General features: G+C 64.5%; 42 protein-coding genes and 2 pseudogenes (1 of these 44 only partly in view). 22 read left to right on the top strand and 22 right to left on the bottom strand.

Annotated features, from left to right (window positions below; all coding sequences use genetic code 11):
• Positions 1-151: pseudogene (locus CH291_RS27130) on the top strand (acyl-ACP desaturase); the annotation flags it as partial.
• 21 nt (positions 152-172) lie between these two features.
• Here the strand turns inward: CH291_RS27130 and CH291_RS08175 are convergent.
• The 4 genes from CH291_RS08175 to CH291_RS08160 form a co-directional block, all read right to left on the bottom strand.
• Complete coding sequence (locus tag CH291_RS08175; protein ID WP_068048841.1) at positions 173-865, bottom strand: response regulator; 693 nt, start codon at positions 863-865, stop codon at positions 173-175.
• A 7-nt stretch (positions 866-872) separates the two neighbouring features.
• Positions 873-2,537, bottom strand: coding sequence for a sensor histidine kinase (locus CH291_RS08170; protein ID WP_373455115.1), 1,665 nt, complete (start codon positions 2,535-2,537; stop codon positions 873-875).
• A gap of 47 nt (positions 2,538-2,584) precedes the next feature.
• Positions 2,585-3,970, bottom strand: coding sequence for a GntP family permease (locus tag CH291_RS08165; protein WP_094640452.1), 1,386 nt, complete (start codon positions 3,968-3,970; stop codon positions 2,585-2,587).
• A 90-nt stretch (positions 3,971-4,060) separates the two neighbouring features.
• Positions 4,061-5,074: a Bug family tripartite tricarboxylate transporter substrate binding protein gene (locus CH291_RS08160; RefSeq protein WP_256980767.1), complete on the bottom strand. Its 1,014-nt coding sequence runs from the start codon at positions 5,072-5,074 to the stop codon at positions 4,061-4,063.
• A 109-nt stretch (positions 5,075-5,183) separates the two neighbouring features.
• Between CH291_RS08160 and CH291_RS08155 the strand changes: the two genes are divergently transcribed.
• Positions 5,184-5,888: a M50 family metallopeptidase gene (locus CH291_RS08155; RefSeq protein WP_094640494.1), complete on the top strand. Its 705-nt coding sequence runs from the start codon at positions 5,184-5,186 to the stop codon at positions 5,886-5,888.
• 25 nt (positions 5,889-5,913) lie between these two features.
• Here CH291_RS08155 and CH291_RS08150 read toward each other — a convergent pair whose 3' ends face one another.
• Positions 5,914-6,384: a YdeI/OmpD-associated family protein gene (locus tag CH291_RS08150; RefSeq protein WP_068048844.1), complete on the bottom strand. Its 471-nt coding sequence runs from the start codon at positions 6,382-6,384 to the stop codon at positions 5,914-5,916.
• A gap of 130 nt (positions 6,385-6,514) precedes the next feature.
• Here CH291_RS08150 and CH291_RS08145 point away from each other — a divergent pair, with 130 nt between their 5' ends.
• Both CH291_RS08145 and CH291_RS08140 read left to right on the top strand, forming a co-directional pair.
• Positions 6,515-7,477 carry an SMI1/KNR4 family protein gene (locus CH291_RS08145; RefSeq protein WP_094687125.1) on the top strand — a complete coding sequence of 321 codons (963 nt, stop codon included), beginning with the start codon at positions 6,515-6,517 and terminating at the stop codon, positions 7,475-7,477.
• 40 nt (positions 7,478-7,517) lie between these two features.
• Positions 7,518-8,126: a YdeI/OmpD-associated family protein gene (locus tag CH291_RS08140; RefSeq protein ID WP_094687124.1), complete on the top strand. Its 609-nt coding sequence runs from the start codon at positions 7,518-7,520 to the stop codon at positions 8,124-8,126.
• A 7-nt stretch (positions 8,127-8,133) separates the two neighbouring features.
• Here the strand turns inward: CH291_RS08140 and CH291_RS08135 are convergent, their stop codons facing one another.
• A complete protein-coding gene (locus tag CH291_RS08135) occupies positions 8,134-8,712 on the bottom strand; it encodes a TetR/AcrR family transcriptional regulator (RefSeq protein WP_094687123.1) in 579 nt (192 codons plus the stop codon).
• A 56-nt stretch (positions 8,713-8,768) separates the two neighbouring features.
• On the opposite strand from CH291_RS08135, the gene heR reads away from it, so the two are divergent.
• A complete protein-coding gene (gene heR, locus CH291_RS08130; protein ID WP_094687122.1) occupies positions 8,769-9,551 on the top strand; it encodes a heliorhodopsin HeR in 783 nt (260 codons plus the stop codon).
• A complete protein-coding gene (locus tag CH291_RS08125; RefSeq protein ID WP_094687121.1) occupies positions 9,548-10,333 on the top strand; it encodes an SDR family oxidoreductase in 786 nt (261 codons plus the stop codon). Before heR ends, CH291_RS08125 begins: the two co-directional genes overlap by 4 nt.
• Here the strand turns inward: CH291_RS08125 and CH291_RS08120 are convergent.
• Positions 10,330-11,733, bottom strand: a complete 1,404-nt coding sequence (locus CH291_RS08120) for a GntP family permease (protein WP_094640457.1) — start codon at positions 11,731-11,733, stop codon at positions 10,330-10,332. The genes CH291_RS08125 and CH291_RS08120 overlap by 4 nt on opposite strands.
• A gap of 116 nt (positions 11,734-11,849) precedes the next feature.
• On the opposite strand from CH291_RS08120, the gene CH291_RS08115 reads away from it, so the two are divergent.
• From CH291_RS08115 to fabG, 5 genes and pseudogenes are all read left to right on the top strand, one after another.
• Positions 11,850-12,815 (top strand): lysophospholipid acyltransferase family protein, encoded by a 966-nt coding sequence (locus CH291_RS08115; RefSeq protein ID WP_094687120.1) that lies wholly within the window; start codon positions 11,850-11,852, stop codon positions 12,813-12,815.
• A gap of 96 nt (positions 12,816-12,911) precedes the next feature.
• Positions 12,912-13,907: pseudogene (locus CH291_RS08110) on the top strand (ATP-binding cassette domain-containing protein).
• Entirely contained in the window at positions 13,904-14,659 is a 756-nt protein-coding gene (locus CH291_RS08105; protein ID WP_094687119.1) for an ABC transporter permease, read from the top strand. Before CH291_RS08110 ends, CH291_RS08105 begins: the two are co-directional and overlap by 4 nt.
• A gap of 15 nt (positions 14,660-14,674) precedes the next feature.
• Positions 14,675-15,412 (top strand): lysophospholipid acyltransferase family protein, encoded by a 738-nt coding sequence (locus CH291_RS08100; protein ID WP_068048876.1) that lies wholly within the window; start codon positions 14,675-14,677, stop codon positions 15,410-15,412.
• 66 nt (positions 15,413-15,478) lie between these two features.
• Positions 15,479-16,237 carry a 3-oxoacyl-ACP reductase FabG gene (gene fabG, locus CH291_RS08095; RefSeq protein ID WP_068048880.1) on the top strand — a complete coding sequence of 253 codons (759 nt, stop codon included), beginning with the start codon at positions 15,479-15,481 and terminating at the stop codon, positions 16,235-16,237.
• A 79-nt stretch (positions 16,238-16,316) separates the two neighbouring features.
• On the opposite strand, the gene CH291_RS08090 is transcribed toward fabG, so the two are convergent.
• The 5 genes from CH291_RS08090 to CH291_RS08070 all read right to left on the bottom strand — a co-directional run bounded on the left by CH291_RS08090 (position 16,317) and on the right by CH291_RS08070 (position 21,052).
• The gene (locus tag CH291_RS08090) at positions 16,317-17,210 is read right to left on the bottom strand and encodes a glucose 1-dehydrogenase (protein ID WP_068048953.1); all 894 of its coding nucleotides are present in this window, start codon (positions 17,208-17,210) and stop codon (positions 16,317-16,319) included.
• 123 nt (positions 17,211-17,333) lie between these two features.
• Entirely contained in the window at positions 17,334-18,128 is a 795-nt protein-coding gene (locus CH291_RS08085; protein ID WP_094687170.1) for an SDR family NAD(P)-dependent oxidoreductase, read from the bottom strand.
• 117 nt (positions 18,129-18,245) lie between these two features.
• Positions 18,246-19,094, bottom strand: a complete 849-nt coding sequence (locus CH291_RS08080) for a 3-hydroxybutyryl-CoA dehydrogenase (protein WP_269454870.1) — start codon at positions 19,092-19,094, stop codon at positions 18,246-18,248.
• A gap of 5 nt (positions 19,095-19,099) precedes the next feature.
• Positions 19,100-20,257 carry an acyl-CoA dehydrogenase gene (locus CH291_RS08075; RefSeq protein ID WP_068048956.1) on the bottom strand — a complete coding sequence of 386 codons (1,158 nt, stop codon included), beginning with the start codon at positions 20,255-20,257 and terminating at the stop codon, positions 19,100-19,102.
• 147 nt (positions 20,258-20,404) lie between these two features.
• A complete protein-coding gene (locus CH291_RS08070) occupies positions 20,405-21,052 on the bottom strand; it encodes a TetR family transcriptional regulator (RefSeq protein WP_068048888.1) in 648 nt (215 codons plus the stop codon).
• 116 nt (positions 21,053-21,168) lie between these two features.
• Between CH291_RS08070 and CH291_RS08065 the strand changes: the two genes are divergently transcribed.
• The 3 genes from CH291_RS08065 to CH291_RS08055 all read left to right on the top strand — a co-directional run bounded on the left by CH291_RS08065 (position 21,169) and on the right by CH291_RS08055 (position 24,761).
• The gene (locus tag CH291_RS08065) at positions 21,169-21,513 is read left to right on the top strand and encodes an ArsR/SmtB family transcription factor (protein ID WP_068048960.1); all 345 of its coding nucleotides are present in this window, start codon (positions 21,169-21,171) and stop codon (positions 21,511-21,513) included.
• Positions 21,514-21,622: 109 nt separating this feature from the next.
• Complete coding sequence (locus tag CH291_RS08060) at positions 21,623-23,320, top strand: SulP family inorganic anion transporter (protein WP_094687118.1); 1,698 nt, start codon at positions 21,623-21,625, stop codon at positions 23,318-23,320.
• Between the two features lie 40 nt (positions 23,321-23,360).
• Positions 23,361-24,761, top strand: coding sequence for a xylulokinase (locus CH291_RS08055; protein WP_094640462.1), 1,401 nt, complete (start codon positions 23,361-23,363; stop codon positions 24,759-24,761).
• A 37-nt stretch (positions 24,762-24,798) separates the two neighbouring features.
• Here CH291_RS08055 and CH291_RS08050 read toward each other — a convergent pair whose 3' ends face one another.
• From CH291_RS08050 to CH291_RS08020, 7 genes are all read right to left on the bottom strand, one after another.
• The gene (locus CH291_RS08050) at positions 24,799-25,872 is read right to left on the bottom strand and encodes an SDR family oxidoreductase (protein WP_068048894.1); all 1,074 of its coding nucleotides are present in this window, start codon (positions 25,870-25,872) and stop codon (positions 24,799-24,801) included.
• Positions 25,873-25,937: 65 nt separating this feature from the next.
• A complete protein-coding gene (locus tag CH291_RS08045) occupies positions 25,938-26,675 on the bottom strand; it encodes a sulfite exporter TauE/SafE family protein (protein ID WP_373455114.1) in 738 nt (245 codons plus the stop codon).
• On the bottom strand, positions 26,675-27,670 hold the full coding sequence (locus CH291_RS08040; protein ID WP_094687117.1) for an ABC transporter ATP-binding protein: 996 nt from the start codon (positions 27,668-27,670) through the stop codon (positions 26,675-26,677). Before CH291_RS08040 ends, CH291_RS08045 begins: the two co-directional genes overlap by 1 nt.
• Positions 27,663-28,682, bottom strand: coding sequence for an ABC transporter ATP-binding protein (locus tag CH291_RS08035; RefSeq protein WP_094687116.1), 1,020 nt, complete (start codon positions 28,680-28,682; stop codon positions 27,663-27,665). Before CH291_RS08035 ends, CH291_RS08040 begins: the two co-directional genes overlap by 8 nt.
• A complete protein-coding gene (locus tag CH291_RS08030) occupies positions 28,679-29,665 on the bottom strand; it encodes an ABC transporter permease (protein WP_094640467.1) in 987 nt (328 codons plus the stop codon). Before CH291_RS08030 ends, CH291_RS08035 begins: the two co-directional genes overlap by 4 nt.
• Positions 29,666-29,673: 8 nt before the next feature.
• Positions 29,674-30,603, bottom strand: a complete 930-nt coding sequence (locus tag CH291_RS08025) for an ABC transporter permease (RefSeq protein ID WP_068048905.1) — start codon at positions 30,601-30,603, stop codon at positions 29,674-29,676.
• 1 nt (position 30,604) lies between these two features.
• Complete coding sequence (locus CH291_RS08020; RefSeq protein ID WP_094640497.1) at positions 30,605-32,182, bottom strand: ABC transporter substrate-binding protein; 1,578 nt, start codon at positions 32,180-32,182, stop codon at positions 30,605-30,607.
• Positions 32,183-32,521: 339 nt separating this feature from the next.
• Between CH291_RS08020 and CH291_RS08015 the strand changes: the two genes are divergently transcribed.
• The 4 genes from CH291_RS08015 to CH291_RS26730 all read left to right on the top strand — a co-directional run bounded on the left by CH291_RS08015 (position 32,522) and on the right by CH291_RS26730 (position 34,608).
• Positions 32,522-33,517 carry a 2-hydroxyacid dehydrogenase gene (locus tag CH291_RS08015; protein WP_094687115.1) on the top strand — a complete coding sequence of 332 codons (996 nt, stop codon included), beginning with the start codon at positions 32,522-32,524 and terminating at the stop codon, positions 33,515-33,517.
• Positions 33,514-33,909, top strand: a complete 396-nt coding sequence (locus tag CH291_RS08010; protein WP_094687114.1) for a universal stress protein — start codon at positions 33,514-33,516, stop codon at positions 33,907-33,909. Before CH291_RS08015 ends, CH291_RS08010 begins: the two co-directional genes overlap by 4 nt.
• 202 nt (positions 33,910-34,111) lie before the next feature.
• Positions 34,112-34,447, top strand: coding sequence for a hypothetical protein (locus CH291_RS08005; protein WP_094687113.1), 336 nt, complete (start codon positions 34,112-34,114; stop codon positions 34,445-34,447).
• Positions 34,444-34,608 carry a hypothetical protein gene (locus CH291_RS26730; protein ID WP_156399697.1) on the top strand — a complete coding sequence of 55 codons (165 nt, stop codon included), beginning with the start codon at positions 34,444-34,446 and terminating at the stop codon, positions 34,606-34,608. Before CH291_RS08005 ends, CH291_RS26730 begins: the two co-directional genes overlap by 4 nt.
• Before the next feature lie 141 nt (positions 34,609-34,749).
• On the opposite strand, the gene CH291_RS08000 is transcribed toward CH291_RS26730, so the two are convergent.
• A complete protein-coding gene (locus CH291_RS08000; protein WP_068048920.1) occupies positions 34,750-35,643 on the bottom strand; it encodes a LysR substrate-binding domain-containing protein in 894 nt (297 codons plus the stop codon).
• A 154-nt stretch (positions 35,644-35,797) separates the two neighbouring features.
• Between CH291_RS08000 and CH291_RS07995 the strand changes: the two genes are divergently transcribed.
• Both CH291_RS07995 and CH291_RS07990 read left to right on the top strand, forming a co-directional pair.
• Entirely contained in the window at positions 35,798-37,306 is a 1,509-nt protein-coding gene (locus CH291_RS07995; RefSeq protein ID WP_256980765.1) for a SulP family inorganic anion transporter, read from the top strand.
• A gap of 30 nt (positions 37,307-37,336) precedes the next feature.
• Entirely contained in the window at positions 37,337-37,744 is a 408-nt protein-coding gene (locus CH291_RS07990) for a MerR family transcriptional regulator (protein ID WP_068048924.1), read from the top strand.
• 8 nt (positions 37,745-37,752) lie between these two features.
• Here the strand turns inward: CH291_RS07990 and CH291_RS07985 are convergent, their stop codons facing one another.
• Together CH291_RS07985 and CH291_RS07980 are read right to left on the bottom strand one after the other, a co-directional pair.
• Positions 37,753-39,009 (bottom strand): lipase family protein, encoded by a 1,257-nt coding sequence (locus tag CH291_RS07985; protein ID WP_094687112.1) that lies wholly within the window; start codon positions 39,007-39,009, stop codon positions 37,753-37,755.
• A 158-nt stretch (positions 39,010-39,167) separates the two neighbouring features.
• On the bottom strand, positions 39,168-40,754 hold the full coding sequence (locus CH291_RS07980) for a ribonuclease J (RefSeq protein ID WP_373454847.1): 1,587 nt from the start codon (positions 40,752-40,754) through the stop codon (positions 39,168-39,170).
• A gap of 378 nt (positions 40,755-41,132) precedes the next feature.
• On the opposite strand from CH291_RS07980, the gene CH291_RS07975 reads away from it, so the two are divergent.
• Positions 41,133-42,623: a SulP family inorganic anion transporter gene (locus tag CH291_RS07975; RefSeq protein WP_068048933.1), complete on the top strand. Its 1,491-nt coding sequence runs from the start codon at positions 41,133-41,135 to the stop codon at positions 42,621-42,623.
• Between the two features lie 56 nt (positions 42,624-42,679).
• A protein-coding gene (locus CH291_RS07970) for a flavin-containing monooxygenase (protein WP_255183305.1) crosses the window boundary here: on the top strand, positions 42,680-42,728 show its 5' portion. Its footprint extends 1,490 nt past the window's final position; only the first 49 of its 1,539 coding nucleotides appear in the window; the start codon lies at positions 42,680-42,682; the stop codon falls past the right edge of the window.

Here is a 42,728-nt window from a genome sequence, read left to right as displayed (position 1 = left end):
GCGCAACGACTTCACCGCACGCGGTGAGAACAAGCGCGAAGAACTCGCCGCATTCCTCGAAGACCTCGAGCGGCAGGCCACCAAGTTCGAGGAGATGCGTGATCGGTCCCTCGCCCGCGAACGCGCGAAGGCCGAAGCACGCGCGTCCTAGTGCCTGCGGCGAAGCCGCTGTTCAGGTCGAGTCGGTTGCTCGGTATCGGTGTACCGGCCTTCCGGCGCGGCCGTATTCGAGTCGGACCGTGAGGACCCCCGTAGAGGCATAGTGCTCCAGGTATCGCCGCGCGCTCACCCGCGAGAGACCGGCGAGGTCTGCGCATTCACTGGCCGATACCTCGCCGCCCTCGCGAACTGTCCGTAGCACGAGCGACCCGGTTTCCTGGCTCAGCCCCTTCGGCAGGCTCGGGCCCGCGGACGGACTCGGTGCCCCGAACAGCGAGTCGATCACCGACTGGTTCATGCCTTTCGAGCTCGACAGCGCACGAGCTCGTCGGCGGAAGTTTCCTAGTTTTTCCAGTAGCTGTGGGTACTCGAACGGCTTCACCAGATAGTCGGCGGCTCCACCGTGCAGCGCACGGCGCACGGTGTCCAGCTCTCGGGCTGCGGTGACGACGACGACTGCCACGCCGTTACCTTCGCTGCGCAGACGTTGCAGCGCGTCGAGTCCCGAGCGGTCCGGGAGGTGGACGTCGAGAAGCACCAGATCGGGTGCAAGCGTGCGGACTGCAGCGACCGCATCTGCCGCGGTGTGAACCACGCCGACGGTGCGAAAACCAGGGGTGGCATCGACGAATCGTCGGTGTATGTCTGCAACCATGAAATCGTCGTCGACGACGAGGACCTCGTAGGTGCGGTCCGATTCACTCATCTGTCCGTCACTTCCGACGCCTGCCACGCGCGTTCCCGTGTCGCGGTGATTCGTGGTCGTACGGAATACGCACGGTGAATCGTGCACCGCCGGTTCCCGGAGCATCGTCGACCTCGGCGGTGCCACCATGCTGGGTGCTGACGATCCGGACGAGCGCGAGTCCGATGCCTCGCCCTCCGGGTGTCTCCGTCTTCGATGTGACGCCGCGCGAGAAGATTTCGGCGCGCATGCTGTCGGGAACACCTGGTCCGGAATCGGCGACCTGCATCTCGATGCCGTCGGAATCATCGATGTCGACCACGACGCGGGCACCCGTGCTTCCGGTCGACGCATCCACGGCGTTGTCGATCAGGTTGCCGAGCACGGTGATGATGTCGGTGGCGAGCATGGGATCCAAGGTCTGCAGCCGAGAGGTCGGATTCAGTTCCAGCGCAACACCGGTCTCGGCAGCCAACGATGTCTTCGCGATCAACAATGCCGCGACGGCCGGGTCGGAGATACTTCGGGTGACGGCGTCACTGATTTCTGCTCGACGGCGTGTCAGTGCACCGACGAAGTCCGTCACTGCGTCGTGGTCGCCGAGTTGAGTCAGACCCGAAATGGTGTGCAACTGGTTGGCGAATTCATGAGTCTGCGCACGCAATGTGTCGGTGACCGACTTGTGGGAGGACAGCTGACTCTGCAGCCGAGCCAGCTCGGTGCTGTCACGCATGGTGGTGACCGTACCGATACGTCGGCCCCTGCTCGAGGCCGACCGCCGACTGAGCACCAGCATTCTCGTCGCCGTCGGGAGCACCACATCGCCGCTGTCCTGAGCGTCGATCAGGTACCGGCGGACAACTGGATCCAAGGGAACCTCGTGAATACTGTGGCCGATCACCGTGGCTGCACCGGACGCATGCTCGGTCAGGCCGAGGAGTTCGGAGGCGCTGTCGTTGAGGACCGTGATCACACCCTCCGTGTTGACTGCAATCACACCCTCACCGATGCTGTGCAGCAACGCTTCTCGATGATCAGCGAGACTGGCGATCTCCTCGACCTCCAGCCCGCGTGTGTGGGTCTTGATACGTCGAGAGAGCAGCAAGGAACCGATGAGCCCGAGGACTGCTCCGAGTCCGAGATACAACAGCAGCGGTGCCCCGGCATCGGCGACGAGGCGCCAGGTGGACGGGTACGTCGAGCTGACGGCAACAACGGCCAGAACCTCGCCTGTCGGCGCGAGAACCGGGACGTGACCCGAGATCGATTCTTGTCCGTCGACCCGGACATCGCCGGTCCAGGCCCGTCCGTCCTCGGCATCACTCGCACCGAGTTCCCCGGCGATCCCGACGCGATCCGGAACGGAGGAAGCGACGATCACGGATCTGCCCACGTCGGTCGCGTCCAACACGACGACGTCGGCGACGGATGCCCCGGACAGGTCGACGGCCCGGTCCACCTCCGGTGCCAAGACCTTGTCTGCTTCGACGGATGCAACCTGTTCGCGGACAACAGGAGTCGAGGCGAGGTTCTCGGCAACGGCGAGGAGGCGTCCGCCCTGGGTGTCGCGGAATTCCACACCGGCCTGGTGCACCGAGACGCCTGCTACCGCGACCAGGACCACGGCGACGACGACCAGCTGCAACAGCAGAACCTGGCCTGCCAGGCTGCGCGGTGCCGGTCGTCGTCGCATGTGCCTCATGATGCCTGCAACCCCCTCCGACCGTGTCGAGTACGGAGTCAGATCGACGCCAGGACGTACACGACCGACGACAAGGCGAACCCGACGAGCGAGATCAGGGTCTTGATGACACTCCACGTCTTGAACGTCGTCGGGACGTCCATACCCAGAAGCTTGCCGATGAGCCAGAAGCTGGCGTCGTTGACGTGGGGGAAGATCGACGACCCTGCAGCGAGGGCGAGGATCATCGCGACCGTCTGCACCGGATTCAGCCCCGCTGCCATGATCGAAGCACCGAGGAGCCCGGCCGACGTGGTGATGGCCACGGTGGCAGTGCCGAGGGCGATGCGCAGGATGGCTGCGACGGCGAAGGTGGAGACGATGAGCGGAAGACCCAGGTCGCGAAGCGTCTCGGCGAGGGCGTCACCGATGCCGCTGGCGAGCAACACCGCGCCGAACATCCCGCCGGCCCCGGTGATGAGTACGACGGGAGCGATCGGCTTGAGCGCGTTGTCGAGCAGATCCTCCACGAATGTGGCCGTGCGGCCGCGACGAAGTGCGAGCACATAGATCGAGACCATGACCGTGATGAGCAGGGCGACGGGAGTGGATCCGATGACCTGCGGGACGGTGACCAGCGGCGAGTTCTCGTCGAGGCTGCCGGTTCTGGCCGCTGTTGTGAGCGCCGTGTTGGCGAAGATGAGCAGCAGCGGGAGCATGAGCAGCGCGATGATCACACCCGGCTTGGGAGGGTTCTCCACCGTCTCCACCTGCGGGCCACCGCTCAGCAGATCCGGCACCGGGAGATAGATCCGCTTGCCGATGAAGGTGCCGTACAGATGCCCGGCGATGAACCAGGTGGGCACTGCCACGAGGATGCCGATCAGGATCGTCAGTCCGACGTCGCCGCCCAACAGGATGGTCGATGCGACGGCACCTGGGTGCGGCGGCAGAAACACGTGCATGGTCGACAGTGCCGCTGCAGCGGGCAGGGCGTACAGCAGGACGCTTCCGCCGAGCCGCCGAGCCACGCCGAAGATGATGGGGAGCATCACCATGAAAGCGGCGTCGAAGAAGATCGGGAACCCGAACAGCAGCGACGCGACTCCCAGCGCGAACGGGGCGCGCTTGTCGCCGAACTTTCGGACGAGCGCACTGGACAGCGCCTGTGCTCCGCCGCTGATCTCGGCGAGCCGGCCGAACATGGCACCCAATCCCACGAGAAGTGCAACTTCACCGAGGGTGGTACCGAATCCGTCGATCAGTACGTCCTGGATCTCCGAGATCGGAATGCGCGCAGCGAAAGCCGTTCCGAGAGAGACGATCACAAGTGCCAGAAGCGGATGTACCTTCAGCTTGATGATCATCAGCAGTAGTACCGCGATGGCGATGCCGGCGATCGACAGCAGCGCCGTTGTGGAAAGGGTTTGGACCCAGTCGTCCACGAGATGTCCTTCCGTGATTCGATCAGCGCACGGCGAAGCCTCGCAGTGCACTGTTGGACGCCGACCTCGATCGGCAGTTCGGGGTGGTTGTTACCGGGTGATGCCGAATTCGGCCAAGGTGGTTCTTACTCGAATATCTTCTGCCGCAATGAATTCCGAGAAATCATCCCCAGTGAGGAACGAGTCGGTCCATCCGCGCAGAGGCATCGCGGCCTGCCATTCGTCCGTGTCGCGCATACGGGTCAGCGCGTCGACCAAGCCGTTCCGGGCCGAGTCCGAAATGCCGGGTGGAGCTACGAATCCGCGCCAATTGGTGAATTCGAGCGGGATACCGGACTCGGTGAGTGTCGGGGCGTCGTACGCGGCGGTGACACCGCGGGACCGTGCGTCCGGTGCCTTCGATACTGCGAGGATGCGAAGCGAACCACTGTCGACTTGATCGATGTACTCACCCGCTCCTGCCACGCCCACGTCCACAGTGCCGTCGAGTACTGCCGCGAGGAGATCGCCGGCACCGTCGAACGTCACCAGGTTCAGGGCCTCGGTGTCGATGTCGGCTGCACGGGCCAACTCCACGGTGAACAGGTGATCGGGCCCGCCCAACGCAGAGCCCACGCCGACGACCACCTGCTGCGGTCCGCGACGCCAGGCGTCGAGGAAGCCATTCAACGACGGCATCGGAGAGCCCGATCGAACGACGAGAGCTTCCGGTTCGTCCACCAGCCGTGCAAGTGCGGTGGCGTCCGACAGTCCCCAAGGTGCCTCGGCCACCTGCGCGACTCCGACAACACCCACCCCGACCATGCCGATCAACGCACTGTTGCCTGCCTCACGAACGAGCCTGGCCAGCGCGACGGAACCGCCACCGCCGATGACGTTGAACTTCTCGATGGGCCCGGTCAGGCCGTGCTTCTCGAGAATGCGCGACGCGGTTCTGGCAGTCACGTCGTAACCGCCGCCCGGAGTGTTGGGGATGAGCATCCGTAGATCCGACGGAGTCGTCGACCGACCGAAACCGGTACAACCGGCCGAGAATGCCATCGGCAACGTCGCCAGACACGCCAGCGCGCGCCGTCGCGTCATCGAGCTCGGTGGATTCGTCATCGTGCGTTCATCTTGACCCACGGCCGTGACCGCCGTCACCCATAGGTAACCAATGATCACAAAGTTCTTTGTGGTCCTGCGGTGCTTCGGCGTTGCCGCATACTGGGGTGTGAACGAATTCTGGGACCGCATTTCCGCGGTGAGTCCTGATCCGCCGGTGTGGATCGTCCAAGTTGCCGCGCTGGCCGCTCTTGTCATCGTGGTACTGCCGCAGACCTGGCGCATCGCCCGCAACGTCGTGACCATCGCGCACGAGGGTGCGCACCTGTTCGTTGCGCTGATCACCGGCCGACAGCTGATGGGCCTGCGACTGCACTCCGACACCTCGGGCGTCGCTATCTCGAAGGGCAAGCCCACCGGCCTCGGCGTCATCGCGATGACCTTCGCCGGCTACGTGGGGCCGTCGCTGCTCGGTCTCGGCGCCGCGTTCGTGCTCGGAACCCAGCATGCAGTCGCGGTGTTGTGGATCGGCGTCGTGTCGATTGCGTTGATGCTGTTGATGATTCGCAACATCTACGGGCTGCTCTCACTCGTCGTCGTCGGCGCTGCCCTGTTCGTCGTGTCCTGGTGGGGCACCGGAGAGCAACAGGTCGCGGCGGCGTACTTCATCACGTTCTTCCTGCTGATCGCCGGTCCGCGTCCCGTTCTCGAACTGCAGAAATCACGCAGCGCAGGACGGGCCAGGGACTCCGACGCCGATCAGCTGGCTCGGTTGACCTTCCTCCCCGGCATCGTCTGGGTCGGCCTGTTCCTGCTCGTCACCGTCGGCTCACTGGCGTTGGGGGCGTGGCGAATTCTGATGCCGGTGCAGTGACGGGAAGCCGGGTGGTCCTACCGGTCTACGAATTGTCGGTCAACATCCTCACCAGTCGGGCCACCCGATCTGCGCGGGTCTGCTCGCGCGCCGCGTTGTCGATCGGCATCAACAATTGGCGCCGTTCGCTCGCGCGCTTGCGCTCCCAGGCCGCTGTGCACTGTGCGTTCTCCATCGCCTCCTCGAGGTCTTTCGGAACCGGCACCAGATCGGGGTCGGCCGGCTCGAACTCGCACGACAACAGATCACCGATGTGGACGCCCAATCGGCGCTGAAGGCCCGCACCGACATAGACGAAGGACCCGGGCATCACATCTGCATCAGCCTTGTTCAGTCCCAAGTTGAGGCTGAGGCCGTCGATCGAACCGTCGATCCGGCGCGTCGGCCATCGCTTCGCAGCCTCGACCAATTCTGCCGGGACTCGGACGATGGCATACGTGTTCTTGCCCCACGTCAACGGTTCGAGCACTCCGTCGAATCGAATGCGATCACTCACGATTACCTCGCATCGTAGACACACCGCTGAGGGAAAATTCGCCCACGATCGCAGCATAAACGAACGATCTTTGCGGAACGGAGACTCGCATCGAACCCCCACGCAGATCGAGACCCGTTAGGTTCGAGTCGTGAACCTCACCGAAGTATGGGCGGCATACTTGGCAACGCTCCGTGACCGTGCGCCCGTCACCGCCGCCTCGATTCGACCCCCACGGACATCGGATGAGCGAGAGTCTGCGGAACGTGCGACGACCCCGTGGACGGACGAGTTGCGCGAGTTCTACGGACTGCACGACGGGCAGCACGAAACCTACGGCGAGGAGTACGTGCCGGTCGGCTCCGTGCTGCCGGACTTCACTCTCTGCTCGCTCGACCGAGCTGTGGATCGGCACCGGTTCAGTCTCGAAAATCTGCATCCGATCGACGATCTGGGTGAGGACTGGCCGGCCGAAGTGCTTGCTCAGGAGGCAGGTGAGACGGCCGAGATGTTCGTCCCGGCATATGTTCCGATCGGCGAAGACGGTTCAGGCAGCACACTTTACGTCGACACGCGCCCGGGTGCTCGGCAAGGCTGTATCCGCAGTTTCTCGTACGATTCCGCAGACCAAGGCGCGCCCTGGTTCGACTCCCTGACCGAGTACATCGCAGCGGTGCACCGCAGCGTCGAGACCGGATCGGCGATCTACGACGACGTGACGCCCACGTTCGTGGAGGGCGTGCTCCATTGGCGTGACCCCGCGCTATCGGAGGGATCGATGGCATACGCGGCTACTCTGCCAGTCGTGCGAGTGCCATTCCCGCTCATCGATTTTCGCCCATCGCAGCTCTCGGCCGACGACGACCTGATCGATCTCGACAATGTCCGCCGCATCGTCATCGAGACTGCTCGGAGGCTGCATCCGTCGGCCGTTGTGGAGGACGCCCGAGCGTTATATCGGCAGGTGCCGCGTGTGCGCGGTGCCAACATGAACTGGTGGGTGTCGATGGATGGATCGGAGGTGGTCTACACCGCGATCGTCACCGGAGAAGATCACGACGTCATCGTCCTGGAGCTTCCATCCGGGGGATGCGTCTTCGAAGTGGACGAGTGAGTCGAGCGTTGGACTGGTCCCGACGAACGAAGGGATACGCATGGCCGTCATGGACGACGCACCGAGAGTGCATGCCCAGACACGTGCGCAGTGGCGGACGTGGCTGTCCGCCCATCACGGAACTGCGGAATCGGCGTGGCTGGTGTCGTGGAAGAAGGCCACTGGAAAACCGGCGATCAGCTACGACGACGCCGTCGCGGAAGCGCTCGCGGTGGGGTGGGTGGACAGTCGACCCCGCAAGCTGGACGACGAGCGAACCATGTTGTATTTCTCGCCCCGCAAACCCACGAGCGCGTGGTCCCGTCCGAACAAGATCCGTATCGAGGCCCTCCGTGAAGCAGGCCTGATGCTTCCCGCAGGGGAGCGGGCCGTCGAGGCTGCCGTGGCCAACGGAGCATGGACCGTTCTCGACGAGGTCGAGGATCTGATCGTTCCCGAGGACCTGGCCGCCGCCTTCGCCGAACACGTTGATGCGGAGAGCAATTGGAGCCAGTTTCCGCCGTCCGCGCGTCGCGGGATTCTGGAGTGGATCGTGACCGCCAAGCGGCCCGAGACCCGAGCCTCTCGAGTGCACGAGACGGCTCGGCTCGCTTCGATCGGCGAGCGCGCAGCTCGATGGCAACCCAGGCGGGACCGACAGCCGGGGTAACCGGCCGTCACGAGCGAAGCGATCCTCGAAAGATGATGTCCAGCAATCGGCGTCGCGCCTCGGTAGGCGATAGCTGTTCCTGCAGCACGTGAGAGGTCATCGAGGTGATCCCCGCGATGACAAGCCCGGCCAGCATCTCGACGTCCACATCGGCCCGAAGACGTCCTTGCCTGCCCAGAACCGACAGCAGCCCGTGTACATCTGCGCGGAACCGTTCGATGTGTCCGGTGACGGCCTGCGGCGGCGATCCCAGTGCGGCCGTCGTGAGCAGGGCCCTCGTCTGAGATTCGACGAAATAGTTCAACTGCAGGTCGATGTAGTCACCCAGCACCGTCATCGGATCCGACCCTGCGCCCCGGTCCAACACGTCCTGAAGCCGCGCCTCGACGCGCACCACTTCCTGCTCGACCCAGGCTTCCAGAATCCGAGGCACGTCCGGAAAGTAGCTGTACAGAGTAGGTCGGGACACCTTCGCACGCGCGGCTACCGCGGACATCGTCATGCGCCCGGTCCCCTGCTGGCCGGCCAATTCGATCGCGGCGAGCATGATCCTTTGGCGAGCGGACAGCTCGTCGTCCGTCTTCACAGCGTTCTCCCCACCACTCCTTGTCAGCAGCCTTACAACCTGTAAGGCTAACGGTCATGGCACGCACTCCGCGCCCGGCCGTCGCGACCGAGCATCCTCTGTCTCCGGACAGGCTGAGGCGACTCCGCATCTGGAACCTCTCGCTGTCCGCGCTGCACGCTGTTCAGGCCATCGCGGTGCTCGTCATCGCATCCGACTTCGCCATCGATGTGACCACCGCCTACCCCGCGGGACCGCCGGGAACGGTGGTCCCGCAAGCGCAGGAAGCGTTCGCGGTTCCCATCGGTATCGCGGTCGCCGTCTTCCTCGCACTGGCGGCGGTGGATCACTTCGTCACCGGGGTTCCACTACGAAAGTCGTACGAACGCAACCTCTCTCGCGGTATCAACCCGTTTCGATGGCTCGAGTACAGCGTCAGCGCCACGATCATGGTGGTCCTCATCGCGCTGTATGCCGGCATCACGCAGATCAGCGCGCTGATCGCGATCGTGGGTGCCAACGTCGCGATGATCCTGTTCGGCTGGCTCCAGGAGCGCTTCAACCAACTTGGACAGCGACCGGACCTCACCGCGTTCTGGTTCGGCTGTGTCGCCGGTGCCGCACCCTGGGTAGCGATCACCGTGAACCTCGTCGGGGCTTCGGAGGTACCCGGGTTCGTCTACGGAATCTTCTTCTCGCTGTTCGTCTTCTTCATGAGCTTCGCGGCCAACCAATGGCTGCAGTACCGAAGGATCGGGCCGTGGAAGGACTACGCATTCGGCGAGTTCGTCTACCTCGTACTCAGCCTCGCCGCGAAATCTGCTCTGGCCTGGCAGATCGTTGCCGGGTCGCTCGCATGATCGGACGCGGAAGGTCACACCCGGGGTCCTTCGACGACGACGTGGTTCTCATCACCGGCGCGACGTCGGGCATCGGTGCCGGACTCGCCACCCGGTTCCACGCTCGTGGGGCCCACGTCGTCGTCACCGGTCGCGACAGCGTGCGCCTGAGTGCGATGGCCGCGGAGCACCCCGGCATGACGCCGATCGTCATGGACGTCTGCGACCCGGAATCCGTGGGCCGCGCGATAGCGGAGATCGCCGCGTCGATTCCGCATCTGACGACCCTGATCAACAATGCCGGAGTCCAACGCCCACTGGACTTCTCGGCGCAGGAGCAGCCGGCGAGTGCCGAGATCGCCGACGAGATCGCCACCAATTTCACCGGCCTCGTCAACGTCACCTCGGCAGCGCTGCCCCTCCTGCGCCGTGCTCCTCGCGCGAGGGTGGTGCACGTGGGCTCCGGCCTCGGCTTCGTTCCGCTGACCGGCGCTCCCGTGTACTCCGCGACCAAGGCAGCCGTGCATTCGTTCACCGTCAGTCTTCGGCATCAACTGCGCCGAACCACCGTTCAGGTCGTCGAACTCGTCCCGCCGGTAGTCGACACACCGTTGCACCGCAGCATGGACAACGCGCCGCCGATGGCGATGCCGTTGGAGAGGTTCCTCGACAAGACGATGGCCGGACTCGACAGTGGCCGCGACGAGATAGCCATCGGACTGGGCCGAGTGTCGATCCTCGGGTCGAGGCTTGCCCCTTCGATCTTGCTCGGACTCGTCAATCGAGGCAGTCCACCCCGCTAGAACACCACCCACAGCAGCGATGCCAGGGCGAAGATCGCCAGTCCCAGTGTCGTTTCCATGACGGTCCAGGTCTTGAGGGTCGTCTTCTCGTCCATGCCGAAGAAGCGGCTGACGAGCCAGAAGCCGGAGTCGTTGACGTGGGAGAGCACGGTGGCTCCGGCGGCCAGGGCGAACACCAACAGCGCGATCTTGAAGTTGCTCAGATCCAATTCGGCCACCTGCACCGAGATCAGTCCGGCGGTCGTGGTGAGAGCGACGGTGGCCGAACCCTGGGCGACGCGTAGCGCGGTGGCGATCAGGAAGGCCTGCAGCAGGATCGGCAGTCCGAGGCCGGACAGCGAGGAGGTGAGCGACTGCCCGATGCCGCTGGCCCGGAGCACGCCACCGAACATGCCGCCGGCACCGGTGATCAGGATGATCGAGCAGATGGGCCCGAGCGCCTGATCCATGTACTTGGCACCGTCGGCCACCGGGAAGCGTCCCGGCGCGAGGATGAACAGAGCCAGCAGCAGCGTGATGAGCAGCGCGATCGGTGTCTGACCGATGAGCGTCAGCGCTGCGGCCCAGGTCTCGTCTCCGGTCAGCACACCCGACGTGGTCAGTGTGTTGACGACGGTGTTGAGAGAGATCAACACCAGAGGCGTCAGCAGAATGAACAGCACCGCACCGAACTTCGGAGCCGGATCGCGCAGCGCGGCCATTTCCTTGTCGTGCTCCTCGGAGTTGGCAGCGCCGTCGGAGAAGAGATCTGCAGGCAAGGTGTGGAACCGCTTACCGAGCTGGGTACCGACGAGGTACGAGCCGACGAACCAGGAGACGACGGCAACGGGAACGCCGACGAGCAGTACCGATCCGATGTCGCCGCCGAGGAGTTCGGTGGCAGCGACCGGACCGGGGTGCGGGGGAACGATGGCGTGCATCGCGGCAAATGCGCCTGCGGTCGGGAGGGCATACAGCAGCACCGATCCGCCGAAACGTTTGGCGACGGTGAAGATGATCGGCAGGAAGACGACGAGGCCCGCGTCGAAGAAGATGGGGAAGCCGAAGATGAGTGCGGCGACACCGAGCGCCAGAGGTGCGCGTTTGGCCCCGAATCGGTTGATCAGGGTATCGGCCAATACCTGTGCACCACCGGTGATTTCGAGCAGTCTGCCGACCATCACGCCGAGGGCGACGAGCAGCGCCACCGAGCCGAGCGTGGAACTGAAGCCCGAGAGCAGGGCCGACGGCACGTCCGCCAGCGGGATTCCGGCCGCGACGGCGGTGACCGCGCTGACCAGGACCAGGGAGACGAAGGCGTGCAGTTTCACCTTCATGATGAGGAAAAGCAGGATTGCAACGGCTGCGGCGGCGATCAGCAGCAGAGCTGTCGTTCCGTATGCCGGTTCGATCGGATCCATCGGTATACCTCGTTCGCTCGGCTCGAATTCTGACCATAACGGACACTCGGGACGTCGCGCGGGGTTACGAGCGCTGGTTGTGAGTCGGCTTCGGACGGGTGGAGTACCGTGCGGGTATGAGTGATGGGGATCACGTACTGGGTGGGGACGGCTCCGAAGAACCGACGAAGGAGCAGCTGCGCGAGCAAGCGCAGCGGTACGCCGCGGCGGCGCGTCTGAAGATGAAAGAGCGTCGGGAGAAGTCGTCCGGGGGCCTCGGAGCGGTGGTTGCCGAACGCGCAGGCGGCTGGGACCTCGACGATCAGAACACCGTGGCGATGGACCGGCAGCAACGACTCTGGAACGGGGTGATGGACCGCTACTTCCGGATGGAGATCGACGGTTGGGAGACCATTCCGGAGTCGCCGGTGCTGGTGGTCGGCGTGCACTCGGGTGCGCCGTTCGTCTGGGACGCGTGGACCGTCGGCGCTCAGTGGTGGCGGCACTTCGGTGAGAGACGCATCCTGCACGGTACCGCGCACGATGCCTTGATGGCGTTCCCCTTGATCGGAAAGGTTTTTCGATCCATGGGGGTGCTTCCCGCGGCACCGGACTCGATGTCGACGGCGCTGGCCGAGGGCCGGGACGTCATCGTGTGGCCGGGCGGCGAGGTCGATTCGTTGCGGCCCTGGAGCAAACGGGACGAGGCGACCCTCGGTGGCCGAACCGGCTTCATCAAGCTCGCCATTCGGATGGGTGTGCCCATCGTGCCGGTGGCGACGGTGGGTGGGGCCGACGCGATGCCGGTGCTCATTCGCGGCGACAAGCTGTCGAAAGCGTTGAAGCTGGACAAGATTGCGCGGTTGAAGGTCTTTCCGATCGCGATCTCGCTGCCGTGGATCATTGCGCCCGCGGCGTTACCGCAGATTCCGTTGCCCGCGAAGATTCGCACTCGATTCATGCCGCCGGTCGAACTGGACCACGACCCGGCGCGGTGCGAGGACGAGGCGTACGTCGACGCCAAGTACAACGAGGTGCGCGCGAGCATTCAGTCCGGGATGGACGCCCTGGCCCGCAAACGGAAGTTCCCCGTCTTCGGTTGATCGACCGCCGCACTGGCATCGCGGACCGAAGCTGACCGCGATCGTTTCTACCGTCTCCGTCGTAGGGATTCACCGCTACGACGAGGGGCGTCACAGATGATCGAAACTTCGGGATTGACCAAGACTTTTCAGCAAGGCAAGAAGACCGTCGAGGCGGTACGCGGCATCGATCTGACGATCGGTGAGGGAGAGCTGGTGGCTCTGCTCGGCCCCAACGGGGCAGGCAAGTCGACCACTCTGCGGATGCTGACCACGTTGCTGGCACCGACGTCGGGATCGGCCCGCATCGCCGGATTCGACGTGGGCAAAGACCGGGATCGAGTCCGCCGCAGCCTGGGCTACGTGGGTCAGGGCAACGGTGCGGGCCACAATCAGCGCGTCCGGGACGAGCTGGTGGTGCAAGGGCAGTGCTACGGCATGACGCGTCGCCGATCAGGCAGTCGCGCAGACGAATTGATCGAGGCACTCGAACTCGGCGAGCTCGCGACTCGTACCGTGTCGACGCTGTCCGGCGGGTAGCGTCGACGACTCGACATCGCACTGGGTCTGGTGCATCGGCCGCCGTTGCTGTTTCTCGACGAACCGACCACCGGCATGGACCCGCAGAGCCGGGCGAACCTGTGGGACCACATTCTGCGGCTGAGGCGAGAGATGGGCACCACCATCGTGCTCACCACGCACTATCTCGACGAGGCCGATTCGATGGCCGAGCGGGTGATCGTCGTCGATCGCGGCACCGTCATCGCCGACGACACCGCCACCGCACTGAAATCGGAACTGGCAGGTGATCTGATCGTCCTCACCGTGTCCGACGCGTCGGCGTTGGTCCCGCTGCTCGACGGTGTGGCCGGTGTCAGGGACGTGACGGTGGCGGGTTCGCGACTGAACATCCGGGTCGAGCGCGCCGAGGTGGTGCTCCCGGATCTGATGCGGCTCAGCGACTCCCACGGCATCAGGGTGCTCACGGCGGATACGACGAGACCGACCCTCGACGATGTGTTCCTCGGCCTCACCGGCCGCAGTCTTCGTGAAACCGCCGCGGCGGGCAACGCATCCCTCGAAACCGCAGGCACGGCAAGGGAACTCCGATGAACGTACTGTCAGGAAGCGCTTTGGTGATGGGCCGTGAGCTGCGGCCGATGGTCCGCGATCCGTTCACCGTCATCTTCAGTCTCATCCAACCGTTGATCCTGCTCGCACTGTTCGGCCCACTGCTCACCGAGGTGCCCGGCCTCGGGGACGGAAGCGTCTGGGACTGGTTCGTTCCGGGGGTCCTCGCGATGATCACCATTTTTGGAACCTCCATGACGGGCTCGAATTTGTTGGCGGAGTTGCAGCAGGGGTCTCACGAACGGATGTCGGTGACCCCGTTGCCGCGATCGGCGCTGCTCGTCGGGCGCGCGTTCAAGGAGATGGTGCCGCTGGCTGCTCAGGCCGTCTTGATCATCCTGGTCGCGTTGCCACTCGGCCTGTCCGTGAATCCGATCGGTGCGGTCGTGGGCATCGTGCTGCTGGGCGTGTTCGGTGTCGGGCTCGGCGCGTTGTCCTACACGCTGGCTTTGGCTGTGCGCGGACAGGATTGGGTGTTCTGGTCGATACAGCAGACTCTGATGTTCCCACTGCTCATCCTGTCGGGCACGATGCTGCCGCTCACCACTGCCCCGGGATGGATGCAGTTCCTGGTGAACATCAACCCGCTCGGGTACCTGGTCGATGCCGAACGTGCACTGTTCGCGGGAGACTTCACGAGTTCGACGGTGACGGCCGGTGTTGTCGCGGCCGTGGCTACCGCTGCGGTCGGACTTACCGTCGGTATCCGGGCTATGGGTTCCTCGCGGGTGTGAGGCTAAGCTCGGCTCATGGATCGGCCTGCGGTAATTCTCGAAAACGATGTGACCGTGTACGACTTCTATCTGCGTCATCAGCAGAATCGTCAGGTCGCGAGGTTGGCTTATGCGACCCTGGCCAGGCGATTCCGCCCGAGGGTGTCGTATCCCGACGGTGCCCGTGAGGAGTTGCGTCGTCTCGTCTACGACAACACGCGTCTGCTCATCGCGGTCAATCATCTGACCGAGAACGATCCGTACACCCTCGCAGCGGCGGCATGGGCGTCGCCGCTGCGTCCGGTCATCGGTCGCACTCGGGTGCTGGCCAAGGACGAGCTGTTCCAGGAACCCAAGCAGCGCAAGCGAATCGACATGATGGGCGGTATCCCCGTCTTCCGCGGCAAGAATCACGGCATGCGGGCCGTCAGCGCCGCGGGCAACCGCATGATGGACGTCAGTGCCGAGCGGATGAAGCGAGGCGACGATCTGGCGGTGTTCCCCGAGGGAACCTGTAATCTCGAGGATCCGACGACGGTGCAGCACGTCGGCAGCGGCATCGGCCACATCGCGATGCGGGCGCGCAAACTCGGGGTCGAGCCGGTGCTGATCTGTATCGGTCTGAGCTACGGTCCCGGTGCGCCGAAGGTGAAGCAGGCCAGCGTCTACATCGACACGCCCATCACCGATTTGCCCGAGAAGCCGATCGACATCACCCGGGTGGTGGCAGAGGGAATGCAGAAGGCACTCGACGGAGCGGTGGCTGCGTACTGATCGCATTGTCGGTGTTGATAGAAACAGAGGACAGTTATCGAGTTCGGCGTCGTAAGGGAGATATTCGTGAGTGATCAGATCAAGACGGCCATTGTCACCGGTAGTGCGCGAGGAATCGGTGCTGCGGTAGCCAAGCGGCTGGCCAAGGACGGTTTCGGAGTTGCCGTGGTCGACCTCGACGAGGCCGCGTGCAGCGACACCGTCGGAGCGATTCAGTCGGCAGGCGGGCAGGCAGTGGCCATCGGTGCCAACGTTGCCGACGAGGAATCGGTGCAGACCGCCGTCGATCGCATTGCAAGCGAATTCGGTGCGCCGACCGTACTGATCAACAACGCGGGCATCACTCGCGACAACCTGCTGTTCAAGATGACGGTGCAGGACTGGGATTCCGTTCTCGGCGTACACCTGCGCGGATCGTTCCTGATGACCCGCGCGGTCCAGAAGCACATGATCGACGCCAAGTGGGGACGCATCGTCAACCTGTCGAGCACGTCTGCCCTCGGCAACCGCGGACAGGCCAACTACTCCGCAGCCAAGGCCGGCATGCAGGGCTTCACCAAGACCCTGGCCATCGAACTCGGCAAGTTCGGCGTCACCGCCAACGCCATCGCCCCGGGATTCATCGAGACGGAGATGACGGCAGCCACCGCAGAACGCGTCGGGATGCCGTTCGAGGACTTCAAAGCCGCTGCTGCGTCGCAGATTCCGGTCAATCGCGTCGGACATCCCGATGACATCGCGCACCTGGCGTCGTTCTTCGTCAGCGAGGGTGCGGGCTTCATCTCGGGTCAGGTCGTCTACGCCGCCGGTGGGCCGAAGGACTGACCTCTCCTGAACGCGTGAATGGACCATTCACCAGCCCAGACGGGTGTGAATGGTCCATTCACTCAATACGGGTGACGATCTACGGCGTCGGCATACCACCGTTGACGTTCAGTGTGTCGCCGGTGACGTAACCCGATTCGGCCGACGACAGGTAGACGTACGCACCGGCGATCTCGGCGGGCTGTCCTGCGCGTCCGAGCGGTGTTTCCTTGCCGAATTCCGGCAGTGCCGAAGTCGGCTGGCCGCCGGCTGCCTGCAGCGGTGTCCAGAACGGTCCCGGCGCAACGACATTGACGCGGATTCCCTTCGGCGCCAACTGCTGTGCGAGGGCCTTGCTGATGGTGTTGATGGCCATCTTCGTTGTCGCGTAGTCCACCAGTCCGGGTGACGGTGTGTATGCCTGGATCGAGCTGGTGTTGACGATGGTCGAGCCGGCGGGCATGTGCGGCACCGCTTCCTGGATGATCCAGAACAGTGCGTAGACGTTGGTTTTGAACGTCTGATCGAATTGCTCGGACGTCAAGTCGGCCAGATCTTCGACGAACTGCTGCTTACCTGCGACGTTGATCAGCAGGTCGAGGCCACCGAGCTCGTCGACGGCAGTGCGCACGATGCCGCGCGCGGCCTGCTCGTCGGTGAGATCTGCCGGTGCCAGGACCGCGGTGCGGCCGGCGTCGCGGATCAACTGCGCAACCTCCTGCGCGTCCTTCTCTTCTGCGGGTAGGTAATTGAGAACCACGTCGGCGCCCTCGCGTGCGATGGCAATGGCTGCTGCTCGTCCGATTCCGGAATCGGCCCCGGTGATCAAGGCCTTGCGGCCGGTGAGGCGTCCGGATCCGCGGTACGTCTGCTCCCCGTGGTCGGCGAGGGGCTGAAGATCTGCGGCCAGGCCGGGCGGATCCTGGTGCTGCTCCGGGAAGCCGTCCTGGCGGTACTGCGTGACGGGGTTGGTGAAGGTGTACTGATCGCTCACTGTGGAATCGTCTCCGAATACGGTCAAATGCGTGAAGAACCTCTGCTTGATTCCGTGTATTTCACGCATGCCCCGAAGCGGTCGGCCACAAACTGTGACCGACCGGACCGCTCTGCGAAAAACTCAGGGCAGAATCGCGTCGACGTAGCCGCCGTCGACTCGTAGAGCGCCACCGGTGGTCGCAGAGGCCTGCTCGGAGCTCAGGTAGACGATCATGTTGCCGATCTCCCTCGGCTCGATCAAACGTCCGATGAGCGATTGTGGCCTGTGCTCCTTCATGAATTGCGCCTGCGCCTCGTCCCAGGGGAGGTCGTCGCCGACGAGTTCGCCGACGAACTTCTCGACGCCCTCGGTGTGGGTGGGACCCACGATCACGGAATTGACCGTAACTCCGCTTCCTGCAGCAGCTTTCGCGAATCCACGGGTCACTGCGAGCAGGGCGGTCTTCGTCATTCCGTAGTGGATCATCTCCTCGGGAATCACGACTGCGGAATCGCTGCAGATATTCTGGATTCGGCCCCAGCCCGCCTCGGTCATCGCCGGCAGATACGTGCGGATCAGCCGGATTGCCGAGAGCACATTCACCTCGAAATAGCGTCGCCATTCGTCGTCGTCGATGTCGAGAGCGGGTTTTGCTCCGAAGATGCCGAGGTTGTTCACCAGAATGTCGACCACCGGCACCTTGGCGAGCAACGTCTCGACCCCGTCGGCCGTCGCGAGATCGGCAGCAACGACGATCACCCGCGCACCCGGCACTGCCGTCAGCAACTGTTCCTCGGCCGAATCCAGCGCCGACTCGCTGCGGCCGTTGAGGACCACGCGCGCACCGGCGCGGGCCAATTCGGTGGCAATCGCGAATCCGATGCCCTGACTGGAGCCGGAAATCAAAGCGGTGCGGCCGTCGAGATCGATGTTCATGGAGCCTCCCAGAGTTGTGGAACGGCTCCAGTGTGCGCCTCCCTGCCGGATGAATGTGGCATTCAGCTTCTCCAAGAAGCTGAATGCCACATTGATCCAGAAGGGGCGAAGGGACTACTACGAATACGAGTAGAAACCCTTACCGGTTTTGCGACCCAGCATCCCGGCGTCCACCATGCGCTGCAGCAGCGGCGGCGGCGCATAGTGCGGTTCGCGGAACTCCGCGTACAGCGACTCGGCGACCGCGAGGGTGACGTCGAGGCCGACGGTGTCGGTCAGACGCAACGGGCCCATGGGGTGTGCGCAACCGTTGACCATGCCCTCGTCGATGTCCTCGGCGCTGGCGAAGCCGGACTCGAGCATGCGGATGGCCGAGACCATGTACGGGATGAGCAGTGCGTTGACGATGAATCCGGCGCGATCCCCGGCGCGAATCGTCTTCTTGCCCAGCGTGTTTCCGGCGTAGTCCGTCACCGCTGCGACGGTCTCCTCGCTGGTGAGCAGGCTGACGACGATCTCCACCAACGGCAGTACCGGCACCGGGTTGAAGAAGTGCACGCCGACGACCTTGTCGGGACGCTTGGTCGCGTTGGCCATCTTGATGACCGGGATCGACGAGGTGTTCGTGGCCAGGATTCCCTCGGGCTTGACGATGGAATCGAGCTTGCCGAACAGGTCCAGCTTGAGCGACTCGATCTCCGGTGCTGCCTCCACCACGAGATCGCGGTCCGCGAAGTCGTTGATATCGAGCGTCAACGCGATTGCAGCACGGGCCTTCTCGGCCGCGTCGGCTTCGATGCGACCGGACTTCACGGCACGAGCGAAGGATTTGTCGAGGCGGGCCTCTGCGGCGTCGGCCGTCGCCTGGCTCGTCTCCAGGATCAGTACGGAACTGCCGGAGCGAGCACACATTTCGGCGATGCCGGCACCCATGGTGCCACCGCCGATGACACCTACCAGGTTGATGTCGCTCATTTGAGCAGCGCCCGCGACATGACGACACGCTGAATCTGGTTGGTGCCCTCGTAGATCTGGGTGATTTTCGCGTCGCGCATCATGCGCTCGACCGGGAAGTCGGTGGTGTAGCCGGCACCGCCGAAGAGCTGCACGGCGTCGGTGGTGACCTCCATGGCCACGTCCGAGGCGAAGCACTTGGCAGCCGCGGAGATGAACCCGAGGTTCTTCTCGCCGCGCTCGGCGCGGGCTGCGGAGCTGTAGACCATCAGGCGGGCGGCTTCGACCTTCATCGCCATGTCGGCGAGCATGAACTGCACTGCCTGGAAGCTCGAGATCGAGGTGCCGAACTGCTTGCGGTCCTTGGTGTATGCGATGGCCGCGTCGAGGGCACCCTGTGCCAGGCCGACGGCCTGTGCGCCGATGGTGGGGCGCGTGTGGTCGAGTGTTTCCAGCGCGGTCTTGAAGCCGGTACCGGGCTCGCCGATGATGCGATCGCCGGGAATCTTGCAGTTCTCGAAGTACAGCTCGGCGGTGGGCGAACCCTTGATGCCGAGCTTCTTCTCCTTGGGGCCGACGACGAATCCCTCGTCGTCCTTGTGCACGATGAACGAGGAAATGCCGTTGGCGCCCTTGTCGGGATCGGTCACGGCCATGACGGTGTACCAATCGGACTTGCCGCCGTTGGTGATCCAACACTTGGAGCCGTTGAGGATCCAGTCGTCACCATCGGCCTTGGCGCGGGTGCGCATGCTCGCCGCGTCGGATCCCGCTTCGCGCTCGGACAAGGCGTACGACGCCATCGCGCCACCGGCGAGGGAAGGCAGGACCTGCTTCTTGAGTTCCTCGGAGCCCTTGAGGATCAGGCCCATCGTGCCGAGCTTGTTGACCGCGGGGATCAGCGAGGACGAGCCGCAGACGCGTGCGACCTCTTCGATGACGATGCAGGCAGCGACGGAATCGGCACCCTGGCCGTCGTATTCCTCGGGAACGTGGATGGCGTTGAAGCCGGAAGCGTTGAGCGCTTTGAGTGCTTCCTCGGGGAAGCGGGAGTCCTCGTCGACCTCTTTGGCGTACGGAGCGATCTCCTTCTCCGAGAGCGCCCGAATGGCTGCGCGCAGTTCGTTGTGCTCGTCGGGCGATTGGTACAGATCGAAGTCGGGATTTCCGGCCATGTCGGCCACGCTCCTCGGTGTGTCGGGGGTGGCACTGCCCACGGAGGGCACTCAGTGCCAAGGATTGCCTCAGTGTACGTCCGAATTGGTACCTGTTCAAGACCGAGTCTCCGGCATCCGGCACTCAGTGCCATCGCGTCGGGTGGCTCAGGTGCTTGTGTGATCGGCCAACGCGTCGACGACTTTGCTGACGGACGTGCCCCGGGGGAACGACGCGACGACGATCTCACCGAGGAACTGCGCGCGGACCTGCGCGAGTGCCGAACGCAGATCCTCCACGGACGTCGGGAGGCCGTCGCGGATCATCCGACGAAGGATGTAGTTGTGCGTCGCGGTCACCGTGGCGGAGAACTGCAGGATCTCGAGGTGCGGGTGATCGGGCAGAACACGCTGCAGATAGTCGACGAAGAGTCTGTCGTAGCGAAACACGGTGACGATTTCTCGATCGCGCAGCGCGGGGATCTTGTGCACCACCTGGTAGCGCAAGCGCGACATGTCCTGCCAGTCGGAAAACCGCTCGTACACCAGCTGCGCGGCATCGCACACGGCCCGCCAGGGATCGCCCTCGTTCGCTTCCAGGAACGCGCCGGCCTGCTCGAGCAGTATTTCGTGATCGGCGAAGACGACGTCTTCCTTGGCGCGGAACTGACGAAAGAATGTCCGACGCGAGATGCCGGCGGCACCGGCGATGTCGTCCACCGTCGTCGACTCGTAGCCCTTGACGGAGAACAGGTCGAGGGCCGCCGTGGCCACGGTGAGCCTGAAGTCGGTGGATTCTTCGGGGTCTCCGCGCATGGGAGTGAAGGTAGCCGAGTTTCGGGACGGGCAGGGAGGTCGTCCACTTCGGTCTGTTGATTGCTAGTGTTCGCAAGTAGCCTGCTGCGCGGTGGCGGGTGCCACGGGAGGACTTCATGGCCACGGATTCGAGCCGGCCGCTCTACAGAATGAAAGCCGATTTCTTCAAGACGTTGGCGCATCCCGCCCGTATTCGCGTGCTGGAGTTGCTGAGCGAGCGCGAGCACGCCGTGTCCGAGATGCTGCCGGAAATCGGCATCGAGCCGGCCAATCTGTCTCAGCAATTGTCCATCCTGCGGCGCGCCGGTCTCATCGAAGGCACTCGGGAAGGCCTGTCGGTGTCCTACACGTTGACGTCGCCGAAGGTGGCCGACCTGTTGGTCGTTGCGCGGGAAATACTCACGGGAGTGGTGGCCAACCAGGCCGAGCTACTGGAAGGCGAGTCCGGAGCGCGCACCTGACTCGACGGCCCGTGATGGTCTGACTCACGTCTTGCGTTCACCTGGTTCATTACTTGCTAAACTTAGCAAGTAGCTAGATCAGGATCGATGAGTTCTCAGAAAGCGTCACATGTCCGAACCGACGAAACCTTCCCGCAGGACCGACGCCCTCAGTGCTCTGACAGCGCTGCTGCCCAGGTGGAGCGAGTGGAAACCGGCCTTCCGCGCACCCGGCGCGGATCTGCTGGCCGGGCTGATCGTGGCACTGGTCGCGTTGCCTCTGGCGCTCGGCTTCGGCGTCAGCACCGGGCTGGGTGCAGCGGCGGGCCTGACCACGGCGATCATCGCGGGAGTCGTCGCCGCGGTATTCGGCGGATCGAGATTTCAGGTGTCCGGGCCGACCGGTGCCATGACGGTGGTGCTCGTGCCGATCGTCGCCGAGTACGGGCCGACCGGAGTGCTCGCCGTCGGGCTGATGGCCGGAATCATTCTGCTGGCGCTCGCCGGTGCAGGCGTCGGTCGAGCCGTCCGGTACATGCCGGCACCCGTCATCGAGGGGTTCACCGCAGGCATCGCCGTCGTCATTGCGCTGCAACAGGTTCCGTCGGCCCTGGGTATCACCGACGCCGAGGGCGAGAAGGTGTGGCAGTCCGCGTTCGACGCGGTGCGCTCGTTCGTCTCGAATGCGAGCGTTCTGACGCCCACCGTGGCCGTCACGGTCGCGATCGTCATGCTGGTCGGCGGCCGCGTGGCTCCGAAAATCCCGTTCTCCCTGGTTGCGGTCGCCGGAGCAACGGTGGTCACTCAGTTGTTCGACCTCGACATCGCCCGCATCGGCACCATTCCGTCGTCGTTGTCCGCCCCGAGCCTGAGCTTCTTCCACCTCGGTGACGTGACGGCGTTGTTGGCACCGGCGTTCGCCGTCGCTGCGCTGGCTGCACTGGAATCGCTGCTGTCCGCGACCGCGGCGGACTCGATGGGCGTCGGCCCGCGGCACAATCCCGATCGTGAGCTGTTCGGGCAGGGACTGGCCAACATCGCCGCGCCGTTGTTCGGCGGGATCCCCGCCACCGGTGCCATCGCCCGTACTGCCGTCAACGTTCGGTCCGGAGCGCGCACCAGGCTCGCCGCGCTCACCCATGCGGTGATCCTCGCCGCGATCATGTACTCCGCCGCGGGCTTGGTGGCCGACATTCCGCTCGCCGCTCTGGCCGGGGTGCTCCTGGCGACAACGGTGCGCATGGTCGAAACAGCCTCCATCCGAGCAATTTCCCGCGCCGGTCGCGGCGACACCGTGGTGATGGCGTCGACTTTTCTCGTCACGGTTCTGTTCGATCTGGTGACGGCTGTGGCGGTCGGCGTCGGGTTCGCTGCGGTGCTGGCACTGCGCGCAGTCGCGCGATCGGCCACGGTCGAGAAGGTACCGCTCGATGCACTCGACGCGGTCTCGAAGGAAGAAGAAGGCCTGCTGCGCGAACACATCGTCGCCTACCGGATCGACGGTGCACTGTTCTTCGGAGCTGCGCACAGCTTCCTGCTCGAGCTCGCCGACGTGTCGGACGTGAAAGTGGTGATCCTGCGCATGTCGCGAGTGACCACCATCGATGCCACCGGAGCTCTGGTCCTCAAGGACACGATTACCGAACTCGAACATCGCCGCATCACCGTCCTCATCTCCGCGGCCAAACCCGAACACCTGCGTCCGCTGACGGCGCTGGGCGTGTTCACCACCAAGGACGACGAAGCGCGCCGTGTTTTCGAGACCACGCCGCAGGCCATCGCCTACGCGCGCACGTTGGTGACGGAGGCAACCGCGCCTCGCGGGTAGGGTCGTAGATCACACTTGCGTAGGAAAGGACCCGCTCACCGTGGCTCTCGTTGCCGGAATCGACTCCTCCACCCAATCGTGCAAAGTCTTCGTTCGTGACGCCGAGTCGGGGGACTTGGTCCGCCAGGGGCGAGCAGCGCATCCCGACGGCACCGAGATCGACCCGCAGCGCTGGAAAGATGCGCTCGACGAGGCGATCGCTGCCGCAGGCGGACTCGACGACGTGGACGCGGTGTCGGTGGGCGCGCAGCAGCACGGCATGGTCTGCCTCGACGACAACGGATCCGTGGTCCGTAAAGCTTTGCTGTGGAACGACACTCGATCGGCGCAGGCCGCGACGGACTTGGTGTCCGAGTTGGGCGAAAAGGAAGGCACCGACGGCGGGCAGGCCTGGGCCGACGCCGTCGGAGTGGTTCCGTTGGCTTCGATCACGGTCGCCAAGCTGCGATGGCTCGCCGACCACGAACCCGAGAATGCCGATCGCACTGCGGCGGTGTGCCTTCCGCACGATTGGCTGAGCTGGCAGCTCGGCGGGGCATCGGGGCTCGACGCTCTGGCCACCGATCGAGGCGACGCCAGTGGCACCGGATACTTCTCCGCGGCCACTGACGAATATCGAACGGATTTGCTGCAGTTCGGTTTTCGGGGTCGTAACCCACTGTTGCCCCGCGTGGCCGCACCCAGCGAGGCGATAGGCCGCACGTCGGGTGGGGCACTGATCGGCCCGGGTACCGGCGACAATGCCGCGGCAGCGCTTGCCCTCGATGCGCAGCCCGGTGATGTGGTGGTCTCGATCGGCACGTCGGGTGTCGTATCTGCCGTGACCTCGGTTGCGGCCGCGGACGGTTCGGGTCTGGTCGCCGGATTCGCCGACGCCACCGGCCGTCAACTGCCGTTGGTGTGCACGCTCAACGCTGCTCGCGTCCTCGATGCGACGGCGCGGATGCTGGGCGTCGATCACGACGAGTTGTCGCGGTTGGCGCTGTCGACGACGAGCGACGGTGTGGTGATGGTGCCGTACTTCGAGGGCGAGCGCACCCCCAATCGTCCCGATGCATCCGGTGCGATTCACGGCCTGCGACTGAACAATTCGACACCGGGCCACCTCGCGCGAGCGGCCGTAGAGGGACTGCTGTGCGGTTTGGCCGACGGTATCGACCATCTGCGTTCGCAGGGGGTCGAGACGAAGCGGGTGCTGCTCATCGGCGGCGGTGCGAAGTCCGCTGCATTGCGCGAGTTGGCCCCGGCCATTCTCGGCGTCCCGGTGATCGTGCCCGAGCCGGGTGAATACGTCGCCGACGGTGCCGCGCGCCAGGCGGCGTGGACACTGGCCGGGACCAGCGAGCCGCCGACCTGGGCGCAGGCCGCGTCGAAGACATACGAGGCCGACCCGACCCCGGCGGTACGGGAGCGCTACGCGCAGGTGAGCGGAAACTCGTAGCAGGGGTCGAGTTTCCGTGCACGTGCGGCGCAGCCGCTCAGGGAATCAGGCGCGCATCTCGGTAGCGCTGGATCACCGAGGCAATGGCATCCGGTGTGGATCGGAAGCCTAGGAACCCGGCGTTCTTCGATTTGTTCATGTCGGTCAGGCATTCCATGTCGCGGCCGAGGTCGCCGTCGGTGTGCCACCACGACGCGAGCCGTGAGACATCGCTTTCGACCAGATCGTGCTTCTCGGCGATGCGCTTCCACGTTGCGGCCGCGTCGGACATGCGGGGTTCGAGTGGACGCGGCTCGCTGTCGTAGCCCTCGGGCTCGACGCCGAAGTGCGCGGCGAACTGCGGCCACAGCCAGCGCCAGCGGAAGACGTCACCGTTGGCGATGTTGAACGCCTCGTTGTGTGCGTTGTCGTCGGTTGCGGCCCACACCATCTGCTCGGCGAGCAGGTCCGCGTCGGTGAGGTCGGTGAGGCCGTTCCACTGCGTCTCGGAACCGGGGAAGACGAACTTCTCGCCGAGCTCCTTGCAGATCGCTGCGTACACGGACAGCGTCAACATCATGTTCATCGCGTTGCCGACCGCGAATCCGGAGATGGTGTGCGCGCGGTGCACACTCCAACCGAATCCGAACTTCTCGGCACCGGCGAACAATTCGTCTTCCTGCGCGTAGTAGAAGTTGGGAGTGTCGAGGCGATCCTCGGTCTCGTGGAACGGCGTCTCGGCCATCACTGCCTCACCGTAGGCATCGAACGGTCCGAGATAGTGCTTGAGGCCGGTCATCAACGCGACGTGCTTCACCGAGTCGAGGGGGCCGAGCACGTTCAGCACGTTGCGTAGCGTCGCCGAGTTGACCTCGATGTTCTCCTGCTCGGAGTCCTTCTTCATCCATGCGGTGAAAAACACGACCTCGGGGCGGACGTCGTTCAGCGCCTCCTCGAGCGAGGCCGGGTCGAGCAGATCGGCGGCCACACCGATGACGCCGTCGACCGGAGTGCTGCCACTACGGCTGAGTCCGTACGTGTCCCAGCCTGCGTCGAGAGCAACGCGGCACAAGGCTTGTCCGGAGATGCCGGTGGCACCGACGATCAATGCGCGGGTGTTGTTCGTAGTCATCGACACCGACTACCCGATCGACGCGTTCCGACACGAGATGGCGATTCAACTCACTATTTCGTGAGTCAGGCGAGCGCCGACACCTGCTGGACAACGAGCACGAGCGCGCCGACGGCGGAGACGGTGATCGCGACGATGCGCAGCCGTCGACGATCGAGGACTTTGTTTACCACCCGGGAGAGCAGAAAACCGAGAACGGTCGCCGGGGCCAGGAACACGAACAGCGTGGCGGTATGGGCATCCACCGCGCCGGCGACCGCGAGTACCGCCAGCGAGATCAGCGAGCCGACGAGGAAGAAGCAGCTCATGGTGCTGCGCAGTTCGGCTCCGGTGTTGCGCTGCCACACCAGTGCCATCGGGGGTCCGCCGATCGAGGTGGCCGTTCCCAGAATTCCCGACGCGGCCCCGGCCATCACCAGATTTCGTCTGTGCGGCAACGGGACCCAACCGAACGACGTCAGTGCGACGCCGCAGAGCACCACCAGCGCCAGCAGGATGGCCAGTCCGCGCTCGGGTAGCAGCACGAGCAGTAGTGCGCCCACCACAGAACCGGGGAGGCGACCGGCGAGCGCCCACCCTGCACCCGAGAGGTCGAGGGCGGTGCGATCGCGAATCAGAACGAGCACACTGACCACGACGGCCAGCATGATGAGCGTCGCCGGGATCAGGCCGGGGTCGACGATCGCCACGATGGGCGCGGCGAGCATACCCATGCCGAATCCGATGGACGCCTGCATCGCCGACGCGAAGAAGATGGCCAGCGCGACGACGACGAATCCGGTGATGCTCAGGTGTGTCGCCATCACGTCCCGGCGGCGACGAGGCCGAGATTGCCTGCGACGAGGGGATAGTGGCATTCGGCGATGTGATCGGCCTCGTCCGCGTCGAGCGCCACCGGGGGTGCCTCACTCGCACACAGGTCGGTTGCCTTCCAGCAGCGCGTGCGGAACCGACATCCCGACGGCGGATTCAGCGGCGACGGTACCTCGCCCTTCAGCAGGATCTTCGTCCCGCGGTTCGACGCGTCGAGTGTGGGTGCGGCCGACATCAATGCCGCTGTGTACGGGTGAGCCGGACGGTCGAACACTGCTTCGGTGGCCCCGGATTCGACGATGCGGCCGAGGTACATCACCGCGACGCGGTCGGCGACGTGTCGGACGACCGACAGATCGTGCGAGATGAACACGTACGAGATGCCGAGCTGCTTCTGCAGGTCGTTGAGCAGGTTGAGCACCTGCGCCTGTACCGAGAGATCGAGTGCGGAGACCGGCTCGTCGCAGATGATCACGTCGGGGTTCAAGGCCAGAGCTCTCGCGATGCCGAGGCGTTGGCGTTGACCGCCGGAGAATTCCTGCGGGAAGCGGTTCTCGTCGCTCGGCCGAAGACCCACCAGATGCAGCAGCTCACGTACGCGCGCGGAGCGGTCGCGTCGAGTCCTGTACAGACTCTTGTGGGTTCGCCATGGCTCGCCGATGATGTCCCCGGCGGTCATTCGCGAGTTGAGCGAACCGTACGGGTCCTGGAAGACCATCTGTACCCGCCGACGCCACGCGAGCAGTTCCTTGCCGCGCAGCGCGAACGGATCCGTGCCGTCGAACGCGACGGTGCCCGAGTCGGGTCGTTCGAGCATCATGAGGGTGCGCGCGAGAGTGGACTTGCCGCAGCCGGATTCGCCGACGAGGCCGAGGGTTTCACCGCGGCGCAGGTCCAGGTCGATGGCGTCGAGGGCGCGGAGCTTGCCGCGGCCGACGTCGAAGGTCTTGTTCAGGCCGCGGACGGTCAACAGTTGCTCAGACATGGCTGGATACCTCGTTCGGGAAGTGGCATGCCGACATCCGGCCGCTGCCGACGGATTCGAGCGGGGGACGAGTACTGATGCAGATCTCGCGGGCCAACGGGCAGCGGGCCTGATAGACGCACCCGTCGGGAATGGAGTGCAGGTCCGGTGGGGTGCCGCCGATCGACTTCAGATCCTCACCGCGGACTGCGTGGACGGGTACCGAGTCCAGTAGGCCCTTGGTGTACGGGTGTCGCGGTGCGCCGAACACCTCGGACACCGGTCCGGTCTCGACGACGTTGCCCGCGTACATGATCGCGACTCGGTCGGCCTCCTCGGCCACCAGGGCGAGATCGTGGGTGATGAGTACGACGGCCATGTCGTGTTCGGTACGTAATTCTTTGAGCAGAGCCATGATCTGGGCCTGGACCGTGACGTCGAGCGCGGTGGTGGGTTCGTCGGCCAGCAGTACCGACGGACTCAGGGCCACGGCCATGGCGATCAGCAGACGTTGGCGCATACCGCCGGAGAACTGGTGTGGGTACGAGTCCGCGCGTGATTCGGGCTCGGGAATTCCCACTCGGGTCATCAGCGCGATGGCTTCCGCGCGTGCTTGCTTGGCGGACATACCCCGGTGGATCCGAAACGGTTCGGCCAGTTGGGTTCCGACGGTGTAGACGGGATTGAGGGCCGTCAGCGCGTCCTGGAAGACGATGGCCAGTTCTGTGGCGGCGATGGTGCGCCGCACTTTGGTCTTGGCGGTGACCAGGTCCACCTCACCCATCTCCACCGAGCCGCCGGTGATGTCGGCGATCGGCTCGAGCAATCCGACGATGGCCTGTGCCGTCATGGACTTGCCGCAACCGGATTCGCCGAGCAGAGCCAGGGTTTCACCGCGTCGGGCGGTGAAGGTGACGTTGTCGACGGCGCGAATGACACCCGACGGCGTCCGCAGATCGACGGTCAGTCCGCGAACGTCGAGGGCGACGCTGCCGGTGTCGGGTCGCTGGTGTGCGGTTGCCGGTGCGCTCATGAGATGACCTTTCGTACGGGGAGCAGGCGAGAGCGCTTGGAGCGGGGGACGTTGAGTCGCCAACGCTGCGCCGGGTCGGTGGCGATGCGCGCCCAGGCAGCGAGCACAGTGGCCGAGACGGTCGTCAGCACGATGGCCAGACCGGGGAAGAACGAGAGCCACCAGGCGGTCTGCAGGTAGGTGCGGCCCTGCGAGACCATCAGTCCCCACGAGACGTCCGGTGGCTGAATGCCGATGCCCAGGAAGCTCAACGACGATTCGGCGAGAATGACGAAGCAGAAGTCCAGGGTGGCGACGGTCAGCAGGGTCGGCAGCAGAATCGGGGCCACATGCCGGCGGATCACCGATCCGCTCTTCGCGCCGAAGGTGCGGGCGGCGTCGACGAACAACCGACTCTGCAGCTCGGCGGACTCGGCGCGGGCGGTACGTAGGTAGATCGGAATGCGCGTAACAGTGAGGACCAGAACGATGTTCGCGGCACTGGGCGAGAAGACGTAGAGCACCACGACGGCCATCAGCAGGGACGGGAAGCTGAGGATGACGTCGGCGACGCGCATGGCCGCGGTCTCACGCCAGCCGCGATGGAAGCCGGCCCACATCCCGATGAACGAGCCGATGATCGCCGAGAGGATCACGGCCGGAACGGCCACCGAGAGTGTGGTTCTGCTGGCCACGATCAGCCGGGCCAGCATGCTGCGTCCCAGCGGATCCGTGCCGAGGATGTTCATCCACCCGGTGTCGAGGGTGAACGGCGGCAGATTCGAGCGGTCGAGATCCTGATCGGTGGCGGCGTCACCGACCAGCATCGGGCCGAAGATCGCGGTGAGGAAGACCAGTACCAGGATCGCGGCGGCGACGGTGGCGACCCGGTCGCGCAGCAGCAGCTTCCACAGCGGGGCCGACGCCTTGCGGGCTTCCACCGGAACCGACGGTGGAACATCCTCGGGCTCGGATGTTTTCGGTGCTTCGAAGTCGAGTGACATGTTCTTACCTAGACCTTCACCTTGTCGCGAACCCGGGCGTCGAGCAGTGCGTAGCAGGCATCGATGACGATGTTGAGCACGAATATGCTCACCGCCGTCAACAACACGGCCGCCTGCAGAACAGCGAAATCGCGCTGCAGGATGGCGTCGATCATCAACTTTCCGATGCCGGGCCAGCCGAAGATGGCCTCGACGACCACCGCGCCGTTGACGAGCCCGACCATCAGGTCGCCGGCAACCGTGAGCGCCGGTGCAGCGGCGTTGCGTAGAGCGTGGTGGGTGACGACTCGAAGATCGCCTGCGCCTTTGCTTCTCGCGAGGCGAACGTACGGTGCCGACAGCGCCGAGACCATCGCGCCGCGCACCACCTGGGTCAGTACGCCGAGAGGGCGAATGAGCAGGGTGGCGATCGGCAGCACCCAGGAGAGCATTCCGCTGTCCACGCCCGAGGTGGGCAGCCAGCCGAACAGGATGGCGAAGACGTAGACACCCATGATGGCGAACCAGAAATCGGGGATGGACGCGGCCGTCATCGACAGCAGGCTCGAGATGCGATCGGCCAGCGAATTCGGTCGGTAGGCAGCCCAGCATCCGATGATCACAGCGCCGAGGATGGCGAGGAACATCGTCGCGAACGCCAGCTGCAGCGTCGCGGGGAACGCGCGCAGTGCCATCGCCGACGCGTCCTCGCCGGTGCGCAGCGACTGCCCGAAGTCGAGTTGAACGACGCCCTTGAAGTAGTCCATCAGTTGCGTCAGGACCGGCTGGTCGAAGCCGTTGGTGGCGCGGAACGCCTCGCGTTGGGCCTGGGTTGCAGACTCGGGCAGGTACAGGCTGGTGGGGTCGCCGGTGAGCCGAGCGAGGAAGAACACGCCCAGCAGAACGACGAACAGCGGGATCAGGCTGGTGTAGATCCGTCGGCGCAGGAATCTGAACATGTCAGGGCCTCTCGGTGTCGGCGCGGGTCATGGCGGCGAGGTGCATTTCGTCGACCGTGGCCGAGTTGGGGGTGTAATCGACCGAGGATGCCTTGGCGAGCACCCCGTTCATGTGCGCGATGTAGGCCATCTGCATGATGTCCTTCGGTTCGTCGGCGAACACCTGCGCGTACGCGGCCTGCCTGTCCTCGCCGGTGAGAGCCCCTGCGGCAGCGATCTTCCGGTCGAATTCTGCTGTGCCGTAGGCACTCTGGAATCCGTCACTGGTGAAGTACTGATCGACGGTGAACGCGGAGTCGCCGGCTTGATTGCCGTGCTGAATCACCAGCAGATACGGGCCGACGTCGGGGAACGGCCGCTCCTGGTACTCGGCGGTGCCTGCGGCGTCCATCATTTCGATCGTGACGTTCATGCCGATCTTGGACAGTGAGTTCTGGATGACCTCCACCGTTTCGTTGATCTTCGGGAACTGCCCGGTGCGTCCGATCAGGCGGATCTCGGTATCGACGGGCACGCCATCGGCCCGGGCCTCGTCGATCAGTGTGCGGGCCTGGTCCATGTCGTAGGGCCACGGTGTCAAGTCCTCGTTGAAGCCGACGACACCCTCGGAGATCAATTGTTCTGCAGGGGAACCGAGTCCACGGAACAGTGCCTTGACGATGCCCTCGCGATTGATGGCGTAGTTGATCGCCTGGCGTACGCGCATGTCGTCCAGGGGCGGTTGCATGGCCTGGATGCGCAGCGCTGTGGTTTCGTTGTTGGGGTACGCGACTCCCAGATCGCCTGCGCCGTCCTCCGGTCCGACCGAGGTGGCGATCTCGGCCTCACCGTTGGTGACCATCGATGCGCGGACGCTGCCCTCGCTGCGCCACTGGTACTCGGCCCTGGCGTACTCGGGCTTCGGGCCCCAGTAGGTTTCGTTGCGCACCAGCGAGAGCTTCTGACCGTAGTCCCACCGCTCGATCGCGAACGGTCCCGTTCCGATGGGTTCGCGTACCCGCTCGGTGTAGCTCGAGGTGCGGGGCACCATCTCCACGAACGAGAGCCGAAGCGGCAGAATGGGATCGGGCTCGGGCGACTGCACGGTCAGCGTCATCGGGTCGACTGCGGTGACCACCAGGTTCGCGTCGCCGAACACGTACCCCTCGACGTTGCAGCCCAGTTCGGAATTGACGGTGCGATCGATCGAGAACGCGGCGTCCTCGGCCTCGAACGGACTGCCGTCGCTGAACGTCACGCCGGGGTGGATGGTGAACGTCCATTCGGTGTCGGAGGTCTGCTCCCAGGAGTCAGCGAGCTTGGGCTCGAGATCGCCGGTGCTGGGGTTGCGTTCCATGAGTGGCTCGGTGATGTTCGAGCGCGTCACCACACCCACCGACGTCAACGAGACGTCGCAGGCTTCGAGGGTCGGCGGCTCCTGCGGCAGAACGATGCGAAGAGTATCTGCGCGGGCGGCTCCGCCGTTGTTGGAGTTGGCGACGGTGCATCCGCTCGCGACAAGTGAAAGTGACAGCGCGCCAACGGCTATTGCGGCGACACGGTGGGTCCGTCCCTGCTGCACGAAGAGTGCAGGGCTCATGGTGGCCTCCAGTGGGAAAAAGGATCCGCGTCTGCAAGTCGCAGCCGAATCTGTGACGGTAGACACACGGTATGAGCGGGTCATCTCCACCGTCAACCGGACGAAATCGACTTTTCGTCCAGTTCTGTGGGTCACAGCGACGGCTTGACTGCGGTCCGAGTCACAGTATTGCTGGACTGACCAGGCAAGATGCATGACGACCCCGGCAGAGCTGCATCGGCGACGCGTCGTTCATGCCGTTTGGGTATCGGTCCATGTTATTTCCGTGTTGGACAGGTATTCGAAGGGCGGCATACCGTACAGGAAACGCGCACGCTCCACCATCTCGCGAGGAGAACCATGGTCACCGTCAGCTCGCAGAAAACCTCTGTGTCTCAATCCGATTCGCAACGAGGCGGTCGAGTTCTCCGAGTGGGACCGCTGAAGCCGTCGTTGATGGACACCCTGGTTACCGAGTACGACGCGCTGGAACTGCCCGAGGGCGACGATCGCGACGAGTTCCTGTCCGAGCACGGTGCGTCGATCTCTGCGGTGGTCACCTCCGGCCGCACCGGCGTCGATGCTGCGTTGATGGAACGGTTGCCGCAGCTCGGAGCCGTTGTGAACTTCGGCGTCGGCTACGACACCACCGACGTCGACGCGGCAGCCGAACGCGGCGTCGTCGTCAGCAACACCCCCGACGTGTTGACGGACTGTGTGGCCGACCTCGCCGTCGGTCTGGTGATCGACACCGTGCGCGGCCTGTCCTCGGCCGAGCGATTCGTGCGCGCCGGCCGCTGGCCCACCGAGGGCAACACGCCACTGACGCGTCAGGTCACCGGCAAGCGTGTCGGAATCATCGGCCTCGGCCGCATCGGCTCGGCAATTGCCGATCGGCTCAACGGGTTTCGCTGCGAGATCTCGTACCACAATCGCAACGAGATCGACGGTTCGCCCTACGTCTATGCAGCCAGCCCGACAGCGCTCGCCGAGAACGTCGACATATTGATCATCGCCGCGTCCGGCGGTTCGGGTACTGCGCATCTGGTCGATCGCGCAGTGCTCGAAGCTCTGGGACCGCAGGGATATCTGATCAACGTGGCCCGCGGAAGCGTCGTCGACGAGGAGGCGCTCATCGAGTTGCTCGCTGCGGGGAAGCTCGCCGGAGCGGGCCTGGACGTCTTCGCGCACGAACCGGACGTACCCGACGCCCTGTTGGCGATGGACAACGTGGTGCTGCTGCCGCACGTGGGCAGCGCAACGGTGGAGACGCGGGCTGCGATGGAAGCGCTCACGCTCGAGAACCTCGATCGCTTTCTGGCCGACGGCACCCTCGTCACGCCGGTGACGCAGTGACCGTCGTCGTCGGCTACTCGCCGACCACCGAGGGAAAAGGCGCGCTGCCCTTCGCTTTTCGCGAGGCACACATGCGTGGTACGGACCTGATCGTCGTCGCCGAGGACAGCAGTGCATCCGATGCCGACTTCGGTGCGGTCGTCGAATCTGCCCGCGAGGAGGCGTCGGCCATCGGGGTGGCGGCGAAAATTCACGACAACGAAGCGGGCCGCTCGCATGCCGACAATCTGATCGACCTGTCGTTCGACGAACAGACGCAACTGGTCGTCATCGGCATCAGGCGTCGATCACCCGTCGGAAAGTTGTTCATGGGCAGCATCTCTCAGCGCGTTCTCCTCGAGGCGCACTGCCCGGTGACGGCCGTCAAGCCGCCGGTGGGGACGCCGCGATAGTTCGGTCGGGTGGCCTGCGTTCGTGCATTCGGTAGTGAGGTCGGCGGCGGAGGATGCCAGTGAGCTGTTGACGTTGCAGCGCGCTGCAACTGGCATATCGATTTCGTGTCGGTGGGTCGGGCTACGGTCCTTCTTGCTCACGGGAGAGCGTGGTGGGTCACCCGCCGCGCATTGACCCGGCCGCAGGAAAGGAACCCGGTCAGTGCCAGCACAGGCCTGGATCACCCTCATCGTCGGTTCGATTGCCGTCGTCGGCGTGGTAGGGACCGTCAGCCAGCGCACTCGGGCGGACAACCGTTCTCAATCCTGGCAACGCATCACCTGGTGCCTCGAGAGGACCGTCAGCGAGAACGACGACGAAGCCGCACTCGGCTGGAAAGTGTTCGGCACCGTTGCCACGACTCCGTTCATCGCGCGCACCGATCGCGACACGCTGCAGGCGATCGCAGATCCCACCGTGAAGCCACAGGACGACCTGGCGGAACCTGCCGAAACCGGCGACAATGAAAACGACACAGAGACGGAGGACCCCCGATGACCACCACCGAGAACCGCCCCGCGGGCCGTGGACGCTCGATGAAGGTCCGGTCCGCAGCCGCCGAAGCATCCATCAAGCTCCGCGAGTACGACAATAAGCCCGTCCCGCAATGGCTCCGTGACGTCGCAGCTGGCAAAGACACCAAGCCGCCCAAAGATTGAGCAACCCACGAACCCGACAAGGCCCGCTCCCAACCAGGTGCGGGCCTTCGTTGGCTTTCGAGGCGCGCCGTATTCACACGAGCACTCGACCGAGACCGGCTTCGGGCACTGTCAAACCACGGCTCGATCAGCAGGAAAAAATCACGACCACTCCCGCGTCGGCAGCACATCGGTCATGAAGCGGTGCAGTGCCGGGTTGTCGTTGTCCACTCGCCAGGCGGCGTCCAACTCGACGGGGCGTTCCTTGACCGTCCGAACCGGCCGGAACACAACACCTTCCGGCCGCATGGTCGACGCGGACTCCGGTACCAGTGCCAATCCGATTCCGGAACGAACGAGCACCAGCATCGTGTGCACCTGGGTCACGTACTGCACGTAGCGCGGAGACACCCCGACGATGGTGAAGGTACTGATCAGCAGTTCGTGGAAGTACCGCGCGTCGACCGGTGAATACATGATGATCGGCTGCTCGTCGAAGTCCTCCACCGACAGTTCGCTCTTCTCGGCCAGCGGATGAGTGTCGGGCATCGCCGCGATCAACGACTCGTGCAGCACCGGCCGCGACGCGATGCCCGGACGCTTGAGCGGTGGCCTGGCCAACCCGAGATCGATATCGCCGACGGCCAAGGATTCCATCTGCACCGCCGAGACCATTTCGCGTAGAACGAGTTTCACGTCGGGTAACTTCTCGCGTGCGGCGTCGAGCAGCTGCGGTAGCACCGCATGCGCCGATGCGCCGGTGAATCCGACGACGACGGTCCCCAGGTCTCCGGTGGGGACACGTCGCACAGTGAGGAGGGCGCCCTCGGCGAGGTCGAGGATGCGTCGGGCCTCGGGAAGGAATGCCAATCCCGCGGCCGTCAGGGTCACCGATCGGCTGGTGCGGTCGATCAGCTGCACGCCGACTTCGCTTTCGAGCTGTTGGATCTGCCTGCTCAGGGGCGGCTGCGTCATGTGCAGTCGCTCGGCAGCGCGGCCGAAGTGCAGTTCCTCGGCCACGGCGATGAAGCAGGACAACCTGTTGAGCGAGAACATCGATTCATTCCTTGCATCGCGCTGGCGGTTTCGGCGTGCCTTGTCACATCAATCTAGCGGAGAGCCGACAGCGGCGACGAGTAGCAACCTTCCCTCCGGTAAGAGTAGAGTCGCCCGCGCAGGACGTCCCCTGCACTCATCGAATGGAGCCGTCGTGTCTCGAGCTGCCCAGGTGCCTGCCACCGCCGTCGAAGACGTCTCGGTGCTGGGTGCATTGCGATCGCCGAAGCGGCTGAAGACCGAAGTGCTCGCAGGCCTGGTCGTGGCGCTGGCGTTGATTCCGGAAGCCATTTCGTTCTCGATCATCGCCGGCGTGGATCCGCGCGTCGGGCTGTTCGCGTCGTTCACGATGGCCGTCACCATCTCCATCGTCGGCGGCCGGCCGGCGATGATCTCCGCGGCCACCGGAGCGATTGCGCTGGTCGTCGCTCCCTTGGCGCGCGAGTACGGTCTCGACTATCTGATCGCAGCAGTGATTCTCGGCGGAGTGCTGCAGGTCGTGCTCAGCGTTCTCGGTGTCGCGAAGTTGATGCGATTCATTCCGCGCAGCGTCATGGTCGGATTCGTCAACGCGCTGGCGATCCTGATCTTCAGCTCCCAGGTGCCGTACCTGATCGGGGTGCCGTGGTTGGTCTACCCGATGGTCGCCGTGGGCCTGCTCATCATGTTCTTCCTGCCCAAGCTGACGACCATCGTGCCGGCACCGCTGATCGCGATCGTGATACTCACCGGCGTCACACTCGTCTTCGCGTTGGCGGTTCCGGATGTGGGCGACGAGGGCGAACTGCCGTCCTCGCTGCCGTCGTTCCTGATTCCGGACGTGCCGTTCACGTTCGACACACTGTCGATCATCGCGCCGTTCGCACTTGCGATCGCGCTCGTCGGCCTGCTGGAGTCTCTGATGACGGCCAAGCTCGTCGACGACATCACCGATTCGCATTCCGACAAGACCCGCGAGGGTTGGGGCCAGGGCGTGGCGAATCTGGTCACCGGATTCACCGGCGGTATGGGGGGCTGCGCGATGATCGGCCAGACCATGATCAACGTCAAGGTCTCCGGTGCGCGTACGCGGATCTCGACATTCTTGGCCGGAGTCTTCCTGCTGATCCTGGTCGTCGGCCTCGGCGACATCGTCGCGCTCATTCCGATGGCCGCACTCGTCGCGGTGATGATCATGGTCTCCATCGGCACTTTCGACTGGCACAGCATTCATCCGAAGACGTTGCGGCGCATGCCCAAGAGCGAGACCCTGGTCATGGTGGCCACGGTTGCGGTCACCGTCGTCACCCACAACCTCGCCTACGGCGTGTTGGTCGGTGTGGTCACCGCGATGGTGCTGTTCGCCCGACGGGTGGCCCACCTGACCGAGGTCGTCGATGTGGCTCATCCCGACGAGGACACCCGGGTCTACGCGGTGAAGGGTGAGTTGTTCTTCGCGTCGAGCAACGATCTGATCTATCAGTTCGACTACGTGGGAGATCCGAAGAACGTCGTCATCGACATGTCGGAGTCGCACATCTGGGACGCGTCGACCGTCGCGACCCTCGATGCCATCACCACCAAGTACGCAGCGAAGGGCAAGACGGTCGAGATCGTCGGCCTGAACGCGCCGTCGATCGAGCGGCACGAGCGCCTCAGTGGAAACCTCGGTGCCGAACACTGACTAGGGTGGGCGGTCGAGGAGAGGCGGCACATGGCAGACGACGGCATGCACATGCAGATCGGGCAGGTAGCTCAGAGAACCGAGCTGTCCATCCGTACGGTGCGTCACTACGACGACGTCGGCCTGGTCACCCCCTCTGCTCGGACCGTCGGCGGCTTCCGGCTGTACACCGAGTCCGATGTCGAACGCCTGCTCGTCATCCGTCGGATGAAGCCTCTGGACTTCACGCTGGCCGAGATGAAGCAGCTACTCGAATCCCTCGACGTTCTGGGCGATGCGAACGCGACCGACGACGATCGGTCGTCGGCCGCGGCTTTCGTGCGTGAATGCCACGCCAAGGCAGAGGAAAGCTGCCGCACGTTGCGGCGGCAGCTCGCCTACGCCGAGGAACTGACCGAGGTGCTGTCGACTCGCGGGGCACCAGCCCGGAGCGAGTAGGTTCGGCTCTAGCGGCCGAAGCTACTGCATCCAGGTCGAACCGGAATTCCCGCGAGGCGGTCGTCCAACCACGCGAATGCACCGTGAGCTCCACTGCCGGCAACGATGCTGTGCTCACCCAGGTATTCCTCGAGGCGGACGTCGGCTCCGCGTGAACACCACTTGTCGAACACGGCCTCGGGACCTTCCTTCGGAATCCAGAACTCCTGCTGTCCGTGATATAGGAACACCGGTGCCGTCGGGGTTCCGCCGTCTCCCAATCGATTCTGATCGGCAACTGCGAGCGCCAGCGGCGAATCGAACGCATCGGGAGTGATGGACAGTGACTCGATGCGGATCGGAGCAACGATTCCGAACGGTGCAATCCCGACGATGCACAGGTCCTTCGACGCCTGTGCGAGCCGCCACCCGTCGTCGTTGTAGAGCGACAACATCTCCGGGTACTCGCGCGCAACGCCCATCGCTGCCGCGAGGAACACCGCCGACGCTGCGTTGCCGTTCATGGACTGACGTAGCAGCGCGAAGTCGGTGGGCGTTCCGCCGAACGCTGCGCCGACGATGTTCAGTTCGGGGGCGTAGGCCGGAGCCTCCTGCACGGCCCAGCCCGATGCGATCGCCCCACCTGAGTAGCCCGTAATACCCAGGGGCGCAGTCGGATCGAGGCCGAGCGCGGCGGTCGTGACCGCACCGCGCAGACCGTCGAGTACGGCGTGCGCCGCCATCGGTCCGACGGCGTACGCATGGCGTGGCCCCTGGTGGTCGGTGACTACGACGGCGTAGCCCCGCGCCAGAAGCAGCTGCACGGGCGCCAATTCCGGAGCGATGCCCCGTTGCATGGTCCACGATGGCTCACACGTGGCGCCGAGCGAATCGATGGCCATGTTGTAGGCAACAACAGGGCGTGGACCCGGCGAGGTCCAGGGCGCGGTCGGGACGATGACGCTGGTGACGATGGCAGCGGGGCGGTCCTTCGCGTCGGTCGAGGCGACCAGCAGTTGGGTGGTGGTGACCGGGGTGACAAGTGGTCCGACGGTGACGCTGCGGGTCCGCAGAACTGTTCCGGGAGCGGCTGTTTCGTATCCGGGCGGCGGAACGACCCACGGATCGTCGAGTGGTGTCGCGGCGATCGATTCGGCGGTTCGCGGTGGATTCTGGAAATCGCCGAGTGGATCGGCACCCGCCGACCATTGCCCGCCCGACACCACCAACGAAACCGCAGCGACCGCCGCTGTACACCGACGGCCGAACTTCGCGTACTTCCCCATCTGAGACCCCCCGGTCCAAGTTCCGGATCGTTACCGGAGCTTTCCAAACGACTCTAGGGGCCGAAACCATCTACAGGGGCCGAACGCACTATTTTCTCGGATCGAACCATGACGAATTGCTTCGGCGTCACGTCACCTCGCCACTCACACGAGACGCTTCAGCCGTCGACGACCACCGGGACGATGAGGGGCTGACGGCCAAGGGTCTGCTTGGCCCATCGCGCCGATTCCTGCACGATGCGCTTCTCGATGTGCTCGCGTGAGGCGACGTTCCCGTCGCTCTCGCGGGTCAGAGTCTTGCCGATCGCCTTGGCGAGTGAGTCGAAAGCGTTGGCCTCGTGGGCGAATCCGCGTCCGATGAAGTCGACGTCGTCGACCAGCAGGCCGGTGTCGGGGTCCACGATCGCGATGACGGTCAGCACGCCCTCGTTCGCGAGCAGGCGACGTTCGGCCAGCGAATCCTCCGTCACACCGCCGACGGCACTGCCGTCGACGTAGATCAGTTCGATGGGGACGGAGCCGGTGATCTGCGCGACGCCGTCGAACAGATCGATGACGCTTCCGTTCTCGGCGATCAACACTCGATCGCGGGGAACGCCGGTCCTGATCGCGAGATCGGCGTTGGCGCGCAGATGCCGCGACTCACCGTGTACGGGAAGCACATTGGCGGGCTCGAGGATGTTGTAGCAGTAGACGAGCTCGCCTGCGCTGGCGTGACCGGAGACGTGCACCTTCGCATTTCCCTTGTGCACCACGCGTGCACCCTTGTCGACGAGACCGTTGATGACGCGGTAGATCGCGTTCTCGTTTCCGGGAATGAGGCTGCTCGCCATCAGCACGGTGTCGCCGTCGCCGACCTTGATCTGATGCTCACCCGACGCCATCCGCGACAGCGCGGCGAGAGGCTCGCCTTGCGATCCGGTGCAGATCAGCGTGATCTTGTTCGCCGGAAGACGGTTGAGCTTCGGTAGATCGACGACGAGCCCGTCGGGCACATCGAGGTAATTCAGATCGGTTGCAATCTTCATGTTGCGCACCATCGATCGGCCCACGAACGCAACCTTGCGGCCCTGCGCATGCGCGGCGTCGAGTACCTGTTGAATGCGGTGCACGTGACTGGCGAAGCTCGACACGATCACGCGCCCCGTCGTTTCGCGGAACACCTTCTCGATGGCCGGGACCAGATCGCGTTCGGAGACCATGAACCCGGGAACTTCGGCGTTGGTGGAGTCGACGAGAAGCAGATCGAGCCCTTCCTCGCCGAGGCGTGCGAAGCTACGGAGATCGGTGATCCGGCCGTCCAGCGGGAACTGGTCCATCTTGAAGTCGCCGGTGTGCAGCACAAGCCCGGCGTCGGTGCGAATGGCGATGGCGAGACCGTCGGGAATCGAGTGGTTGACGGCGATGAACTCGAGCTCGAACGGGCCTTCCTGACGGGTTTGCCCCGCCTCGACCTCGATCAGCTTTGTCGATACCTTGAACTCCTCGAACTTGGCAGCGAGGAAGTGCAGCGTCAGCCGCGACGAGATGACGGGGATGTCGCCGCGCTCGCGCAGCAGGTACGGGACGCCACCGATGTGATCCTCGTGTCCGTGGGTGAGGACGATCGCAACGACGTCGTCGAGACGATCGCGGATGCAACTCCAGTCGGGGAGGATGACGTCGACGCCGGGCTGGTGCTCTTCGGGGAACAGGACGCCGCAGTCGACGATCAGCAGTTTTCCGTCGTATTCGAAGACCGTCATGTTCCGACCGATCTCGCCGAGACCGCCGGTCGCGATCACGCGAAGGTGCCCTGCCTGGAGCGCGGAGGAGGATCGCTTTCTCGGTGCGGCGGGGGATCTGCGGTTCCGTGGTGATCTCGACATGCCTCTTACGCTACGGGGGGCCTCCGACCTGGTGTCGACCCCGGTCCGAAGACTGTCGATTTGCGTCAACTCTACTGTTGCGTAAGAGTAGGGATCAGTTTCCCGACTGTTTCTCCCCCACCTGATGTGTGCGGGACGCGTGAGATGCCCATCGGGCTCCACAAACAAAGCCTTCGGGCGCAGCGATGCGCCCACCCATGGACGAGAGCGGCCGTTGGTCGGCACGTGAAGTCCATCGATCACGAATGGAGAGATATGAGCGACTCCGCCGAGCGGATTCCTACCGTCATGGGTGCCCTGCGGTCCCCCCGAATGCTCAAAACCGAGGTGCTGGCCGGCCTGGTTGTCGCGTTGGCGCTGATCCCCGAGGCCATCGCGTTCTCGATCATTGCCGGCGTCGATCCGCGAGTGGGCCTGTTCGCGTCCTTCACGATGGCCGTGTCCATCGCGTTCCTGGGCGGTCGCCCCGCGATGATCTCCGCGGCCACCGGAGCGATTGCCCTGGTCATCGCCCCGGTCGCCAAGCAGTACGGCCTCGACTACTTCATCGCCACCGTCATCCTCGCCGGCGTCCTCCAGGTGGTTCTCGGGGTCCTCGGCGTTGCCAAGCTGATGCGCTTCATTCCTCGCAGCGTCATGGTGGGCTTCGTCAACGCACTGGCAATTCTGATCTTCACCTCGCAGTTTCCGTCGCTCATCGGCGTTCCGTGGCTGGTGTACCCGTTGGTGGCCGTCGGTCTGCTGATCATGTTCCTGCTCCCCAAGGTCACCTCCGTCGTTCCCGCACCTCTGGTCGCCATCGTGCTGCTGACCGTTGCCACGGTGGTGTTCGCGCTGAACGTCCCCAACGTCGGCGGTGAAGGCGAGCTGCCGTCGAGCCTGCCCGCACTGCTGTTTCCCGACGTTCCCCTGAACCTCGAAACCCTGAGCATCATCGCTCCGTACGCGTTGGCCATGGCCATCGTCGGGCTGCTCGAGTCGTTGCTCACCGCCAAGCTCGTCGACGACGTCACCGACACGCACTCGAACAAGACCCGCGAGAGCTGGGGCCAGGGCGCAGCCAACGTCATCACCGGCTTCTTCGGCGGCATGGGTGGTTGCGCGATGGTCGGCCAGACGATGATCAACGTCAAGGCCTCGGGTGCCCGGACGCGCATCTCGACGTTCCTCGCCGGTGTGTTTCTGCTGATTCTCGTGGTCGGGCTCGGCGACATCGTGGCGTTGATTCCGATGGCCGCGCTGGCGGCCGTCATGATCATGGTCGCGATCGGCACGATGGATTGGTACAGCATTCATCCGAAGACGTTGCGGCGCATGCCCAGGAGTGAAACAGCAGTCATGCTGGCAACCGTGGTCGTCACCGTCGCCACCCACAACCTGGCCTACGGAGTCGTGGTGGGAGTGGTCACCGCGATGGTGCTGTTCGCGCGACGGGTGGCCCACCTGACCGAGGTCGTCGATGTGGCTCATCCCGACGAGGACACTCGCGCGTATGCGGTGAAGGGTGAGTTGTTCTTCGCGTCGAGCAACGATCTGATCTATCAGTTCGACTACGTGGGAGATCCGAAGAACGTCGTCATCGATATGTCGGAGTCGCACATCTGGGACGCGTCGACCGTGGCGACCCTCGATGCCATCACCTCGAAGTACGAGGCGAAGGGCAAACATGTCCGGATCATCGGACTGAACGCCGCATCTGCCGAACGGCACGTTCGATTGAGTGGGCAGCTGTCCGGCGGGCACTGACGCAGCAAGTCCGGTTCCGAAACCATTGCGGAATCGCGCGTCATCACTTTAAAGTGATGACGCGCGTCATCGGATCGCGTTTCGTGCGGGAGGGGTTCGTCAGCA

This window comes from Rhodococcus sp. 14-1411-2a (genome assembly GCF_002259485.1).
In the GTDB taxonomy this organism is placed as follows: domain Bacteria; phylum Actinomycetota; class Actinomycetes; order Mycobacteriales; family Mycobacteriaceae; genus Rhodococcoides.
The sequence above is the reverse complement of the archived record's forward strand: the minus strand, read 5'-3'. Positions and strand labels throughout refer to the sequence as shown.

What these genes read in the sequence shown, in the direction of transcription:
- CH291_RS08170 (WP_373455115.1), bottom strand. Translation starts at nt 2,537, where the DNA reads ATGCGACGACGACCGGCACCGCGCAGCCTGGCAGGCCAGGTTCTGCTG.
- CH291_RS08035 (WP_094687116.1), bottom strand. Translation starts at nt 28,682, where the DNA reads ATGAGCGCACCGGCAACCGCACACCAGCGACCCGACACCGGCAGCGTC.
- CH291_RS08085 (WP_094687170.1), bottom strand. Translation starts at nt 18,128, where the DNA reads ATGAACATCGATCTCGACGGCCGCACCGCTTTGATTTCCGGCTCCAGT.
- CH291_RS07975 (WP_068048933.1), top strand. Translation starts at nt 41,133, where the DNA reads ATGAGCGACTCCGCCGAGCGGATTCCTACCGTCATGGGTGCCCTGCGG.
- CH291_RS08030 (WP_094640467.1), bottom strand. Translation starts at nt 29,665, where the DNA reads ATGTCACTCGACTTCGAAGCACCGAAAACATCCGAGCCCGAGGATGTT.
- CH291_RS08040 (WP_094687117.1), bottom strand. Translation starts at nt 27,670, where the DNA reads ATGTCTGAGCAACTGTTGACCGTCCGCGGCCTGAACAAGACCTTCGAC.
- CH291_RS08070 (WP_068048888.1), bottom strand. Translation starts at nt 21,052, where the DNA reads ATGCGCGGAGACCCCGAAGAATCCACCGACTTCAGGCTCACCGTGGCC.
- CH291_RS08045 (WP_373455114.1), bottom strand. Translation starts at nt 26,675, where the DNA reads ATGGCGACACACCTGAGCATCACCGGATTCGTCGTCGTCGCGCTGGCC.
- CH291_RS08175 (WP_068048841.1), bottom strand. Translation starts at nt 865, where the DNA reads ATGAGTGAATCGGACCGCACCTACGAGGTCCTCGTCGTCGACGACGAT.
- CH291_RS26730 (WP_156399697.1), top strand. Translation starts at nt 34,444, where the DNA reads ATGACCACCACCGAGAACCGCCCCGCGGGCCGTGGACGCTCGATGAAG.
- CH291_RS08075 (WP_068048956.1), bottom strand. Translation starts at nt 20,257, where the DNA reads ATGGCCGGAAATCCCGACTTCGATCTGTACCAATCGCCCGACGAGCAC.
- CH291_RS08115 (WP_094687120.1), top strand. Translation starts at nt 11,850, where the DNA reads ATGAGTGATGGGGATCACGTACTGGGTGGGGACGGCTCCGAAGAACCG.
- CH291_RS07990 (WP_068048924.1), top strand. Translation starts at nt 37,337, where the DNA reads ATGGCAGACGACGGCATGCACATGCAGATCGGGCAGGTAGCTCAGAGA.
- CH291_RS08140 (WP_094687124.1), top strand. Translation starts at nt 7,518, where the DNA reads ATGGCCGTCATGGACGACGCACCGAGAGTGCATGCCCAGACACGTGCG.
- CH291_RS08000 (WP_068048920.1), bottom strand. Translation starts at nt 35,643, where the DNA reads ATGTTCTCGCTCAACAGGTTGTCCTGCTTCATCGCCGTGGCCGAGGAA.
- CH291_RS08015 (WP_094687115.1), top strand. Translation starts at nt 32,522, where the DNA reads ATGGTCACCGTCAGCTCGCAGAAAACCTCTGTGTCTCAATCCGATTCG.
- CH291_RS08025 (WP_068048905.1), bottom strand. Translation starts at nt 30,603, where the DNA reads ATGTTCAGATTCCTGCGCCGACGGATCTACACCAGCCTGATCCCGCTG.
- CH291_RS08105 (WP_094687119.1), top strand. Translation starts at nt 13,904, where the DNA reads ATGAACGTACTGTCAGGAAGCGCTTTGGTGATGGGCCGTGAGCTGCGG.
- CH291_RS07985 (WP_094687112.1), bottom strand. Translation starts at nt 39,009, where the DNA reads ATGGGGAAGTACGCGAAGTTCGGCCGTCGGTGTACAGCGGCGGTCGCT.
- CH291_RS07980 (WP_373454847.1), bottom strand. Translation starts at nt 40,754, where the DNA reads ATGACGGTCTTCGAATACGACGGAAAACTGCTGATCGTCGACTGCGGC.
- CH291_RS08065 (WP_068048960.1), top strand. Translation starts at nt 21,169, where the DNA reads ATGGCCACGGATTCGAGCCGGCCGCTCTACAGAATGAAAGCCGATTTC.
- CH291_RS08020 (WP_094640497.1), bottom strand. Translation starts at nt 32,182, where the DNA reads ATGAGCCCTGCACTCTTCGTGCAGCAGGGACGGACCCACCGTGTCGCC.
- CH291_RS08120 (WP_094640457.1), bottom strand. Translation starts at nt 11,733, where the DNA reads ATGGATCCGATCGAACCGGCATACGGAACGACAGCTCTGCTGCTGATC.
- CH291_RS08060 (WP_094687118.1), top strand. Translation starts at nt 21,623, where the DNA reads ATGTCCGAACCGACGAAACCTTCCCGCAGGACCGACGCCCTCAGTGCT.
- CH291_RS08160 (WP_256980767.1), bottom strand. Translation starts at nt 5,074, where the DNA reads ATGACGAATCCACCGAGCTCGATGACGCGACGGCGCGCGCTGGCGTGT.
- CH291_RS08100 (WP_068048876.1), top strand. Translation starts at nt 14,675, where the DNA reads ATGGATCGGCCTGCGGTAATTCTCGAAAACGATGTGACCGTGTACGAC.
- heR (WP_094687122.1), top strand. Translation starts at nt 8,769, where the DNA reads ATGGCACGCACTCCGCGCCCGGCCGTCGCGACCGAGCATCCTCTGTCT.
- CH291_RS08050 (WP_068048894.1), bottom strand. Translation starts at nt 25,872, where the DNA reads ATGACTACGAACAACACCCGCGCATTGATCGTCGGTGCCACCGGCATC.
- CH291_RS08125 (WP_094687121.1), top strand. Translation starts at nt 9,548, where the DNA reads ATGATCGGACGCGGAAGGTCACACCCGGGGTCCTTCGACGACGACGTG.